Consider the following 57,671-nt stretch of genomic DNA (forward strand, 5'->3'; position numbering starts at 1 on the left):
CCGGCCTTGACGTCCAGCGGGACGAGCTTGCCGGCTTCGTCGCGGGCGCCGGAACCGACGGCGATGATCTCGCCTTCCTGCGGCTTTTCCTTAGCCGTATCGGGGATGATGATCCCGCCCGCGGTCTTGGATTCGGATTCGACCCGACGAACGACCACGCGGTCATGAAGCGGGCGGAACTTCGACTTTGCCATTTTTTATTCCTCGATGAGAATGGTGAGAACAGTTCCTCCGTCCGGCGGCGCCGGACATGTGGTTAGCACTCATCTTGGGGGAGTGCTAACGTGGCGCTGAAATAGGCTGGCAGCTCGTGCGAGTCAAGGCGCCCGCTGGGCATAATCAGGACAATTGCTTCAAACGGATACTTGACCAAGTCAACTAAATCGCTGATCTTGCCGGGAGGAGGATGCCATGACCATTCATCATCACCCAGGCAAGGAGCGGATCGACGCGGTGCGAGCCTTCAACCGCTTCTACACCCGCCAGATCGGGCTGCTCGACGAAGGGCTGCTGAAAAGCACCTTCTCGCTGACCGAGGCGCGGGTGCTCTATGAGCTGGCGCATCGCGATGGCCTGACCGCCACCGACCTTGCGCGCGATCTCGGCCTCGATGCCGGTTATCTCAGCCGGCTGCTGAAGAAGTTCGAGGAGCGTGATCTGGTCGAGCGCGCCACGATCGAGGCGGATGCGCGGCGCTCGTCGATCGCGCTGACCAAGGCCGGGCGGCAGGCCTTCGCGCCGCTGAACCAGGGTTCGCACGACCAGGTCGCGGCTTTGCTCGAACGGCTTTCGGTTGCCGAACAGGACAGGCTGGTCAAGGCCATGCAGACGGTGCAGCGTTTGCTGGGCGGAAGCGCCGAGCCCAAAATTCCCTATATGCTGCGGCCCCTGCAAGTCGGCGACATCGGCTGGATCATTCGTCGCCAGGGCCTGCTCTACGCGCAGGAATATGGCTGGGACGAAACCTATGAAGCGCTGGTCGCCGAAATCCTCGGTGCCTTCGTCAAATCCTTCGATCCGAAATGGGAACGCAGCTGGATCGCCGAGCGGGAAGGGGAGGTCGTCGGCTCGGTCTTCGTCGTGCGCCAGTCGGACGCGGTGGCGAAGTTGCGCCTGCTCTATATCGAGCCTTCGGCGCGCGGCCTCGGGATCGGCAAGCGGCTGGTCGAGGAATGTGCCGGCTTTTGCCGCGCCAGGGGTTACAGGACACTGACGCTGTGGACCAACGACGTTCTCGCCGCCGCTCGCCACATCTATGAGGCTGCGGGCTTTAAATTGACCAACGAGGAGCGCCACCATTCCTTCGGCAAGGATCTGGTCGGCCAGAACTGGAATTTGGAGCTGTAGCAGCGCCGCAGAATTTCGAGCATCGGCCTGGGGCGGTCGCTCAGGTCACAGGCTTAATGTTTTGGTTCAAGCGAAAGAAATTGGTGGGATCATACTTGTTCTTTAGTGCGGCCAACCTCGAATAATTCTCGCCGTAAGCCGCCAGAACCCGATCAGTGCCCTCTTCGCCGAGATTATTCGCATAGACGCCGCCGGTCGAGAACGGTCTCATTGCATCCCACAGGTCGCGCGCCCATCGGATGTGCGTTTCGTCGTCAGACGGATTGTCCCAGATCGATATCGGGAAGCAATCGTAAAGTGCATCTCTGTTGGCGTAGGGCGTTCCGTCCATCGGTACTCGCGAGATGGCGCCGCCAACCTGCTGCAGGACCAGAAGCGATTCGCTGGGTGCAGCCATGTAAGCCGCAAGCATGGTATCGATCGCCTGATCTGTGATTTCGCGCATGAACTGCGCCTTCCAGTAGTAGCGCCGCCCGCGCGGAAAGAGGCTGTCCCCGGCCGATTGGATTTGAAGATAGGGGACAGGAGCAATCCGGCGCTCAACTGGCGTGCCATACTCTCTCAGAGGTTGAATGATTTGCTGGCCTTCGTCGAGTGGGCCGATGTAGCACGCCGATATGCTGAAGAAGCGTTCGCCCGAGGGCGCCGTCACAAGTGCTGCATCCAGGCTCAGCTCATCCGGGGCGCCGCTCGAGAACGCACGATAGAACCGCATCGCTTCGCGTGCCTCTTCGTAGCGGTACAGCATCGATCCCGCGATGAGGAGCGGACCCACGGGATGGAGCTTGTATTCGAAGGTGGTGACTATTCCGAAATTGCCGCCGCCGCCCCGAATGCCCCAGAACAAATCTGCATTTTCGGCCGCGTTTGCCGTGAGCAACCGGCCGCCCGCTGTCACGATTTCGACAGCGACAAGGTTGTCGCAGCTCAGTCCATGTTTGCGGCCAAGCTTGCCGAACCCGCCGCCGAGTGTCAGTCCGGCTATGCCGGTATCCGCGTTGACACCCATGGTCGTCGCAAGACCATGGACCTGTGTGGCTGCATCGAACTCGCCCAGGTTCAGGCCGGCTTCTGCGCGCGCAACACGGCGGATCGGGTCGACTTCGATCCGCTTCATGCGTGACACATCGATCACCAAGCCGCCGTCGCATACCGAACTGCCGGCGACGTTATGACCACCGCCGCGGACGGCGACGAGGAAGCCTTGCGATCGGGCGAAGTTGACGGCCGTGACGACATCGCTGGATTCGGCGCAATAGAAGACAGCCGCCGGCCTCTTATCGACCATGCCATTCCAAACTCTGCGCGCCTGGTCATAGCCAGGGTCGTCCGCAAGGATCAGATCGCCGCTAATCGCCTGCCTGAGCCGGGCGATATCTGGCGCCTGCAACGTCGGCTCGGAACCGTCTATAAGCTTGAACATGCTCATCAAGGGATACCCTTCGTGATCCAGCACGGTTGGACAGGCCGCTGTCGTTCACCGGATCACAATGATCTCATGCGGCGCCATTCGCTGCAAAATCGAATATCTCAGTCGCTGGATGAGCTAAATTCATCTAAACTGCCTGGATGAGAAAACTTCCGCCGCTCGGGTCGCTTCGCGCCTTCGAAGCCGCTGCCAGGCTGATGAGCTTCAGGAAGGCCGCGACGGAACTCGGAGTGACGCCAACGGCCATCAGCCACCAGATTCGATTGCTGGAGGAGGTCTGTGGGCAACTGCTGTTCCGGCGGCGCCCACGACCGCTCGTGCTCACAGGCGTGGGCGAACGGCTATTCCCGGTAATTTGCAGCGGCTTCGACGCTTTCGCTGCGGCAATAGCATCAGCTTCGGCCGGAGTTGGCCAACGCCCGTTGCGCGTGACGAGCCCAAATGCATTTGCCAGCCGATGGCTGGTTCCGCGCCTGTCGAAGTGGCGCGAACAGCATCCGAACATTCCACTGGAGATCATCGGGACAGACGCTGTTCTGGACCTGCGAGCCGGTGACGCCGACGTCGCGATCCGCTATGCGCGCAGGATGCCGCGGGATGTTCCCGCGCAGGAAATTTTTCGGGACGCATTCTTTCCGGTATGCAGCCCGGAGCTGTTCGCAGGAGGCGACCGACAGATCGAGCGCGCCGCCGATCTGCTGCAATACCCGCTCATCCATTTCAATTGGACGAACCGCGACCCGGAAGCGCCGACTTGGCAACGATGGCTGGCGATCGCACGCTCGATCGATCCCAGCATCCCCAATGCCAACCAGGCATGGGACCTAAGCTTCCGCGAAGAGCTGCACGCGATTGACGCGGCAGCGGCAGGCCAAGGTATCGCTATCTGCAGCGATGTGGTCGTCAGTGGCGAACTCGAGGCTGGCAGGCTAGTCAAGGCACATGATCTCTGTCTGCCAGGCTATGGCTTTTACCTTGCCTGCGTAGCCAATCACCCCCGACAAGCGCATATCGAAGCGTTTTCCGCCTGGATGAGATCGATGGTCTGAGCATCTGAACGCCGATCTTCCGCATGCTCGTCACAAGCGCCCGGCGTAATAAATTGCTAACCACGATCGCCCTGCACCGACTGCCATGCACACTTGCCGGCTTCTGGCACAATCCGGCTCCTTGAATTATGAGCACGCTTATTATATATGTCGCTCATGGTTTCCGACGGCATCGACAGATTGGGCTTTTTGATCCACGACGTGCAGCGCCTGATGCGCAAGCGCTTCGAGGCGCGCGCCAGTGGTTTCGGCCTTTCTTCGGCGCAATGGCGGCTTCTGGTACGTGTCGCCAAGGAGGCGGGTGTCGCGCAGGCGCGGCTTGCCGAGCTTCTCGAAATCGAGCCGATCAGCGTCTCGCGTCTTGTCGATCGCATGGAGGAGGGCGGCTGGATCGAGCGCCGTTCCGACGCAACCGACAGGCGAGTGCGCATGATTTTCCCGACCGCCAAGGCGAACGCGGCCTACACGCATGTCAAGAGCCTTGCCGGCGAGGTTTATGAGGAATCGCTCGTTGGCGTTTCGCCGGAAGATCGCCGCGTCCTGGTCAGGGCGCTGGAGACAATGGTGCAGAATCTTGCAGATGGTGAGACGCCGCCCTCGGAAAAAGTGAAGAATACGGAAGGCGCAGCAGGATGAACGCGGTAGCCAAACTAGATGAGAATGCGGCCAAGCTGGAGATGGAAGCTCCCGCGAAGCCGGCGGCAGCTCCGGTAACGGTCGCTCCGCAGATAGCTCCGGCACCGGTGGCGCCGAAGAAGAAGCGCCGTGCCGGCCGCTTCCTTTTGATGTTTGTGCTGCCCGCTGCGTTGATCGCCGGCGGCAGCTATGTCTGGGTGACCGGCGGCCGCTATCAGGAGACCGAGAACGCCAATCTGCAGCAGGCCAAGGTGTCGATAGCCGCCGATACGGCGGGCCGCATCGTTCAGGTCGACATTTTCGACAACCAGTCTGTCAAGCAGGGCGACGTGTTGTTCGCTATCGATCCCGAGCCCTACCGGATCGGATTGGCCCAGGCCGACGCGGCGGTGGCCGGCGCACGGCTCAATGTCGAGCAGTTGCGTGCGGCCTACAGCCAGGCGCTGGCGCAGGAGAAGTCCGACGAAAGCCAGGTCCAGTACGCGCAGTCGCAATATGACCGCGCCGCCGACCTTGCCCAGAAGGGCATCAACGCCAAGTCGTCTCTGGACGAAGCCAAGAACGACCTCGACAAGGCGAAGCAGCAGCTGGCCGTGGCCCAGCAAGGGATCGTCAGCGCCAAGGCGGCACTTGGCGGCAATCCCGACATCGAGACCGACAAGCATCCAACGGTAATGGCGGCGCTCGCCGCACGCGACAAGGCGGCCTACGATCTGGTCCAGACTACGGTCAAGGCACCTGCCGACGGCATCATCAGCCAGGCCGCTTCGTTCAAGGTCGGCCAGTATGTCGGTTCGGGCACGCCGCTGTTTTCGCTGGTTGAGACCGGCGACACCTGGGTCGACGCCAATTTCAAGGAAACCCAGCTCACCAACATGAAACCCGGCCAGAAGGCCGAAATCATGGTCGATACTTATCCGGGCAAGACGTTCGAAGCCACCGTCAAGGCGATCGGCGCCGGCACCGGCGCCGAGTTCTCGCTGCTGCCCGCGCAGAACGCTACCGGCAACTGGGTCAAGGTCACGCAGCGCATTCCGGTCCGCCTGGAATTGACCGATGCCGACGCCAAGGCGGCGCTGCGCACCGGCATGAGCGCGACCGTCACGGTGGACACCGGCGTTTCCCGCGGGCTGCCGAGCATTTTCCGCCGCGCCACGGCAGGCGAGGCCAGGTAAAGAGGCCTGGTAGCGGCCGCATAGCAAACAGCGAGATGGATGCAGGATTGGTCCGAGGGAGGCGCAGGAAAAGTTGAATGCGTAGACGGGCTGCGCTGTAGCCTGCCTGAGCAGACAACGCCGCGCAGGATCTTCGGTCCTCAGGTTTCCGGGCGGCAGGCGCCCGCTTTGTCGAGACGCTCAGTCGATGTAACCCCCACATCGATGCTCGCGTCCCACCGCGATGAGGGTCTCTCTACAGCGGGGCCTCGCCGTCCGGAAACCTAATGTACACGTTTTTGTTACCTGCTGGAAGTTTTACGTCATGAGCAGCCCAGAACCCTTTCGCGAAGTACCGCACCGCGGCCTGATCACAGTTGCGCTCATGCTTGCGACGATCATGCAGGCGCTCGACACGACGATCGCCAACGTTGCGCTGCCGACCATGACCGGCGATCTCGGCGCCTCCCCCGACAACATCAACTGGGTGTTGACCTCCTACATCGTTGCCGCCGCGATCATGACGCCGGTGACCGGCTGGCTGGCCGACCGCTTCGGTCGCAAGGAGCTGTTCCTGACGGCCGTGGTCGGTTTCACCGTCTTTTCAATGCTGTGCGGCATCGCCTGGAGCCTTGAGACCATCGTTTTGTTCCGGCTCATGCAAGGCGTGTTCGGCGCGGCCATCGTGCCGCTGTCGCAGACCTTCCTGCTCGACATCAACCCCAGGGAACGCCACGGCCAGGCCATGGCTATCTGGGGCGCGGGCATCATGCTGGGACCGATCCTTGGCCCGACGCTGGGTGGCTGGCTGACCGAGAATTTCAACTGGCGCTGGGTGTTCTTCATCAACCTGCCGGTCGGCATCATCGCCTTCCTCGGCATGGCCGCATATCTTCCCAGCGTCGCCCGGCGGGTGCGCAGCTTCGATTTCTTCGGCTTCACCATGCTCTCGCTCGGTGTCGGCGCGCTGCAGCTGATGCTCGATCGCGGCGGCGAGGTCGACTGGTTTTCCTCGATCGAGATATGGATCGAGCTTGGTCTTTCCATCACCGGCTTCTGGGTATTCACCATACATACGTTGACGGCGGAGCACCCCTTTATCGACCCCAAGATCTTCCTCGATCGCAATTTCGTCACCGGGCTGGCGTTCATCTTTGTCATGGGCGTGCTCATCCTGGCGAGCATGTCGCTGCTGCCGCCAATGCTGTCGACCATCTTCGGCTATCCGACCCTCACCATCGGCGTCGTCCTGGGGCCGCGCGGTGTCGGCACGATGATCGCGATGCTGTTCGTCGGGCGGATCATGCACAGGATCGATGCCAGGATCCTCGTCGTCATCGGCTTCCTGCTGACCGCGCAATCGCTCTACACGATGTCGAGCTTTTCGCCGCAGATGGACAACTGGCTTATCCTCAGTTCCGGCGTCATCCAGGGCCTTGGAATGGGAATGGTGTTCGTGCCGCTGTCCACCGTGGCTTTCGCCACGCTCGACGCACGTTTCCGCACCGATGCAACGGCGCTGTTCAGCCTGGTGCGCAATCTTGGCTCGTCGATCGGCGTATCGGTGGTGACGGTTCTGCTGGTACGCAACACGCAGATCAACCACGCCGAGCTCTCGGCCTATATCAATCCGTTCAATCCCAACCTCTGGGCGGCATCGCCGGCAGCGGCGGGCGGCGATCCGACGGCGCTGTCGCTGATGGATCGCATGGTCAATATCCAGGCGATGATGATCTCCTACGTCAATGACTTCAAGCTGCTGATGATGATGACACTGCTTGCTGTCCCCTTTGTTTTCCTGCTGCGCAAGCCAAAGGCTGCGCCGCCCGCCGGTGGGGCGCCTGCCGCGCATATGGACTAAGTCTCACGGCTCCGGCACCGCGACCGGCTCACGGCTTCCGTTGCCTGTGCCGGTAGCGTCGGCGTTGAGCCAGGTTCACCTGCCATTAGTATATCCGGACCAATATGCAGTCGCTTTTGGGTTGAAGGCGAGCCTCCTTTGCTTGCCTCAAGCATCAGCGGGAGGAATTGTGTTTGGCCACGAAGTCATCCAGGCAAACCGCCGAAGCACCCGAATCCGCCAATCTAACGACGCTGGCTAAACTGGCGACTGCCTCGTACGAAGCCCTCGAACGCGAGCTGCGCGCGACGATTGCAGCACTCGAGGACCAGGCACTGCGGTTCCAGACCGCGATCGAGAACATCTCGCAAGGCATCTGTTTCTTTGATGCCGATGAACGGCTGATCCTGTGCAATCGACGCTATGCGGAAATCTATCGCCTTGCACCGGAGCAATTGCAGCCGGGTGCGGCGCTGCGCGAAATCGTCGAGCGACGCGTCGCTGTCGGAACCTCGGCAATGAATGCGGACGCTTATCTGGCGTTGGCCCGGGCAGTCAATTCGGGCACGGCTTCGGGGAACTGGACAGCCGAGCTCGCCGATGGTCGGACAATTCAGGTCTGCCATCAGCCGATGCCTGACGGCGGCTGGGTGGCCACGCACGAGGACATCAGCGAGCTCAGCGCCAACCGCTTGGTCGTCGACGAGCGTATCTCCTTGCAGACGCTGATCGACCTGGTGCCTGACTACATGTGGGTGAAGGACACCGAAAGCCGCTTCGTCGTCGCCAACCGAGCCATTGCGTCCGACAGCGGTCGAGACAGCACGAGCGACATGATCGGTCTGAGCGACTTCGACCTTCACGCGCCGGATCTTGCGCAGAAATTTCGCCTCATCGAGCAGCAACTGATGCGCGACGGACAACCGATGATCGACGAGGAGGAGTTCGTCGTCGATGCGTCAGGCACCGGCAAATGGTTCCTGTCTACGAAACTGCCGTTGCGCAACGTTCAGAACAACATTTTCGGCCTCGTCGGCATTGCCCGCGACATCACTGCGCGCAAGCAGGCCGAAATCCTTCGCGACGGGCAGGCGCATATCCTCGAGATGATCGCAAAGAGCGCTCCCCTCGAAGACGTGCTCGAGCGGCTCATGCGTCTGGTCGAGTCCCAACTGGCGGGGATATTCGGTTCGGTCTTGCTGCTCGACAAGGATGGCAGCCACTTGCGCCACGCCGCCGCGCCGAGCCTGGCGAGAGACTACACCGACGCCGTCGACGGCGCCGCGGTAGGCCCAAGGGCAGGGTCTTGCGGTACCGCAGTCTATCGGCGCGAGCCGGTGATTGTCGCTGACATCATGCAGGATCCGCTTTGGCAGGACTATCGCGAACTCGCGCGGCCACACGGTTTGCGTTCATGCTGGTCGACGCCGATCCTGTCGCATCAGGGCGCCGTGCTCGGCGTTTTTGCGATGTATTCTGTGACGGTGCGCGAACCGACCGAGGCCGAGACTCGCCTCATCGATTTCACCACGCGCATCGCCGGGATCGCCATCGAACGCAAACAGGCCGAAGACCGGATCCACTTCATGGCCAATCATGACGTGCTGACCGGGCTCCCCAATCGCGCCTTGTTGGAGGACCGGCTTTCACAGGCAGTCTTGTACGCCCAGCGATACGATCGCTGGGTGACAGTGGTGTTCATCGATCTGGACAATTTCAAATTCGTCAACGACACGCTCGGCCACAATGCCGGCGACGAGCTCCTGAAGATCGTCGCAAGTCGCATGGTCGACTGCGTCCGGGCGACCGATACCGTCGTGCGGCTTGGCGGCGACGAATTCGTCGTCGTGCTTTTCGACCAGCCGGCGAACGTCGATCTCGTTTCCGAGACCTTGCAAAAGCTCAGGGCTGCACTCGCCGAGCCGGTTCAGCTCGGAGCGCATCTTGTGCGGGCGACGGCCAGCATCGGCATTGCCAACTATCCCAAGGATGGGACGGATCCCGATACGCTGCTGGCAAATGCCGACGCGGCCATGTATCGCGCCAAGGAGTTCGGCCGCGATAATTTCCAGTTTTACGCTCCGGAGTTCAACACCAGGGCGCATGAAAAATTCGTGCTTCAGGAAGAGTTGCGAAACGCCTTGGCGCGTTCGGAATTCACGCTGCTCTACCAACCGCAGGTGGACCTTCGGTCAGGTCGGGTTTTTGCGGTCGAGGCGCTGATACGCTGGAACCACCCAACGCTTGGCACGGTAATGCCGACGATGTTCATCCCGACCGCCGAGGAGACAGGTCTGATCGTATCGATCGGCGACTGGGTTCTGCATGAGGCGTGCCGGCAGAACAAAGCCTGGCAAGACGCAGGACTGCCGCCCTTGACCGTTTGCGTGAATGTGTCGGCGCGGCAATTCAGGGAGCGCAACCTGATCGATCGCATCGTCAGCGCGCTGAAGGACAGCGGCCTGGAGGCCAGGTATCTCGAGCTGGAGGTGACCGAGAGCCTTATCATGCAGGATATCGAGCTGGCGGTCGCCACCATGAACGCCCTGCAAAGCCTGGGTGTCCAGATCTCGATCGATGATTTTGGCACCGGCTATTCCAGCCTCAGCGCACTCAAGACCTTTCCCGTGGCGCGGCTGAAGATCGACAAGTCCTTCATCAAGGATCTCGCCGCCGACGAGAACGATCAGGCTGTGGCCAGCGCGGTGATTTCATTGGGGCAAAATCTCAACCTGAGGGTCATCGCCGAGGGCGTTGAGACAGATGATCAGGTGGCTTTCCTGCGCAGAAACAATTGCGACGAAATGCAGGGCTATCATTTCAGCAGGCCGATTTGTGCGCAGGACGTCGAGGAATTGCTCGGCGGCGGCCGCAAAGACTGACGGATCGGTCGCCAGCAGGCTTCTGCCGACCAAATGGCGGAAGTTATCTGCCGAGCACAAGGCACCAGTAGCGAAGCGTGCTGTCGCGGCCGTCGCGCACATAGGCGAGGCCGAAGCGGGTGAAGCGCGGGTCGAGCATGTTGCGGCGGTGGCCTGGCGAATGCACCCAGATATCAAACAGCTTCTGCTGGTCGAAGCGGCCTTCGGCGATGTTTTCGGCGGCAGCGCCGGCAATGCCATTGTCTTTGACGCGCGAGGCAAAGTCCTTGCCCCAGCCGGTGGTGTGGTTCATTCGGCCGCCGCGCGCCATATAGCCGGCCTGCTGCAGCGCCGCCTGCTCGAGCGGCGCATCGGGGACAAGCGGCCCGAGACCCGCCGAAGCGCGGATGCCGGCCAGCGTGCCAGCGGCGGAGGCAGAGACACCGGCGCCTTCGCCGGTGGGCAGCACGGTGGCGCAGGCGACGAGCCCGGCAAGGGCGCCAAGGCCGGCAGCTCTGAGCAGCACGCGCCTGCTTAGGCTTGGTTGGGCCTCATAATTTTCGATTTTCGTAACGGTCATGCCCGCCTGACATAACCGCGATCATGGCTTTTGCCGGGCAGGGCGGTGAAAATGCGTGATGATGGTTTCGACGTGATGGCACTGTGTCAGATTGATTTCACTGCTCAATCGAAACAGGCTTGCTCGGATGGCGGCATTCGCCCAGGCGGCTGTTCGGGCTCGATACGCCCAGGGGCTCGATACCCAGTCAGGCATTCACGGACCGAGAGTTTCTTTTGCCCCATCTTTGCGGCTTGACGAGCGCTGGCGAGGTATCCTCGGTTGCAAATTTTCTCTGGGGGATATCGCTTGCAGTGACGACCGGAGCGATTCGTAGGCCTGAGCACCAAGCAGCCTCCGGTATTGGTCTTCGAGACGCTGATTGAAATCGTGGACGGTCCGGATCACCGCAAGCGCCGCGTTAGTTGCAACGATTAATTTGGCCCGTCGGTCGTTCGGATCATGCGAGCGCCGAACATAACCGAGGCGCTCCAGTTCATCGATCAACTCACCCATCGATGCTTTGCCAATGCCCGCACGCTCTGCGAGGACGCTGGGTCGGGTTCCCTCCGCGTCGATGTTGGCGAATACAGCGCCGTGTTTGGGCTTGATTGCCGAATGGCCGCTCTCCCGGAGAACCTGGACCAAAGCGCTCGCCGACGATTGATAAGCATAGAGAAGCAGAGACTGCGTGTATGGCTGATTATCCATCTTTCCAAACTTATATGGTGCCCATATAGTATGGCAACCGAACTATATGGCAGGAGGTCAGCATGGCTACCGGCAACGTCCGAACTGAAGGGGTGGAAAGTGTCGCGCACAGGCTGATCGAAGCTTGGAATCGTCACGATGCTCGCGCCTTTGCCGCCGTATTCGCGGCAGATGCCGAATTTACAAACGTCTTCGGTATGCAGGCGACTGGACGTGACAAGATCGAGCAGTTCCATGCCCCAATTTTTGAGAAGATGTTCAAGCACAGCCACCTATCCGCCGAAAGCGTGCGGAACAGGCTTGTTCGCCCTGATGTTGCCACGCTCGACCTGCGGTGGTCCATGACTGGCGCGCTCGATCCGATGGGAAACGAAGGGCCGCGTCGGCGCGGATTAATCAGCGTAGTGGCGACGCGGGATCATGATGAATGGTTGATTGCAACGATGCACAATATGGAACTTGGGGACGATCAAATGGCAAAGTCTCAGGAGAAACTTCAAGAGCATAAGTAGGCTCTTCATTCACACAGAATCAAAAGCGACAGCCAGCCAGCATGGTCAAGCCGATCTGATCGGGCAACGAGATCGAACGGCGGGTCAGGTGATCGGGATTGGCGAGCTATGCTACAGGAGTTGGTGCCGGATGGCGGTGCCTTGTCCCGGTTTGGCTGGCACAATGGCGCGCCCCATAGCCGGTCGCCTTGGTCTTGCGGAATCTAATGTATGAACGGCTTGGAGCGCGCTGGGCTCTCGCCGGCAGTTCTTTGCGGCGCGGTGATCGCCGGGCGGCTATTCCGCCGCCACGAGTTTGGTTTCCGGCGTCGATGTAGCCCGGCTGGCCCGATCGTCCTCGGTATCTTCCCACCAATCGCCCAGGGCGTCGATGAGCGGCACAAGCTTGAGACCGGGCTCCGTCAGGTCGTAATCCACGTGTAGCGGATAGCCGGCATGCGCTGTTCGCCGCACAATCCCGGCTTCCTCCAGCTTGCGTAGTTCGAGCGCCAGGATGCGGTGCGACACTGTCGGATTGTCACGCCTCAGGTCGCTGAAGCGCTTGGTACCGTCCTTGAGATAATAGAGCAGCAAGGTGGGCCAGCGACCGCTGAGCACACGCATGGTCTCCTCGATCGGGCAGCGTGAGACGACATCTTTCATGGCGGGACCTGGTTACAGAATAGTGCGTAATTTACATGGGGCGACCAGCGTTTAGGGTCAAGTTTCGCTGCGCAGCGTGACCCCTAAATCATGGAAGAGACAAAGAAATGGAACCTATTCTCCTTTACGGCTTCCCGCTGGGAAGTTCGATGGGGCTTGTCGCTGCTTTTGAACGCCTCGAACAACGCTACCGCCTGTGTCGTGTCGACATGCTCGCTGAGATGAAGAACGACGCCTATGCCAGTATCAACGGCCGCCAGGAAACGCCGGTGTTGATCACCGACGAAGGCAGGGTGCTCACCGAGACCATGGCGATTGCCGCCTGGCTCGAAGCTCGCGATACGCAACGTCGTATCAGCTTTGAGTCTCGCTCGCCGGAAGCCGACCGGATGCACCAGCTGATGGCTTTCGTGAACACCGGTTTCACCGCCGCTTTCACCCCGCTCTGGGCTGCTTATGAAATGGAGCCGGCCGAACCGGTGCTGCTGGCGACCTTGCGTGACTTTGGCCGCAAGGTCGTTACCAACCGCCATGACCAGCTCGAGGCGATGATCCTCGACACGGATTTCCTGGTCGGCGACCGGCTGACGCTTGCCGATACCACGCTGATCGGCGTGGCGCGCTGGGCGGAGTTCCACCAGGCGGTCGACGGCGCCGCTTATCCCAGGGTGGCGGCGCTACGTCGCCGCATCGAAGCCGATCCGGCCGTGCGATACGCGCTCGCTGTCGAGGCTGGCGAAAAGCCCGCCGGGTCAGGCGCTTGCCTCGGTCACGTGCCGCTGGCCGAGGTGATCGATCGCTTCGCGGCCTAATCCGTTCGTTCAGCCGCCCGGCGCCCCGGCGCCGGGCGGTGGCGACAAGCACGCCGAGATCCGCTATCTTACGGGCGTTCTTGAAGTGGCAGCTGCGGGCGGCCATCCTGGCGGTGACCGCCCCGACACACGGGAGAAAGGTTATGGCCGGCTTTCATGTCATGGCGGACGCACGTGGAATGCATGTACAGCCCACGGTGCGCCGCATCAGCACCGAGGATCTGATAGATGCGCTCCGTCTCGGCGTAGAGGATTTCTGGGCCAAGCCGTCGCATTATGTGTTCCTGTGCCTGATCTATCCGGTGGTCGGCCTGATCCTGACGCAGTGGACCTCGGGCTCGAACGCCATCCAACTCATCTATCCGCTGATGTCCGGCTTCGCATTGGTCGGTCCGTTCGCCGCTATCGGCCTTTACGAAATCAGCCGCCGGCGCGAGTTCGGCATGGATACATCCTGGTGGCATGCGCTCGACGTGCGCCACTCCCCGGCGCTGCCCGCGATTGCAGTCATCGGTATCACGCTGGTGGTACTGTTCCTGCTCTGGCTGTTCACCGCGCAATCGATCTACACCAGCCTGTACGGCAATCAGCCTCCGGCCTCTATCGTCGGCTTTATTCGCGAAGTGCTGACGACCAGCAAGGGCTGGACGCTGATCCTGCTCGGCAACCTGGCCGGGTTCGCCTTCGCCGCGATCGTGCTGGCGACGACTGTCGTCGCCTTTCCGCTGCTGCTCGACCGCGACGTCGGCGCGGTCTCGGCAGTCGAGACGTCGGCGCGCGCAGTTATGACAAACCCGCTGCAGATGGCGCTGTGGGGCCTGATGGTCGCCGTGCTCCTGGTCATCGGCTCGATCCCGCTATTTGCCGGGCTTGCCGTCGTCATGCCCATCCTTGGCCACGCGACCTGGCATCTCTACCGCAGGGTGGTCGAACCGGAGCGGGCAGAGCAGGTCAGGCGGCCGATGTAGGACCGATCAGCGTTGCGCGTCGGTTGCCATCTTGACGGCCAGCGCGGTCAGCACCGTGCCCATCATCCAGCGCTGGATCACCAGCCATAGCGGCCGCCCGGCGAGGAAGATGGCGATCGAGCCGGCCGTCACCGCGATGATGGCGTTGACGGTCAGGCTGATCGCGACCTGCGTGGCACCGAGCACCAGAAGCTGCGACAGCACGTGGCCCTTGCCGGGGCTGATGAATTGCGGCAGCAGCGACAGATAGAGCACTGCCACCTTCGGGTTGAGCAGGTTGGTCATCAGGCCCATGGCGAACAGCTTGCGCGGCCTGTCTTTCGGCAGTTCGCGGATCTGGAAGGGCGAGCGCCCGCCGGGCTTCACCGCTTGCCAGGCGAGCCACAGCAAATAAAGCGCGCCGGCAAGGCGCAGCACATCATAGGCAAAGGGCACGGCGAGCAGCAGCGCGGTGATGCCGAACGCCGCCGACAGCACATAGAACAAAAAACCGAGCGCCACACCGCCCAGCGAGATCAGCCCGGCCTTCGGCCCTTGCGACAGCGAGCGCGAGATCAGATAGATCATGTTCGGGCCGGGCGTCAGCACCATGCCGAGGCAGACCAGCGCGAAGGCAAGGTGGTTGGCGGGTTCAGGCAAGAGCGCATCTCCGGGTGGGGACACTCACCACATGCTTCCATCACCCGCAAGGGCATGACGGCAGGAGCCTTTGCGCCAGCGCGCCGGGCCCCCTGCCTTAGTTGCCAATCCCATCGCCTTCAGCCGACGATGCGCAGGTTCGACAATTCGTTGGCGATTTCCTTGAAATTGTCGGACAGCGTCGCGCCGGTTGCATTCCAGAACAGCTTGGCAGGCTTGCTCGGGTCGGCCGAATCCTTGCGGAAGCGCGAATCCGACGAACACGCCTTCAGCGCATCGATTGCCTTCTTGTCGCTGGCATCTGTGGGCGACAGGTCGAGCGCCACCGTCATCACCAGAACGTTCGAATTCTTTGCATTGGCGCAGAGCGTTTTCATCTGCTCGTCGAGTGCTGCCGTGTAGTTGGCACCGGTATAGGTGGTCTTGCCGATATCGGTGCTGGTATTCATGAACAGGCGGGTTACGCTTCCAGATCCCGGATAGGTCAGCCCAGTGTAGCCGTAGGCGGCGTAGGTCGACCTGTTGTTGGCGTAGCTGCCGTCGCTGACGGCACTATAAGTATTGGCTCCGTCGGTCAGCACCACGACCACCTTGTCGTTGCCCCTCTCGCTGTTCGGCCGACCATCGGTGAACGGTGGGTTGCTCGATACAGTTCGCCAGCCCCAGGCAAGGCCCTCCGGCACGTTGGTGTTGCCGTTCGGCGCCATGGCGTCGATGGCGTCCTTGATCTCCTGCTTCTCTGCGTCCTGGCTGACGTCCTTCAACGGCGTGATCGGGTTGGTGGTGCAGGAGGAATTCGGCCCATCGCCCGCGGCTGCGGATTGCGAACCGTATGGTTTTACCAGGAAATATTTGCGCATGTCAGACTGGCGCTGGGAAGCGGTAGGACCGGCGACATAGGGCCAATCGGCCCACCAGTTGTTGCCGTAATTGTAGGACGTGCTGATGACGTCGTTGATGCCGTCACGGTTGAAATCGAGCCACAGAGTGCCAGCCTCATCCGGGGCGAACATCGGCACGAAAAGCGTGGCCGGCGCGGCTGTATCGGGCGTGGTGTCGTCGACATTGTAGGGATATGGCCGTGCTTCGACGCAACCTTGCCAGCTCGCATAGCGGCTTGTGGTGTAGATATATTCCGGTGCGCTCCAGTGGCCGTACTGGCAGGTGCCGTTCTTCTTGTATGTGTCGCAGACATATTGCTTCGAATTGGGTACCTCTTCGCGGCCCGATTCGACCGTCATGTCGGCGTAGAGGCTGAAACGCGTCAGCGGCTGGTCCTTGGTCTCGCCCCAGCCGGTGCCGCGCTTGTACCAGACGCCGTTGAGCTTCTCGGCATATTTGTCCGGATTGTTGGCGGCACTCATCGTCGTCCAGTCGAAATCCTCGTGCTGGATCGGGGAGATGCCGTCCTGATCCATCCAGCTGTCCTGGTCGTGGGTAGGGCCGACATTGACCGAGGCCGCAAACGGCACGAGAGAAAACTGCACCGGTTTGGTGATCTGCTTCATCTGCTGCGCCTGAAGCGCCAGCGTATCGACAAGCTGCTTGGCGGCCGACTTCAGCAGGTCTATTCGCTTCTCGCCGGTGCCGGAGCCGAGATCGCTCATCGAGCCGGAATTATCCAGCACAAGCGCGACTTCGAGGGTGTTCTTGAGGCGGAGTTCCGAACATTCGGTGAAGGTCGTGTCGCTTGCCGTGCCGCCGATCAGCAGGCTGGCGGCCGGTAGAAAATAGGGGTGGAAGGTGAGGCCGGCGCAGAGCTTCAAGGTGCCGCCGCCGGCATTGTTGTTGGGCAGCGTGACGGTCAGCGCTGTGTTCGCCGGGTCGATACGTGCGAGATTGGTTTCGAAAAATGTCTTGGCGTAGGCCTTGACGTCGTCGTCGCTGGCGCCGGCAACGATCTGCTGGGCGGCGGCGAGGCCGGCCGCATCAAGTGCGTTCAGCGTTTCGTGCTTTTGGCGCAGCAACTCCCCGTAATCGACACTGAGCGCCAACCCGCCCATCAGCGGTACAATGGTGATTGCGGTCATTAAGGAGTAGTTGCCACGTCTGTCGCGTCGGAAATTTCCGATCATTGCCTTCAGCATTCCCGCCCGCCCTGTTTTTTCCGGACGATGCCACGCATTTTTAAATTTCCGATTGCTAAAATACGTTCAAGGTCGGCACGGTTTTTCAATGCCCGTTAACCACACGTCCGCAATCGGCAATGCTGCTCCGCGGCAAAGCCCCATAAGGCTCTGAAAAAGAAGGCTTTCGCCATCACGTCCTCGCCGGCGTCCCCGGGCGGCAATCTTGCGGGCACAACGAAAGCTGGTGACAGAGCGAAGCGCTTCGGTTAATCCGGGCCGGCCGCTACGGACCGTCGGTCGCGGCGCTTGCAAGCATCATGGTACAGGGACAACGGCATGGCGGATTCGCCCGACATCATCGGTTCGCTCGCAGACCTGTCGGGAGCCTATTCAGCCATCCTGTGCGACGTCTGGGGCGTGGTGCACAATGGCGAATGGCATTTCCCGGCGGCGGCTGCCGCGCTGATCGCTGCTCGCGCGGCGAAAATACCTGTCGTGCTGATCACCAATTCGCCGCGTCGCAGCGCCGACGTGGTGGCACAGATGAACGCCATCGGCGTTCCGCCCGCCGCCTACGACCGTGTCGTGACGTCCGGCGACGTTACCCGCGACCTGATCGCCGAAGGGCCGCGAAAGATCTTCCACATAGGCGCCGATCGGGATTTCACGCTCTATGAGGGCCTCGACGTCGAACTCGTCGAGGAGTTCGAAGCATCCGGCGTGGTCTGCACCGGCCTGTTCGACGACGAGGTGGAGAAGCCGGAAGATTATGCCGATCTTCTGCAGAGGCTGCGTGCCAGGAACCTGCCCTTCATTTGCGCCAATCCCGACATCGTCGTCGAGCGCGGCGAACGCATGATCTGGTGCGCAGGCGCTTTGGCCCGCGAATACGCACAGCTTGGCGGACGCACGCTGATCGCCGGCAAACCCTACGCGCCGGTCTATGACGTCGCCATGAAGGAGATCGCCGTCATTCTCGGCCGCCGGGTCGAGCGTTCGCAAGTTCTGGCCATCGGCGACGGCATGATGACCGACATCAAGGGCGCGGCCGACAATGGCTTCGACGTGCTCTACGTATCGGGCGGCATCCATGCCCGCGATTACGGTGAGACGCTGCAGCCGGATCCGGCCAGGCTCGCGGCCTTCCTGGAAAAATATGGCTACAGGCCGGTCGCGGTGATTCCCAGGCTGCAATAGGTTCAAGCCATGACGGCCATGTTCGAACGCATTTCCGCAACCGCACCGCTGCCGGCCCATCTGCGCGGCGGCGTGGTGGCTATCGGCAATTTCGACGGCGTCCACCGCGGCCACCAGGCGGTGCTCGAACGCGCGCGCGCCGAAGCGGAGCGTCGCGGCGTACCCGCCCTGGTGCTGACCTTCGTACCGCATCCGCGAAAGGTGTTTAGGCCGGACATGCCGTTGTTCGTGCTGACGCCGCCGCCGATGAAGGCGCGGCTGTTGTCGCATCTGGGCTTTGCGGCGCTGGTCGAACAGCCGTTCACACGCGAGTTCGCCTCCTTGTCGGCGGAGGCCTTCGTCACCGGCGTGCTCGAGCGCAACCTCGGCATAAGCCACGCCGTTACCGGCTTCGATTTCCATTTCGGCAAGGACCGCCAGGGCGGTCCGGCCTATCTGATGGCTGCCGGCGAGCGCCACGGCTTCGGCGTCACGCTGGTGGATGCGTTTCGCGACGAAAGCGCCGAGGTGGTGTCGTCGAGCCGCATACGCACGCTGCTGTGCGAGGGCAATGTGGCCGAGGCCGCCGGCTTGCTCGGCTACCGTTTCACCGTCCAGGCGGAGGTGATCGGCGGCCAGCAGCTCGGCCGGACACTCGGCTTTCCGACCGCAAACATGAGGCTTTCGCCGGAAGCCACCCTCAAGGAAGGGATTTATGCCGTCCGCTTCCGCCGCGCCGACGGTTCGCTACATGATGGCGTCGCCAGCTTCGGCCGCCGGCCGACGGTCGACGACAGTGGCGCGCCGCTGCTGGAGACCTTCGTCTTTGACTTTTCCGGCGACCTCTATGGAGAGATTTGTGCCGTGTCCTTCTTCGGCTACCTGCGCTCGGAGGTGAAGTTCGATGGGCTTGACGCGCTGGTCGCCCAGATGAAGCGTGACGAGGCCGAGGCGAAGGCACTGCTCGCCGGCGTCAGGCCGCTTTCCGGGCTGGACGCGGCCATAGCTTTTTAGAGCATGGTCCCGAACTGAAGGTCAGCGAAGCAAAAACTGGGAACCGGTTTTCCGATTAAGATCATGCTCAACCAGAATTTATCTCTTCAGTGCCAAGCCAAGGGCGATGAAGGTCCAGCCCTGGAAGATCAGGTCGACGGCCAGGAACAGGCCGAGCACCCACACGCTGTTGACCGGCCAGCCCATGGCGATGACCAGTCCCGCCAGTGCGCTGATGATGCCGGCCGCGACCACCCAGCCCCAGCCCGGCTGCGGCCGGTGGCTGTAGCCTACCCAGGCCCTGAGCACGCCTGAAGCAAGCAGCGCGACCGCCAGGAGGAAGGTCAGCACCGTCGAGGCGAGGACCGGATTGTCGAAGGCGAAGAAGCCGGCGACGGCGTAGAGGAGGCCGCTGAGCAGCCAATAGAAGAAGCGGCCCCATGTCTTCACGCCGAAGGCATGGATAATCTCAACAATGCCGGCCATCAGCATCAGCCAGCCCACGACAAAGACGGAGGCGACGGTTGCGATGAACAGATTGCCGAAGGCGATGCCGCCGAAGACAAGCAGCAGCACCCCGAGCGCCACGAACCACCCCCATTTCGCCCGCGTCTGGCCAATGGCGTCTTTCATGGCATCGCTGTGCACGGTCATTGCCCTTCTCCCTCAAGGTTGCCTAGCTTCTTTGTTCCGGAAGGTAGCGCCGATCGCCTTGCCCGTCCAGCGAGCAGGCTGTGAGCGCCACACTCCCGAGCGATCCGCTAGACCTCCGTTTTTGACCCGAAGCGGCCAAATACCAGATGGAATAATTCGATCATGTGGGGGGTGAGCCAGTGCTAAAAGATAACAAGCGGGTTTACGGGCGACCCGTCGTCCCGTGTATTCGCCGCGGCGCAAGTGTAACGAAAATTCCCAGTGCTGGCATTGGCCCTTTATACGATGACGTGTGCTGCTGCTATATGCCGTTTTCTACGCTTGATGAGGCTAGGGAAGCAAAATGAGCGATGCGGACGAACACCTCGATCTGACGGAGATCAACGCCGTCCGCAGGTTGTTGACCTCAAAGCCTCGAACGGTCCGCTGGGACGAACGCCGGGCACGGCTCGACGAAGTCGGTTCGGTGTGGCCAGTCGCGGAGGACATCCGATGCGAGCATGTGGTTTTCGATGGCCTCGCGGGCGAGTGGTCCCTGGCGCCTGGGAGTGACAGGGATAAGGTTCTGCTCTTTTTCCACGGTGGTGGCTACTGCTCCGGCTCCCTTAAAAGTCATCGTCGAATGGTTACCGAGGCAGGTCGGGCAATGGGAATACGCACCCTCGCGATCGACTATCGCCGCGCACCGGAACATCCTTTCCCTGCGCAACATGAAGACGCACTCACCGCATGGCGCTTTCTGAGCCGGCAAGGCATCGCGTCGGATCGCATCGTGGTTGGCGGAGACAGTGCGGGCGGCAACCTCACTCTGTGCCTGGTCAGTATATTGCGCACGGCAGGCGAGCCGTTGCCGCGATGTCTTTGGCTGGTTTCGCCTTGGACGGACCTTTCGATGTCCGGCGCGACACTATCAACCAAGGACGCAATCGACCCTATCATCCACCGGGCGTATTTGGAGGAACTGGCAACGGCCTATGTTCCCAATGGCGTTGGTCGGCGCGATCCGCTGATCTCGCCTTTGTTCGCCGATCTGAGCGGATTTCCCCCAATGCTGATACAAGCCGGTTCGGCCGAGACGCTGTTGTCGGACGCAACTCGGCTCGCCGAAGCCGCTGGCGCGGCTGACGTTAAAGTAGGTCTCGAAATTTGGCCTCATATGATTCACGCTTGGCCGGTTTGGAATGCGGGGTTGAGCGCCGGTCGCCGCGCTCTTCACAGCGCAGGCATGTTTGTCCGCGAATGTTTGTAACCCCTGCCGAGGCAACTGCTATCGTATTCCAAACACTTGATCTGGAATCTTGGTGCGCCAAACAATCGACTGCAACGCGGAACAGGCCGGCCAACGCTGCCAATGTTGCGGATATTAAGTCAAATTTTACCGAACTGGCGCCATGGCTTCAGTCAAGGCTGGTTGTATCGGCCAATGCGTTCGACGTATGGAGTAACGATGCGGTCTGTCCCGACGATCTTGGCCGCATTCATGCTCGGCACCTGCGGCGTTGCCAAGGCCGGCGAGGGAACCTTCGGCTGGCTGTCCGGAGACTGGTACCTGACGGTCGGCGCCACCGGCATGGTTGCCCCGAATTTCGAGGGCGGCAAGAAGTACCTGCTCAGTGCCTCGCCGATCATCTCGCTCGGCAAGGCTGGTCCCGCGGCGCGCTTCACCTCGCGCAACGACAATATCTCATTGGCATTGATCGACGATGGCGGCGTCCGCGCCGGCCTGACAGGCAAGTTCCTGTTTTCCCGCGACGGTGGTGACGCCGACGAATTGAAGGGTCTCGACCCGGTGCACTGGGGCGGCGAGGCTGGCGGCTTCTTCGAATTCTATCCTTTGGATTGGCTGCGTGCCCGCGCCGAATTGCGGCACGGCATTCGCGCCCATAACGGCTTTGTCGCCGACATCGCCGCCGACGCCTTTTACGATGTGACGTCCGACGTTAGGATTTCGGCCGGACCGCGCGTTTCGTTCGCCTCATCGGACTATTTCGACGCCTATTACGGCGTTGATGCCAAGGAGTCCCTGGCCTCGGGACTTAGCGAATATCATCCCGGCGGCGGGGTGAAGTCGGCGGGCCTGGGCGGCGCGGTGACCTGGAAGGTGACCGAGCCGATGACGGCCAGTCTGTTCGGCGAATATTCCCGCCTGATGGGCCCGGCCGCCGATTCCAGCCTGGTCAAGGAGCGCGGCTCCAGGGATCAGTTCATGATCGGCGTGTCGACGACCTATCGCTTCGATTTTTCGATGTGATGTCTACCCCAGCAATCGGGTATCGATAGGATGCGTTGTGACCTCAACGATGTGGATGCCGTCGCGCGCCAGCAAATCTGGGTTGAAGAGATAGTTCCTTGTAAACGGGACGATCACACAGGGGACTTCCATAACGGCGTGCTTGGCTGTGGCGATAAAATCCGTGCCGAGCCGCTGCGTCGTGGCTGTATCGTGCTTCCAGTCATCAGATAATTCCAGAGATGCAACGGTAACGCCGTCCGGCACTTCGATTTCCAGAAGCTGATAGGTCTGGGGCAGGTCTTCCGCGTCCACATGCACCAGAATTTCGAGAAGCGCTGTAGCTGGATGATCGGCGCAGTAGACGATCGGTGTCCCCATGACATGCCAACGGCCGGCGCTGACCATGCCACCGGCGCCGGAGAGATCGGCGTAGCTGGAAATGCGCCACAGCCGCATATGTGTTAGGCGAGAATGCCGTAATCGATGCGATGGAGCTCTTCTTCCACCAGGACGGCACCCGTCTCGGACTGCAAGAGGTTGATCGGTATCTCGTTGAGCACTCTGCTGCGCTTGCGCAACCAACGCTGCGCCTTTTCATGACTGCCGAAAACCCGGTCCGCCATCGCTGAAACCCGCTCAAGTCGCTGGACGCGGTCGGATTCGGTGATCGTCAGAGTCTCGTTTCGCTCTTTACGACGCGCCAGGGTCCGTCGCGGGCCGACGATCTTGTAGATTTCATCACTACTGAAGCCCCGTTGACGGAGCCCTTCGACCCTGGTGACATGAACGAGAAACCGTTCCGTCGCGGTATCGGGAATTGCGGCGTCGGCGGGATCGGCTTCTGGGCGAACCTTGCTATGCAGACTAGACATGAGCTGGCTCCGCTGCCACTTGCCCCTAGACATAGGCGCAAGTGGCACATCATGCAAGGAAAACCACGACAACAAACTAACGACCATGATGCCCCGACAGGAAACCGCCGAGAGTTCGGGCTTTTCAACATCGCCTGTGTCGGTTAAAAGCCCAGCCATGACGAGCTTTTCGCGCCTTCTCGCGACTGCGATACGAATTACAGGCCCGGTGTTCCGGGCGGCCTGACCGCCGCCGGAGCCGCCGGGAATCTTGCGCGCGGCCTCTCGCGCTTTTTCCAGATCATGATAGTTCAACGCCCGGGCTCTTTTGCCGCCGGCAACGCATATGGCAGACGAATGACTGATACCGAGACCGCCGAGACGATCGATTATTCCAAAACGCTCTACCTGCCGCAGACGGATTTCCCGATGCGCGCCGGGTTGCCGGAAAAGGAACCGCTGCTGGTCAAGCGCTGGCAGGACATGGACCTTTACCGCAAGTTGCGCGAAGACGCAGTCGGCCGCGAAAAATACGTGCTGCACGACGGCCCGCCCTACGCCAATGGCAACATCCATATCGGCCACGCGCTGAACAAGATCCTCAAGGACGTCATCACCCGCTCGTTCCAGATGCGCGGCTATGACTCGAACTATGTACCCGGTTGGGATTGCCACGGCCTGCCGATCGAATGGAAGATCGAGGAGCAGTACCGCGCCAAGGGCAAGAACAAAGACGAGGTGCCGGTCAACGAGTTCCGGCAGGAATGCCGTGAGTTTGCGGCGCACTGGATCAACGTGCAGGGTTCCGAATTCCAGCGGCTCGGCGTCGTCGGCGACTTCGACAATCCCTATACGACGATGGCTTTCCATGCCGAGGCGCGCATCGCCGGCGAGCTGCTGAAATTCGCAATGTCCGGCCAGCTCTATCGCGGCTCCAAGCCGGTGATGTGGAGCGTGGTCGAGCGCACCGCGCTGGCCGAGGCGGAGGTCGAATACCAGGACTATGAGTCGGACACGATCTGGGCGAAGTTTCCGGTCGTCAGCCTCGCTCGCCAGGTCATCAACATCGAGGATGGGCAGCCAGCCCTGGACCCCAAGCTGACGCAGACGTCGCTCGATCTGCTTGATGCCAACGTCGTCATCTGGACGACGACGCCGTGGACAATCCCCGGCAACCGCGCCGTCAACTACTCGCCGCGCATCAACTATGGTCTCTACGAGGTTACGGCGGCCGAGAACGCCTTTGGTCCTCAGCCCGGCGAAAAGCTGATCTTTGCCGAGAAACTTGCGGACGACGCTGCCGCGAACGCCAAGGTCACTCTGAATCGGCTTCGCAGCGTTGGCGCCGAAGAGATTGAAAACCTTACGCTTTCGCATCCCCTCAAAGCTCTGGGCGGCGGCTACGATTTTCCCGTGCCGATGCTCGCCGGCGATCACGTCACCGACGATGCCGGCACCGGTTTCGTCCACACCGCGCCGGGGCATGGCCGCGAAGACTTCGACGCCTGGATGGATGCTGCCTCTGATCTTCGCCAGCGTGGCATCGACACCGCGATCCCCTTCACCGTCGACGATGCCGGCTTCTTCACCAAGGACGCGCCGGGCTTCGGCCCGGACCGCGAGGGTGGAGCGGCGCGCGTCATCGACGACAATGGCAAGAAGGGCAACGCCAACCAGGCTGTCATCGACGAGCTGATCAAGCGCAACGCGCTGTTCGCGCGCGGCCGCCTGAAGCACTCCTATCCGCATTCCTGGCGCTCGAAGAAGCCGATCATCTTCCGCAACACGCCGCAATGGTTCGTCTATATGGACAAGGAGCTTGGCGACGGCACGACGCTGCGCAGCCGCGCCCTGAAAGCCATCGACGATACCCGCTTCGTGCCCGCCGCCGGCCAGAACCGCATCCGCGCCATGATCGAGGAGCGCCCCGACTGGGTGCTGTCGCGCCAGCGCGCCTGGGGCGTGCCGATCGCCGTCTTTGCCGATGCCGACGGCAATGTGCTGCGCGACGAGGCAGTCAACCAGCGCATCATGGACGCCTTCGAGAAAGAAGGCGCCGACGCCTGGTTCGCCGCCGGCGCCAAGGAGCGGTTCCTCGGCAATCACGATGCCTCGAAATGGCAGCAGGTCATGGACATCCTCGATGTCTGGTTCGATTCAGGCTCGACGCATGCCTTCACGCTTGAGGACCGGCCCGACCTGAAATGGCCGGCCGACGTCTATCTCGAAGGCTCCGATCAGCATCGCGGCTGGTTCCACTCCTCGCTGCTCGAAAGCTGCGGCACCAGGGGCAGGGCGCCCTACGACACCGTCGTCACCCATGGCTTCACCATGGATGAGGAGGGGCGGAAAATGTCGAAGTCGCTCGGCAACACCGTCGTGCCGCAGGACGTCATCAGGCAGTCCGGCGCCGACATCTTGCGGCTGTGGGTGGTGACGACCGATTATTGGGAAGACCAGCGGCTCGGCAAGAACGTGCTGCAGACCAATATCGACGCCTACCGCAAGCTGCGCAACACCATCCGCTGGATGCTGGGCACGCTCGCCCACGACGATGGCGAGGAGGTGCCGCTGGATAAGATGCCTGAACTGGAGCGGCTGATGCTGCACCGGCTCGCTGAGCTCGATGAGGTCGTACGCTCGGGCTACGACGCGTTCGAATTCAAGCGCATCACCCGCGCGCTGCTCGACTTCATGGTGGTAGAGCTGTCGGCCTTCTATTTCGACATCCGCAAGGATGCGCTTTACTGCGAAGCGCCTTCCAGCGTGAAGCGCAAGGCTTCCGTGCAGGTGGTGCGCCATCTCTTCGACTGCCTGGTGAAATGGCTGGCGCCGATGCTGCCCTTCACCATGGAAGAGGCTTGGCTCGACCGTCATCCGGATGCGGTCTCCCTGCATCTCGACCAGTTCCCGGAAATCCCGGCGGACTGGAGGAACGAGGCGCTGGCGGAGAAGTGGCGCAAGGTTCGGCAGGTTCGCCGTGTCGTCACCGGCGCGCTGGAAATTGCCCGTGCGCAGAAGGTCATCGGCTCTTCGCTGGAAGCGGTGCCGGTCGTCACCCTCGACGATGCCGCGCTCGAAGCGGCGATCGCCGATGTCGATATGGCCGAGATGGCGATCACCAGCGATCTGGTTATCGTGCACGGCAAAGCGCCGGCGGGCAGCTTTACCCTCGACGACGTCAAGGGCGTCGCCGTGGTCGTCGAGAAAGCGGAGGACCGCGGCCTTGTGAAATGCGCGCGCTCCTGGCGCTACACCGCCGATGTCGGATCAGATCCGGAATTCCCGGATGTTTCGGCCCGTGACGCCGCTGTCCTGCATGAGCTGAAGGCTTTGAGCCGCCTTTAAGGCGGTGCACAAATGCCACGGCGGGCGGCCGATCGGCCCCCGCGCGTTGCCCTTAACGAGTGGTTGAGGTAAACACGCGAAACTCCGGACGACAAATTGTCGCCGGAATTCCGTCGGAAGAGCATGGCGATGGGGACCGGACCTTTCTTTGGCCGGCGGCAATCGAGAGGCTGTCTACAGTGGGACTTTTTGGCATGACCGAGAGAACTTACGCGCGCGTTGCGCTGCTGGCGCCGCTTGTCGCATCGGGCCTCGCCTTGTCCGGCTGCATGGGCTCGCCCACTTACGGAACCGACAAGACCGCGGGCGCGCAGCTGGCTGGCGACCTCACCGGGGCTTTTTCCTTCGCACCCAAGCGCAAGGAGAGTATCGACTACAAGCCGCGCCCCACGCTGGTGAAGCCGGGGCCGGGGCAGAAGGAAGTCTTGCCGCCGCCGCAGGAAAGCATCGAGACGGCGAGTGCCGAATGGCCCGAATCGCCGGAGCAGCGCCGTGCCCGCCTGCGCGCCGATGCCACCCTGCATCAGGACGACCCGGCCTACCAGGCGCAGGTCATCGATGACGTGCAGACGGATCCGGCGTCGGTCAAGGCCGCGCTGAAGCAGTCGGGCTCGAGCCACCCGCCAGCCTGGACTCCGGCCGATTCGGACAAGGCCCGCTCCGCGGAAATCATGCGCCGCCGGGCTGAAGGCAAACAGGGCGACCCGACCACTCGTAGATATCTGAGCGAGCCGCCGGTGCAATACCGCGCTGCCGCCGCCACCGCGCCGCAGGGTGACCTCGGCGAGGACGAGTACAAGAAGGAACGCCGCCTCAAGAGGGAGGCGGCCGCCAAGAGTAAGAGCGGCGGCATGTTCGACTGGCTGCCCTGGTAGGCTGACGGCGCCAGAGACTTTCTGGCCTGGATTGGTTGACTTGGATTCGGACCGTCTGCCGGACCAGAAAATCAGGGTTCGCGTCGCTCGCGAAAAAAGTCCTTCAGCAATGCAGCTGCAGCGTTCTCGGCAATGCCCGGATAGATGTCGGGCACATGGTGGCAGGTCGGTGACGTGAAGAAGCGAACGCCGTTGACCACTGCGCCGCCCTTCTCGTCGGCAGCGCCGAAATAGAGCCGGCGCAGCCTGGCGAAGGAGATGGCGCCGGCGCACATGGCGCACGGCTCCAGCGTCACATAGAGATCGTGGCCGCTGAGCCGCTCGCTGGAAAGCTTGCGGCAGGCCTCGCGGATCGCCAGCATCTCGGCATGGGCGGTGGGATCGGCGAACTCACGGGTGCGGTTGCCGGCACTGGCAACGACCGTATCGCCACCGACAACGACCGCGCCAACCGGCACCTCGCCGCGCTGAGCGGCGGCTTCGGCTTCTTTCAGCGCCAGGGCCATGAAATCCTGCCGCTTCACGCGGTTTCCATTCCGATTATCTCCTCGCCACTAGAGCGCGATCCTGTTACTACCCGCGCAAACGAGCAAAGGCCACATGGACGACAAAAACAAAAAGTTCCCGCGCAAGGCCGGCCCGAAACCGGCGGGGCCGCGCGGTCGCGATGGCGCTCCAGGCAAGGGCGGCAAGCCGTCCTTCGGCGCCAAAAAACCCTACACTCCGCGCGGCGACCGGCCGGCGGCGGCCGAAGGCGAACGGCCGAAGCGCGACTTCAAAGGCGGCGACCGGCCATTCAGCAAAGGGCCGCGTCCGGAAGGCAAGCCTTATGAAAAGCGCGAGGGTCCACGCAAGCCTTATGCACCGCGCGGCGACCGGCCGGCAGCTGCCGAAGGCGACCGGCCATTCAGCAAGCGCCCACGACCCGAAGGCAAGCCTTATGAAAAGCGCGAAGGTCCGCGCAAGCCTTACGCACCGCGCGGCGACCGGCCAGCAGCTGCCGAAAGCGAGCGCGGCGAGAGGCGCTTCGACCGTCCCAAGCGTGATTTTGGCGATCGTCCCAAGCGTGATTTTGGCGGCGATCGACCGCAAGGGGCACAAAGGGCACAGGCGGCATCGGAAGGCGGCTTCAGGCCGCGCCCGCGTCGCGTCGAGGCAACGGAAGAAGCCGGCGAACGCATTGCCAAGCGGCTGGCGCGTGCCGGCCTGGCCTCGCGCCGCGACGCCGAGGAACTGATTGCGGCCGGCCGCGTCAAGGTCAATGGCAAGGTGTTGTCCTCGCCGGCCTTCAACGTCATGCCCGGCGACATCATCCATCTCGACGGCATGGAGATCCCGCCGATCGAGCGCACCAGGCTTTTCCTGTTCCACAAGCCGGCCGGCGTGGTCACGACAAACCGCGATCCCGAAGGCCGCAAGACCGTCTTCGACGTGCTGCCGCCCGGGCTGCCGCGGCTGATGACCATCGGCCGGCTCGACATCAACACCGAAGGCCTGCTGCTGCTCACCAATGATGGCGGCCTGTCGCGCGTGCTCGAACTGCCGGCGACCGGCTGGTTGCGACGCTACCGCGTGCGCGTCCACGGCAAGGTCGAGGAAAGCGCGCTTGCCGGCCTGCGCGAAGGCATTGCCGTCGACGGTGTCTTTTATGGCGCCATCGAGGCGACGCTCGACCGCGAGCAGGGTTCGAACGCGTGGCTGACACTCGGCCTGCGCGAAGGCAAGAACCGCGAGGTCAGGAACATCCTGGGCGCGCTCGGTCTCGACGTGACGCGGCTGATCCGTATTTCCTACGGGCCGTTCCAGCTCGACGATTTACCGGAAGGCCATGTGCTGGAGATCAAGGGCCGCGTGCTGCGCGACCAGCTCGGCGAGCGCCTGGTCGAAGAGTCCGGCGCCAATTTCGATGCCGATATCGCCAAGCCGTTTTCCAACAAGCCGGTCAGGCGTGAGCGCGAGGAGGAGCCCGAGCGGCCGAAATTCACCCGCGACGGCGAACGCCGGCCGATCGGCGAGGGCGGCCTGATCAAGAACCGCAAGCGGCGCGAGGGCAGCCGCGACGAAGCGCTCGGCAAGCTGTCGACAAACCCTGACAGGAGCTTTGCGCCAAAAAAGAGCTTTGGCGAGCGTGGCCCCAGACCTGAACGCAGCGACTTCGGGGACAAACCCCGTGGCGACAAGCCTCGTGGCGGCTTCGGTGGGAAAAAATCCGAACGCGAGCAGCGGCCGATCGAGCCGCCGGGCCAGCGCAAGGCCAATGTCTGGATGGCGCCGGGCGCACGGCCGATCGGCAAGGGCAGGGCGGAGGCAGACGCCGCCAAGGCGGCAGAAAACAAGGCGCGCAAGGCATCGTTCAAGCCGTCTTACGGCAAGCCCGGCGGCAAGCCGCAAGGCGGCGGTGCAAAGCCGTTCGGCAAACCGCGCGGCGAGCGCCCGGATGGCGGTGGCGACCGGCCGCGCGGCGGCCCGAAAGGGAGCAATGCGGATCGTCGGCGGTGAGTTTCGCGGGCGTCCGCTGGCGACGCCCCGCACCTTTGCCATCCGCCCGACCACCGACCGCACGCGTGAGGCGGTCTTCAACGTGCTGGCGCATCGCTTTCCCGAAAGACTGGACGGCGCGCGCGTGCTCGACCTGTTCGCCGGCACCGGCGCGCTCGGCCTCGAAGCGCTGTCGCGCGGCGCCTCCTACGCTGTCTTCATCGAGGAATCCGCCGAAGGGCGCGGCCTGATCCGCACCAATGTCGAGGCCTTCGGCCTCACCGGCCGCACCAAGATTTTCCGCCGCGACGCGACGGGCTTGGGCGAGGCGGGCACCATCGCCGCATTCGGCCTGGTCTTCGCCGATCCGCCCTATGGCAAAGGCCTTGGCGAACGCGCGTTGCGCTCGGCCAAGGCCGGTGGCTGGCTCGCCCCCGGCGCGCTCTGCGTCGTCGAGGAAGCGGCGGTGGCGCCGTTCGAGGCAGGGTCGGGCTTTTCGGTTGTCGACGAGCGCAACTATGGCGAGACGGTCATCCGGTTCATCGAGGCCGCCTGAGTTCGGCTTCCACGATGGCGCCTTCAAAATGACGAACAATTCGCTTTGCCTCGACCAGCAACCCCGCCTATCGTCCCACTACAAACCGGAGCCATCTATGACATTTCAGGCTGAATGGCTGCGCGGAACGCTCTTGGGACTGGCTCTGGTGATGGCCGCGCCGGCTCTGGCGGATAACAATCCTGACGATGGCGTGGTGACCGATTTCCTGCTCGACAACGGCATGGAGGTCGTCGTCATCCCCGATCACCGCGCCCCCATCGTCACCCATATGGTCTGGTACAAGATCGGCAGCGCCGACGAGCCGCCGGGCAAGTCCGGCATTGCCCATTTCTTCGAGCATCTGATGTTCAAGGCGACCAGCAACCATGCGGCGGGCGAGCTCGACCGTGCCGTCGCCGCCATCGGCGGCTCGGACAACGCCTTCACCTCCTACGACTACACCGCCTTTCACGAGACGGTGGTGCCTCAGGCGCTCGGTGAGATGATGGGCTTCGAGGCCGACCGCATGCGCAATCTCATCCTCAACGACGACGTCATCAAAACCGAGCGCGACGTCATCCTCGAGGAGCGCCGCTCGCGCATCGATAGCAATCCGCAGGCAGTGCTCGACGAGGAGATCGACGCCACGCTGTGGCAGAACCAGCCCTATCGCATTCCGGTCATCGGCTGGATGCAGGAGATGGAGAAGCTGAACCGCACCGACGCGATGGCCTTCTACAACAAATATTATACACCCAATAACGCCGTGCTGGTGGTGGCCGGCGATGTCGAACCGGAAACGGTCAAGGCGCTGGCCGAAAAGACCTATGGCAAGATCGCGCGCGGCCCGGACCTGCCGCCGCGCATCCGACCCGTCGAGCCCGAGCAGAACACCAGGCGCACGGTGACGCTGACCGACGGGCGCGTCAGCGTGCCGAGCTTTACCACGCAATGGGTGGTTCCGTCCTATCACACGGCAAAGCCCGGCGAAGGCGAAGCGCTCGACGTGCTGTCCGAAATCCTCGGCGGCGGCAACCGCAGCCGGCTCTACCAGGAGCTTGTCGTCAGGCAAGGCATCGCCGCCGAGGCCGGCGCCTTCTTCCAGGGCACCATGCTCGACGACACCAATTTCACCGTCTACGGCGCGCCGCGCGGCGATGCCAAGCTTGCCGACATCGAGGCCGCGGTCGACGCCGAGATCGCCCGCATCGCGAAAGACGGCGTCACCAGCGACGAGCTGGAAAAATCCAAGGACCGTTTCGTACGCTCGATGATCTTTGCCCGCGACAAGCAGGAAGACATGGCCAACATCTACGGCTCGACGCTCGCCACAGGCGGTAACGTCCAGGACGTCCAGCAATGGCCGGACCGCATCCGCAAGGTCACCGCCGACCAGGTCAAGGCGGTCGCTGCCCGCTATCTCAATCTCGACCACGCAACGACCGGCTATCTTCTGCCGCAAACCCAAGCCGGGAATTGATTTGATGATGAGCCAGCATGGTCCCGCTCTGCCTTCTCCCCTCGTGGGCTCCTCCCCTTCTCCCCTTGTGGGAGAAGGTGGCCGAGCGAAGCTCGGTCGGATGAGGGGTGTTCCAGCTTGGCNTCCTTCTCCCCTTGTGGGAGAAGGTGGCCGAGCGAAGCTCGGTCGGATGAGGGGTGTTCCAGCTTGGCACCAACGGCACTCCGTCCAACACCCCTCAACCGTCTCGGCGCTTCGCGCCGATCCACCTTCTCCCACAAGGGGAGAAGGGAAGCGCCAGCACGCCGGCGCTCTTCTAGCAACCCTGTTCCTCTCCCTTCTCTTTCTCCTCCTGCCGGCGCTTTCCGCTCGCGCCGCCGTGAACATCCAGGAGGTGACCTCGTCGAAGGGCATCACCGCCTGGCTGGTGGAGGACTATTCGGTGCCGATCGTCGCCATCCGCTTCGTCTTCGATGGCGGCGCGACGCAGGATCCGCCCGGCAAGGAAGGGCTTGCCAATCTGATGAGCGGCCTGTTCGACGAAGGTGCCGGCAACCTCGACAGCGAGGCCTTCCAGATCAAGCTTGACGATGTCGGCGCCGAGATGAGCTTCGATGCGCAGCGCGACGGCATCTACGGCTCGATGCGCATGCTGGCCGAGCAGCGCGACGGCGCCTTCGACCTGTTGCGGGTGGCGGTCAACCAGCCGCGCTTCGACCAGGTGCCGATCGACCGCATCCGCGCGCAAATCCTGTCCGGCATCATCGCCAACGAGCGCGATCCCGATACGCTCGCCCAACGCAAATGGCTGGACGCGATCTACGGCAGGCATCCCTATGCGCGGCCCGACCAGGGCACCAGGCAAAGCATCGCGATGATTACGCCGGCCGATCTCAGCGCCTTCCACAAGGCAAATTTCGCCCGTGACGGCCTGCATGTCGCGGTGGTCGGCGCCATCGACGCCGAGACGCTGAAGCAGAAGCTCGACCTGGTGTTCGGCAGCCTGCCGGAAAAGCAGGCGCTTACGCCCGTTCCCGACATCGAGCTGAAGCTCGGCCAGCAGCTCGAGGTCGTTTACGACCAGCCGCAGGCTTCGCTGCAACTCGCCTATCCCGGCGTGAAGCGGAACGCGCCGGATTTCTTTGCCGCGGTGCTGATGAACGAGATCCTCGGCGGCGGCACCTTCACCTCGCGGCTGTTCGACGAGGTGCGCGAGAAGCGCGGCCTGGCCTACAGCGTCAGCTCCGACCTCGTCGACCACCAGCATTCCGAGGCGCTGTCCATCACCACCTCGACCCGCGCCGATAGGGCGGCCGAGACGCTGGCCGTGGTGCGCGACGTGGTCAAGCGCATGGCCGAGGAGGGGCCGACCGAAGCCGAGCTGGCGGCGACCAAGAAATACATCATCGGCGCCTATGCCATCAACAATCTGAATTCCTCCGGCGCGATCGCCTCAACGCTGCTCGAGATCCAGCTCGGCAAGCTCGGCATCGACTACATGCAGCGCCGCGCCGCCCTGATAAACGCGGTGACGTTGGACCAGGTGAAAGCGGTGGCGAAAAAGCTGCTCTCCGCCGAGCCGGCCGTCATGGTGGTCGGGCCGAAGCTGGGAAGCAAGGGATGAGCCCACTTTTCCCGCACTGGCCTGCGCCGGTTGGCTCCCCCTTCTCCCCTTGTGGGAGAAGGTGTCGCCGAAGGCGACGGATGAGGGGTGCTCCAGCTTGGCATCGACCGAGCTCCGTCCAACACCCCTCAACCGTCTCGGCGCTCCGCGCCGATCCACCTTCTCCCACAAGGGGAGAAGGAAAGACGCGCCACGGCCGCAAACTGCCGACAATCCGGGCGAGGGGGCATTTGCCCAAATTCGATAGCTCCGCCACATGGGGCAGCCAAAATGGCGCCTAGCTTCGGCATCGCCTTTGGCGGCGGCGGGGCGCGTGGGCTGGCGCATATCCATGTCATCGAGGCGCTGGACGAGCTGGGCATAAGGCCGGCAGCAATCGCCGGCTCGTCGATCGGCGCCATCATGGGCGCCGGCATGGCCTCGGGCATGACCGGCAAGGACATCCACGACTATACGCGCTCGATCCTCGGCCGCCGCGCCGAAGTGGCAACGCGCATGTGGCGGGCGCGGCCCGGCACTTTTGCCGAGGCGATGCAGGGCGGCCTGCGGGTCAGCCAGTTCAATGTCGAGCGCATCCTCAAGGCGTTCCTGCCCGACGCCATTCCCGAGACCTTCGCCGAATTGAAGATACCGCTGAAGGTGACGGCAACGGACTTTTATGGCCACAAGCTCGCCGTGATCGACGAAGGCGAGCTGCATTCGGCACTGGCCGCCTCGGCGGCGATCCCGGCGGTGTTCCGTCCGGTGATGCGCGACGGCAGGCTGCTGATCGACGGCGGCATTTACAATCCCGTGCCGTTCGACCTGATCGAGCTCGACGCCGATATCATCATCGCTGTCGACGTGGTCGGCGCGCCGACCGAGGCGGGCCGCAAATTCCCGACCTCCGTCGACCTGATGTTCGGCGCCACGCAGCTGATGATGCAGTCGATCATCGCCAGCAAGCTGAACCAGAGCCGGCCCGACATTCTGATCCGGCCGGCGGTGTCGAAATACCGGGTGCTCGATTTCATGAAGGTCGAGGCGCTGATGGCCGAGACGGTGGCGATCAAGGACGAGCTGAAGCGCGAGATCGAGAAGGCGGTCGAGGCCCGCGCCAAGGCCGAAGCCAGCAAGCGCACGAACCGTCTCGGCGGATGACAGCCATCAGTCGTCGGGCGTCAGCGCCCGCTGGACCATGAGCGTGTCGAAATCAGGCGGGCAGGGGCGGTAAGTTTGGGCGAGGCGCCCTTGGCCGAGACGGGCGAGCTTTGCGCGCCGAAAGCCGAAGCTGCGATCTCCCCCTCAAGGGAGGAGATTGGCGGCCATCTCAGCCCCACTTCATCTCGCCGGTGGCGACCTTGGAGCCGATGTCGAGCGCAACGCCCATGCCGAGGCCGGGGAAGCGGGCGTCCATGGCGCTCTTCAGTGCGGCAGCGTCCTTGGCCTTGGCCAGTTCTTCCTCGAAGGCGACGAGATAGGTTTTGGTGTGCTCGACGCCTGAAAGGTCCGTAGCGGCCTCAGGCGTCATGTGCCCGGGCACGACGATTGCCGGCTTGCGCGCCGCGATCTTTTCGAGATTGGCGAGCCAGGCGGCGCGCAGTTCCCTGGTCGGCGTGTCGGCGGTCCAGACATGCACGCCGGCAAAGATCATCACCCCGCCGAACACCGCATTCAGCGACGGCACGAAGAGATAGCGCCGGTTGGCGAGGCCTTCCGCGGCGACGATCTCGATGGTCTCGCCATCGACGCTGAGCGTCTTGCCGTCGAACGTTTCGGGGATGACGACGTCGGCCAGCGCCTGCGGGCCATTCTCCTTGAGCTGCGGCCCCCAGACGGCGAGCTTCTTTTCGACATTGCCGTTGATGGCGGCCACCGTCTCGGCTGCGGCGATCACCCGTGCCTGCGGGAACGCCTGCTTGATCGGCTTGAGGCCGAAATAATAGTCCGGGTCGGACTGGCTGACATAGATGGTGGTGAGCGTCTTGCCGGTCGCCTTGATCGCCTCGGCCACGGCCCGGCCGTCGGGGTAAGTGAAACCGCCATCGATCAGCACGGCTTCGGCGGCGCCGGAGACCAGCACCGGGGCGCGGAAGAAGCCGTTTTGCCCGGCGGGGAAATGTTTCCAGGAAAGCCCGCCGGCCGCATGGCCAAGCCCGGCGGGAGCAAAGACCGCGGCAGCGCCGGCGGCGAGGGTGGTTTTCATGATGCTTCTCCGTGTGAACATGGATGTCTCCTGGGATCCGGAATTCGGCGGTCTCGATGCCCGCAAGATGGCAAAAGCGGAATGCGTATTGAAGGCCGACAAAATAGACGTAATGTATGCCATTGCCTGACAATGAGACTGCCTCTGCCATGAGCGAAGCATGAACCTGAACCGGCTGGCCTATTTCGCGGCGGTGGTCGATGCCGGCTCGTTCACGCGGGCCGCCGAGCGGCTGGGCATCACCAAGGCGGTGGTCAGCCAGCAGGTGGCGCGGCTGNCTGGAGCGCGATGTCGGAACGACGCTGCTGATCCGCACGACGCGGCGCGTCCATCCGACCGAGGCCGGCCGAACGTTCCATGCCCGCTGCCTGCAGGTCCTGCAGCAGGCCGAGGATGCATTCGACGAGCTCGCGCAGGCCGCCGCCGAGCCGACTGGCACGCTGCGCATCGCCGCGTCCAACGACTACGGCACATCGGCGGTGGTGCCGGTGGTCGCCGCCTTCAGCGCGCGCTATCCCGCCTGCCGGGTGGAGCTGACGCTGGGCGACGAGACGATCGACCTGGTTTCCGGCCACATCGACGTGGCCATCCGCGTCGGCTGGCTGGCCGATTCCAGCCTGCAGGCCCGGCGCATCGGCACCTTCCAACAATTCATGGTATGCGGCGCCGGCTTTGCAGGCCGGTTCACCGCCGGCGAACCGCAAGACCTCGCCGGGCTGCCCTTCGTCGCCAACATGGCGCTGCGCGAACCGCTGCTATGGCAATTTTCGCGCGGCGATGACGAGCAGCAGGCCGTGCGCATGCAGGCAACGATTTCGATCGACGCAACGCCGGCAGTGCTGGCAGCGGTCCGCGCCGGCGCCGGCCTGTCGGTGCTGCCGGACTTTTTGGTGCGGAACGAACTGGCCGCCGGGCGGCTGGTGCAGATCCTGCCCGAGTGGCGGCTGCCCTCCGGCGGCATCTACACAGTCTACCCCGCCGCCCGCTTCCGCCCGCCCAAGGTGACGAGGTTTGTCGAGATGCTGATCGCGGCCGAGCAGAAGCTGGAGGCAGGCGGGCGGGGGCGCTGATGGGCGAAGCTGCGATCTCCCCCCTTGAGGGGGAGATGGCCGGCAGGCCAGAGGGNCCCCTCTGCCCTGCCGGGCATCTCCCCCTCAAGGGGGGAGATTGGCTCATTACGACTTTCCCGCCGCATACTCCAGCGCCACCACGCCGTTGCCGAATTGCGTGGCCGAGATCAGCTCGAGCGGCAATTGTGCGCCAGGCGGGAACAGCAGCTTGCCCTGGCCAACGGCACCTGGGTAGCTGAGCAGCCTGATGCGGTCGACCAGGCCGTGGCGCAGCAATTCCTGCGCGACACTGAGGCTGCCATGCACATAGATGTTGCCGCCGCTGCCTTGCTTCAGCCCTCTGACCGCGTCCGGCAACGCGCCCTGCAGCAGCTCGGCCGGCTGCCAGTCGAGCGCCTGCAAGCTGGTCGAGGCGACATATTTCGGCAGCGCATTGAACCGGTCGGCGAAATCTCCGGTCTCCTTGGGCCACGAGCCGGCAAAGATCTCATAGGTCGTGCGCCCCAACAGCATGGCGCCGCTGTCGGCAAGCTCGTCGTCCTTGAATTTCTGCATCTCATCGTTCCAGGCCACGCTCGGCAGCTTCTCGACCTCGGCAATGCCATCGACGCTGATGAATTCGGTGATGATGAGTTTTCTCATGGCGGGTTCCTTCTGTCGGGACGGCCGTGCGGGTCTTGTGCGAACTGCACCGTCAACTAGCGCGGCGCTTTTTCAGGGGGAGGGCTTTCCCTGTTCAGATTCGATCTACAATGACCGCCCCGCTGCGCAATACCAGTTTCCTGACCAGTATCTGCGCCACGTCGAAGCATGCGTCGGCGACTGGATCATCTACTATGAGCCCAGCAAGGTAGAAGAGAGCCGTAGCTATTTCGCCGTGGCTAAGGTCCAGGTTATCGCCGATCGTGCGAGTTACGGGCTGGCTACAGGTGGGCAATACCGGCTTTCAGCAGTCCTTCGCGGACGTGCTGCACTTCAGACTCCTGGGCAAAGTGCAGGGTGGCGATAAATGAATCGATGTCGAATTGGGGATCGAGCGTTCTGATCTTGCCTAGATGCGCCGCGGCCGCGATTTCGTCGCCGAGCCAGCCGTAGCAGGCAGCGGCGAAAGCGTGCTGAGCCGAGTCCATGGTTGACAGATGCATGAAAGCTTCGATCGCCTCGCCATACTGGCGCGCGGCGAAATGCGCCTTTCCCAGATGGCTCCAGAACCTCTCCGGGTGGTGCGGGTTCAACTGCATTGCCTTGCGGATCCATTCAATTCCCTCTTCCGGCCTCCCGAGCCACGTCAATAACTCGCCTTGCTGCACCACCACGAGGTCGTAATTGGGATTGAGGGCCAGCGCGCGCTCTTGATGGTAGCGCGCAGTGGTCAGCTCATTGTTGTTCACGTTCACGGCCGCGAGGATGCGGTGGACATCGGCATCGTTGTTGTCCAGCGCCAGCGCCCTGTCCAGCGCCGCCATGATGTTGTTCCAGACGGCATCCCTGTCTTCGCACCAACTATGGACCCAGGCCTGGCCAAGAATGCAGGCCCGCCAGGCATGGGCATGGGCATAATCGGGGTCGAGCGCGACGGCCCTTTCAATCAAGGTTTGCGCGCGTTCATTATCCGCAATCGTGCTTCGGTGATGCAGCACCTTGGCAGCAAGCACACATTCATACGCGGCCATGTTTGCAGGTTTCGCTCGCGCGAGCTGGTCCCGCTGAGCCGCCTCGACACGACCGGGCAGCGTGGCTGCGATCGCCGCGGTCACCTCATCCTGAATCGCGAATATGTCGTCCAGCTTCCGGTCATATTTGTCTGCCCAAATATGAGCGTCATTCGCCGTGTCGATGAGCTGAACCGTCACGCGCACCCTGTCGCCGATCTTGCGGACGCTTCCCTCCACCAGGTATTGGACGGTGAGTTTCTCGGCCACCTCGCGCACATTCACGGCGCGGTTCTTGTAGACGAAGCTGGAATTGCGCGAGATGACGAACAGCTCATGGTGGCGGGACAGTTCGGTGATGATGTCCTCGGTCAGTCCGTCCGCGAAAAATTCCTGCTCGGGGTCGCCGCTCATGTTGGTGAATGGCAGAACCACTATCGACGGTTTCGAGATGGATCGCTTTGCCTCGACTTCTGGCAGGACAGAACTATCAAACCCAACGCGATAGAGGCGAACCGGGCGGCTGATGTTCTTCAACGTCTTCTCGCCCAGGTCCTCCATGGCAATTTCGAGACGGTCGGCAATTTGGGTCGCCACCGCTGCGGTCACGCAGATACCGCCGACGTCGGCGAGTTGCTCGATGCGCGAGGCAATATTGACGCCGTCGCCGAAAATATCCTCATCGTCGAAAATGATGTCGCCGAGATTTATGCCGATCCTGAATTCGATACGCCGTTCTTGCGGCACATCCGAATTGCGCCGTTTCATGCGCTGTTGGATTTCCACGGCGCATTTCACGGCATCGGTCACGCTCTGGAACTCAACGAGCATGCCGTCTCCGGTGGTCTTGATGATCCGGCCCTTGTTCTTCGCGATGGCGGGATCGACCAGTTCTATGCGATGGGTCCGAAGGCGTGCGAGCGTGCCGGATTCATCGGCCTCCATTAGCCGACTGTAGCCCGCCATATCGGCAGCCAGAATTGCGGCTAGTCTCTGTTCCATCGCTTGAACCAAAAACCAAGCCTATCCTTCCTGGGCTGCCAAATCCAGCAATTTGGGCTTGTGGCTGAATCAAGACGTCTTCTACCGCAGCAGCAAGAAAGGGCGGATCAGAACCCTCCGCCTGGTGGCTGCGAACTCGATCGCATCAATGGCGGGAGGGATCCGCGCGGCGTCAAGCTCGTCGAGGCGATATATTTCGGCAGCGCGTTGAACCGGTCGGCGAAATCTCCGGTTTCATTGGGCCACGAGCCGGCAAAAATCTCATAGGTCGTACGCGCCAAAAGCATGGCGCCGCTGTCGGCAAGCTCGTCGTCCTTGAATTTTGCATTTCAGCGTTCCAGGTCACGCCCGGCAGCTTCTCGACCTCGGCAATGCCATCGACGCTGATGAATTCGGTGATGATGAGTTTTCTCATGGTGATCTCCTGATGGTCAAAGGACGAACCGCGCCGGCCTATTGCGACCGCTCCGTGAAAAAATATCGCGGCGCTTTGTTAGGGGGAGGGGCTTTCCCTATTCGCTTCCAAAAGACCAATACCGTCGGGAAAAGCTTCTGCGACCTGGACTAAGCTCCCAAGATCGGATTTGGTGTTATATCTGAGCCAGAAATCCCCAAAGAAAGCACTGCAGAAAGATCATGGGATTCGGGGTCTTCATTCACCGCTCCGATTCGATCTACAACGACCGCCCCGCAGAACAATACCAGTTTCCTCGCCCGTATCTGCGTCGCGCCGAAGCTTGCGTCGGCGACTGGATCATTTACTACGAGCCTAGCAAGGTAAACGATACTCGTGGCTATTACGCCGTAGCCAAAGTCCAACAGATCATTCCCGATCCTGTGACGCCTGATATGTACCTCGCTCTGATTGAGCCCGGAACCTATCTCGATTTCGTCAATCCTGTTCCATTTAACGGAACTGATGGTCTCGTCGAACGAGGCTTGCTCAACGACGAAGGAAGGATTTCCGGTCGCGCCCAATCGGCCGTCCGCCCCATCAGTCCAGCCGATTTCAACCGCATTATCGATCTCGGCCTGGACACGAATGAGTTGTTGCTACCGCGCATTGACGAGGTCGGCACATCAATCGGTTTTCAGGATGAGCAGGCGCCATTCGAATTCGAGCAGAGCCGCGATCGCGTAAACTACATCGGATCGCGAATTGTGCGGGACCGCATTTTCCGTCGCATCGTGTTGCGCGCCTATGATGAACGGTGCGCGATCACGGGACTCAAGTTGATAAATGGCGGCGGGCGAGCAGAGGTTTCAGCCGCCCATATTCGATCTGTCGAAGCGAACGGTCCGGATGTCATCAATAATGGGATCGCACTGTCCGGCACGGCGCATTGGATGTTCGATCGCGGATTGATCAGCCTATCCGATGACCTGGAAATTCTGATCTCGCGCCAGGTCAACGACCTCGACAGCGTGCAGGCGTTCATAAACAAGACTCGCCGCGCGCTTTCACCGGGCCGACAATTTGAACGCCCTCATCCTCGTTTCTTGCAATGGCACCGGCAGCATTGTTTTAAGCAGTGAAGCACCGCCGGCGGCGGAGCGTGTTGGAACGGCCGCTTCTGACCCGAAGCCGACCTTCATCAGCCCATTTCGCCGCCCGATAGCCGACGTTCACCCGAACCGGCGGGTGGCTTCGGGCTCGCGATCGCGTGGGACCGACATTCCAAGTGGGCATACGAGCGAGGGAAGTTGCCTCATCGAAGACCGAGACCAGTCGTTCGGTCCGGGGGTCAGGCCGTGGGCGTCCGCGTGCCTGCCAACTTCGACGAGATGACCGTCGCGGAGTTCCTTGAGTACGTCAGCTGGTGGGCAGATCTGTCGACCACCGAGCGACAGACCGTTCAGAAGAACGAGACGCGGCACTAAAGCCGTTCAGGTCCTCCGGGACGAGTGCCGGCCGTGGGTCGGGTCTTGGTCCCGCGATTCGAATTGGAAACTGAGAGACCGGTCGGACCACCCGCTCAGCTAAGGCGTCGGGACAATCAGGCCGTTGATCAGCAACCCGGTCCCAAAGCCCGCAATGCAGCCGGCGCTCTTCACGAGCGCGTCAGCAATTTCGGCGCTGGCCGCCCATCCGGCCCTTGCGGCAGTCGGTTCGCTTCTACTCTATATAATCGGATTGCGCGCCGCAGTACGCTGAAATAGCCTCGGTGGGGGGCAATTAGAACACAGCAAGTGGAGGATAAAATGACATTGAAGGTTTGCATGCTGGTCGTCGCCATCACCGCGCTATGTCTCGGACCAGCCAATGCCCAGTCGGCCAAAGACTCCATTGAAGCCAGCAATGCCGAGTTCATGAAATCGCTTAACAGCAAGGATGCCGCTGGCGTGGCATCGCATTATGCTGAGGACGCGACCGTATTGCCGCCGAATGCGATGCGAGTCGACGGGCGAAACAATATTCAGAAGTTTTGGCAGGGCATAATTGATTATGGCGTTTCCGATCTTAAACTCACAACTGTTGAGGTGGTAGAGAGCGGAGATTTCGCGTTTGAGCAGGGCGCCTTTTCTTTCAAGATGCCCGGCAAAGACTCCAAACAGGTGGACGGGGCTGGCAAGTCTATAGTCGTCTGGAAGAAAGCACAGAACGGCAACTGGGAGCTTTATCGCGACATCTGGAACGACGATCCTGCAAAATAGGCATTCTTCGGTTCCAGCCCGGTTGCTGGCAGCAGATAGACCGATAGCGGCGGGAAGGGGGGCCCCGCCGCAATCCCCGGGAATGGCACCATTGAGTCGCATCAGGTCGTACCGCGAACGGCAGGTCTGGAGAAGCGCCATGAAGGGTAGCAAATGGCGCAAGGCGGTCATTGACGAATAACCGCGTCGCCCGCTCGCCATCCCCCTTGCCATCCCCGCATCCTTCTCCTAATCTCCCTCTGAGAAAACCTTTTCCCAAATCGCCCGGCATCCGCTGACCTCACCATTCAGCGCTTCGCAGGACGATAAGAGAAAAGCTTTTCTCAAATGGGAGGATCGATATTCAAATCATGGCGTCCGATGCGCAGCCAACGCCTGTTTCTGCCAAGCAGCCGGTCACCTTGCGCGAGGTGGCGGCGCTTGCCGGCGTCAGCGTCGCCACGGCTTCAAAAGCGCTGAACGGGCAGGGGCGGATGACGGCTGAGACGCGGACCCGTATTCGCGAGACGGCGCAGCGGCTTGGCTTTCGCCCGAACAGCCTGGCGCAGAGCCTGTTGCGGCGGCGCTCCTTTACCGTCGGGCTGTTGACCAACGACACCTATGGTCGCTTCTCGCTGCCGCTGATGGCCGGCGTTTCCGATGCGCTGGTCGATGCCGGCGTCTCGGTGTTTTTGTGCAATGTCGAGGACGACCCGCGCCTTGCCCAGCTGCATGTCGATGCCATGCTCGACAAGCGCGTCGACGGCATCATCGCCACCGGCAAGCGCATCGACCGCCATCTGCCGGTCGACCTCGCCAATCTCGGCATTCCGGCGATCTACGCCTTCACCCAGCCCGATCCCGGCGCCATCGCTTTTGTGTCCGACGATGCCGGCGGGGCGCGGCTGGCGGTCGAGCATTTCTGCCGGCTCGGGCGGCGGCGCATCGCCCATGTCAGCGGTCCCGCGAGCTTTGCCGTGGTGCATGCCCGGGCCGAGGCCTATCGCGCGGTGCTGGCCGAAAACGGCCTGCCGGTCATGGAGCCGCTGCTCGGCCCGTGGTCGGAGGCCTGGGGCCACGAGGCGGTGGCAAAACTGTTCGACGGCGAGGGTTTCGACGGTACCCGCGAAAAGCCCGATGCGGTGTTTTGCGGCAACGACCAGATCGCGCGCGGCGTCATCGACGCCTTGCGCGAGCGCGGTATCGGCGTGCCCGACGAGGTCGGCGTCATCGGCTTCGACAATTGGCAGATCGTCGCCGAGGCGACCCGCCCGCCGCTGACCTCCGTCGATATGAATCTGGCAGCGCTCGGTCGCGAGGCCGGCCTTGCCTTGCTTTCGCTCGTCGGCGGCGAACCCGCTTTGCCGGGCATTAGAAAACTGCCGTGCCGGCTGGTGGTGCGTCAGTCATGCGGCCGTCCGCCGGACGGCTGAACGAAACGGGCCGTGTCGATAGTCACCCGCTTGGGGGCGCGGCTAAATTAAAACCATGTGGAGGAGAAGCATGAGAACCACCATTACCGGGCTCGCCATCGCCGCGAGCATTTTGGGCACGCTGGCAACAGTCGGCCCGGCCGCCGCCGACACCGCCAACATCTGGGTGCGCGCCGACGGCTCGAACTTCATGCCGCGCGTCGTCGATGCCTTCAACAAGGGGCATCAGAACCAGATCAAGCTGGACATCATCCCCAACGCCGAAATCATCCCGAAATATGGTGCTGCCGCCGCCGGCGGCACGGCACCCGACGCGCTGTCGCTCGACCTGATCTACACGCCGTCCTTCGCCGCCGCCGGCCAGCTGGAGGACATCACCGACTGGGCGAAATCGCTGCCCTATTTCGCCAGCCTGTCGCCGGCGCATGTCAAGACCGGCACCTATAAGGGCCGCATCTACGGGCTGCCGTTCTCGGCAGATTCCTCGGTGCTGATCTGGAACAAGAAGCTGTTCAAGCAGGCCGGCCTCGACCCGGAAAAGGGCCCGACCAACTGGGCCGAGATCGAAGCCGACGCCGAAAAGGTCAATGCGCTCGGCGGCGACATCAAGGGCTTCTACTTCTCCGGCAATTGCGGCGGCTGCAACATCTTCACCTTCACGCCGCTGATCTGGGCCTCGGGCGGCGACATCCTCACCGAGGACGGCTCCAAGGCGACGCTGGACACGCCGCAGATGCGCGGCGCCATCGACCTCTACCGTTCGATGGTCAAGAAGGACCTGGTGCCTTCAGGCGCGCAGACCGACACCGGCTCCAACTTCTTTGCCGCCTTCGCCACCGGCAATATCGGCATCTCGCCGTCCGGCGCCTTCGCCATCGGCGCGCTCAACACGCAATATCCCGATATCGACTATGGCATCACCTTCCTGCCCGGCAAGGACGGCGGCTGGTCGTCGTTTGCCGGCGGCGATAATTTCGTCGTCACCAAGGGCACCACCAAGGTTGCGGTGGTCAAGGAGTTCCTCGACTTCGCCTATTCGCTCGAGGGCCAGACGATCCTGGCGAAATACGGCAGCCTTCCGGTGCGCGGCGACATCGCCAAGGATGCGCTCAAGGATCTCGACCCGCGCTACCAGACCGCCGCCGAAGCCATGGCCAAGGGCCGCACGCCCTATTCGGTGGTGTTCAACGATCTGATCAACTCGGCCAACGGCCCCTGGAACCAGATGATGAACGAGGTCTTCTTCGGTGAAGACGTCGACGGCGCCATCGCCAATGCGCAGGAGACGATGCAGTCGATCATCGATTCGGCGCCGCAGAAGTAAAGCGCCGGCGCCCACCTCCCCCTCGAGGGGAGGTCGGACCGAAGGTCCGGGTGGGGTCGTTGCGGCAGTGCTCGACGTTTCTGTCGGCGCACTTCGCAGAGGACCCCACCCCCGCAGCCCCTTAACCTCCCCCTTGAGGGGAGGTCGGACCGCAGGTCCGGGTGGGGTCATCGCGGCAGTGCTCGACGCTCTTTTGATGTCGGCGCGCTTCGCGGAGGACCCCACCCCCGGCCTTCGACCGGACCCTCCCCTCAAGGGGGAGGGGGACGTAGCGCTAACGGAAGACCACGGCATGACCACCATCACAGCAATCTCCGCGCCAGCGCGCGCATACAAACTCGTCGGCGCCGGCCGCCGGCAGTGGATCGGCTTGCTCTATGTCGCGCCCGCCGTTGCCCTTGTCGTCGTCTTCTTCATCGTGCCGCTTTGCATGACCGCCTGGATGTCGCTGCACAACTGGCCGCTGATGGGCGCGCATAGCTTTATCGGCCTCGACAATTACTGGGCGATCCTGCGCGACACCCGCTTCTGGAACGCGCTGAAGTTCACCGGCTACTACACGGTGGTGGTCACGATCGCGATCTTCGCCGTCGCCTTTCCGCTGGCACTGTTCATCGAACGGCCGCGGCAGCTGACCGGCTTCTACCGCACGTCCTTCTTCATGCCGGCGGTTATCGGTTTCGCCTCGGCCAGCCTTTTGTGGTCGTGGCTGCTCAATGTCGATTCCGGCCTGTTCAGCCCGGCCGCTTTCGAGCTCGGCCTGACCGAGAAGAAATTCAACCTGCTGGCGACCTTCCAGCCGGCCTTCTGGTCGATCATCGCCATGGTCGTGTGGAAGGTGGCGGGCTTCACCATGATCATCCTGATGACCGGCCTGCAGTCGATCCCGCCGGATCTGCAGGAAGCGGCGATGATCGACGGGGCAGGGCCATTCGCGCGGTTTCGCGCCATCACCTTGCCGCTGATGCGCCGCACGCTGGCGTTGGCGCTGATCCTGTCGGTCGCCGGCTCGATCCTCGCCTTCGACCAGTTCTACATCATCCTGCGCGGCGGCCCGCGCAACCAGACGCTGACCGCCGTCTACTGGATCTTCAACCAGTCCTTCGTGTCGTTCAAGCTCGGCTATGGCGCCGCCCTTTCGATGGTCCTGCTGGTCATCCTGGTGGCGCTCAGCCTCATCCAGCTGCGGCTGCTGCGCAATCCCGAGGGTGTCGACTGATGGCGCAGGCTCGCACCCGCAAACGCCGCATCGGCATGCAGATTGCCGAGCACTCGACCGGCATCATCGCGTCGATACTGTTCCTAGCGCCGATCGCCTGGACGGTGCTTTCGGCCTTCAAGCCGGCGCAGGAGGCGCGCCAGCCGCCGCTGCCGCCGTGGCCGACCAGCGGCATCTCGCTCGAGAACTACGCCACGCTCAACACCTTTGGTGACGGCCTCTGGCTGCCGGCGCAAAACAGCATCTATGTCTCGGTCATGACGGTGGTGCTGTCGGTGATCGTCAGCGTGCTCGCCGGCTACGGTTTCTCGCGCTTCCGCTTTCCGCTGAAGAACCTGCTCTTCGTCGTCATCCTGTCGACGATCATGATCCCGTTCCAGTCGATCCTGACGCCGATCTTCCTGGTGCTGACAAAAATCGGCCTGCACAACACGCTGACCGGGCTGGTCTGCGTCTACGTCACGCTGCAGCTGCCGTTCTCGATCTTCATGATGCGCAACGCCTTCGATGCGGTGCCGCGCGAGATCGAGGAGGCCGCGCGCATGGACGGCGCCAACAACGTCACCATGCTGCTGAGGGTGATGCTGCCGCTGGTCTGGCCGGGCATCGTCACCATCGCGCTGTTCGCCTTCCTTGGCGCCTGGAACGAGTTTCTGGCGGCGCTGGTGCTGATGACAGACCAGTCGAAATTCACGCTGCCGATCATGATGACCGCGCTGCAGTCCGGCCGCTTCGGCGCGATCGACTGGGGCGCCGTGCAGGCCGGCGTCACCGTGATGATGGTGCCGTGCCTGGTGCTCTTCCTGCTGCTGCAGCGCTTCTACATCCGCGGCCTGATGGCAGGGGCCGTGAAGTGACCAATCGAACCGAACCGGAGTAAATTGATGACCGCATCGCAATCCGCCAGTCAGGGCGCCAAGCCGAAACTCGCCTTCCGCCCGCTGCCCGTGCCGCAGGTCGATGTGCGCGGCTTCTGGGGCGACCGTGTCGATGCCGTCGCCTCGAAGACCGCCGGCATCCTCTATGACCGCTGCGTCGAGGCGCGCATGCTCGAGCAGATCGACCCGGACCGGCCATCGCCGGGCGTCGTCATTCCGTTCCACTCACCCTCGCCGGACGAGGCAGCCACCGCCGGCAACGAATTTACCGGATCGACGGTGACGACGCAGATGTTCTGGGACTCGGATTGGGGCAAGACCATCGAGACCGCCGCCTACTCGCTCTACCGCCGCCGCAACGACGAGCTGGAGAAGAAGATCGATGCCGTCATCGACATGTATGGAAAGCTGCAGCAGCCCGACGGCTATCTGTCGAGCTGGTACCAGCGCATCCAGCCGGGCCTGCGCTGGACCAATCTGCGCGATTGCCACGAGCTCTATTGCGCCGGCCATCTGATCGAAGGCGCGGTCGCCTATTACCAGGCCACGGGAAAACGCAAGCTGCTCGACATCATGTGCCGCTATGTCGATCACATCGCCGAGACGTTCGGTCCCGAGCCCGGCAAGAAGAAGGGCTATTGCGGCCATGAGGAGATCGAGCTGGCGCTGGTCAAGCTGGCACGGGTGACGGGCGAGCGCAAATACATGGAGCTTGCCAAATATTTCATCGATCAGCGCGGCCTTGAGCCGCATTATTTCGACGAGGAGGCGCGCGCCCGCGGCGCCGACCCCAAGGCCTATCATTTCAAAACCTACGAATACAACCAGTCGCACAAGCCGGTGCGCGAGCAGGACAAGGTCGTCGGCCATGCGGTGCGGGCGATGTATCTCTATTCGGGCATGGCCGACATCGCCACCGAATATGGCGACGACACGCTGCGGGTGGCGCTCGACCGGCTGTGGGACGATCTCATGACCAAGAACCTCTACGTCACCGGCGGCCTCGGGCCGTCCTCGCACAATGAGGGTTTCACTGCCGATTACGACCTGCCCAACGACACCGCCTATGCCGAAACCTGCGCTTCGGTCGGCCTGGTGTTCTGGGCAAGCCGCATGCTCGGCATGGGCCCCAATGCGCGCTACGCCGACATCATGGAGCGGGCGCTCTACAACGGCTCGATCTCCGGCCTGTCGCTCGACGGCTCGCTGTTCTTCTACGAAAATCCGCTCGAAAGCCGCGGCGCCCACCACCGCTGGAAGTGGCACCGCTGCCCGTGCTGCCCGCCCAATGTCGGGCGCATGGTCGCCTCGATCGGCAGCTATTTCTACGGCCTGTCGGACGACGCACTCGCCGTCCATCTCTATGGAAACGGCACGGCTCGTTTCGATATCGCGGACCGGCAAATAGAGCTCACCCAGACCAGTAACTATCCATGGGACGGCGCGGTCTCGATCTCTGTCGAACCGGAAGCTCCGACCGAGTTCACTTTGCACCTGCGCTTGCCGGCCTGGTGCCGCAAGGCAGCGCTCAAGGTCAACGGCGCCGATGTCGATCTGGCTGCCATCAGCAGCGACGGCTATGCCGCGATCCGCCGCGAATGGCGCAAGGGCGACCGGGTCGAGCTCGACCTCGAAATGGCCGTCGACCGCCTCTACGCCAATCCGCAGGTGCGGCAGGATATCGGCCGTGTCGCACTGGCGCGCGGCCCGCTGATCTATTGCGTCGAGGAGACCGACAATTCCAGCCAGCTGCACCGCATCGCTCTGCCGCGCACGGCCGACATCGAGGCGCATCAGCAGCCGAACCTTCTGGGCGGCGTCGTGACACTTTCGGCGATTGCCAAAAAGGAGGCTTTCGAAAACTGGGAAGAGGGGCTCTACCGCACCGAACCGCCGGCGGTCGAGGACGCGAAAATCACCGCCGTGCCGTATTTCGCCTGGGACAACCGCGACCCCGGCGAGATGCTGGTCTGGCTCAGGGACGAATGAAGCCCGATCGCAGCGCCCGACCGATCTCCTCGGCCACAAGTTCCTGCAACTGCCAGAGATTGCGGTCGCGGATGCCGCAGGCGTCGAGATGGCGAATGGTCTCGAACAGATATTCGGCGCCCGAACCCCAATGGCCGACGGCCGTGGCCAGGGTCGCCGCTATCGCTCGCTTTTCGAGCTTGCCGGCATAGCGCGGATTGGCGGGATCGACAACGAAACCAAGCGCTTGGCCCGTGCCGTCGCCCGTCCTGACCTGCAGCCAGCGCGGCACGTTGACGGCCGGCAGGATGGTCATCTCACGTCGCAGCAACGTTTCGAGATTGGCCCCCACTGGCTCGGCGATCTCGAATACCATGCCCTGACACTGGCCGCCGCGGTCGAGGGCCATCATCAGGCCGGGCTGCTCGATGGTGCCCCTGAAGCGCTGCACCGTAAAACAGAACGAACGATGCCAGCCCGTCGCCACGGCCCGTTCGCCACCCCTGACCTCGCCGGCCGGCTTCCACAGCAGCGAGCCATAGGCGAACAGCTTCACCGGCCCGCCCGGCGCGCCGGCCAGCACCTCGTCGCGAATGCGCGCGTAATCGGCATCGGTCATGTAGACCATGCCCGGCGTCGGCCCGGCATCCTCGACCGCACGCAAGGTGCGGGCGACCAGCGCCTCGGTCAGCGCCATCGGTGTCTTGCGCGGCGAACGCCGTGATGCGGCGGAAATGACCTTGCTCATCCTCATGCTCTCAGCCTTGCCGCCATGTTGCCGAAGGCTGAAGAATTCTCAAGGGCCGAGTACACCAGCGCGGTATCGGGATTCGAACTATCGTGTCCAACAGCTTGACTGGCTTAGTGCGGAGGCTGATCTGGCCGGACGGTGTCGTTGCAGCCGTCAACATAGGGATGAACCGACCACCGGGAGCCGGGCCGGGCCTGTTGCGCCTTGGTGAGCGGATCCTGGGACTGCGCGTAGCCGTCCTGGTAGCCCCGAACGATTTCGTCGATATCGTCGGGCCAGTCGCCGTCCCATGGCCGTCCCAGAATCTGGGCCTGTTGGACCGGATGCAGTTCGTTGTGGCCTTCATGAAAGCTGTCGTGGATGTGTCCGGCATCATAGACCCACCGGCCGGTCACCCCCTGGATTGTCGCTCCGGTTCCATCGCCTTTGTTGGTCTCGATGCTGGGCAGGCCGGCGTCGCTCGGACTAGCGGTGTCCGAACTGCTGAAGGCCGCGCCGAGCAGCGAAGCGAGCAAGGCGAGAAGCGCCAATACGTAGGCGACGACCACGCCGACGCCCGACATGCATAGCGCCAGCGCTGCCAGGGCGGCGATCAGGGCGAGGATGTTGACGGTCTGCAGGTCATGGATCGATGCCCCTTCGAACTCCACATGCAGCGCCTCTGACTTTACTCCGGTCACCTTGTCCTCCGCCGGGTTCCCCGTGAACAGAAAGCCGTGCGAGGAGGTGATTGCGTTTTCGGCCATCAGATAGCCGAACGGGGCACTGGCGGCGGCAACGGCCTGGGAGACGCCCACCGGGTTGTTCGGCAGCAGCAAATTGAGGCTGTAGTCGGAGTCCAGGCTTCCTGGCCAGGTCTTCTCCGACGGCGGCTCGATGCTGATGACCATGCCGACGATACTCACCGGCTCGCCCAGGCAAACCAGCCGTTTGTTGAGCCACCAGTCGCAATAAGCGAGAATCCACACAATCTCAGTCACCACCAGCGCGATCGGTATGCACCACGGCTCGCCCATCGCGACCACCACCACGACCATCACGGCTGCGAATATGCCGCTGGTAATCGCCGCGCTGATGTACTGGTTGACCGAAATCACCTCGTCGGCGGTCGTGCACTTGGTCCAGGATTTGTCGTCGGTGGCCATCACGGCTCCAAGCTGCTGAGGACGGTCAAGGTGACGCCGCCGCTGGCGCGGTCACCCTCGTCAAATGCATTCAGATTGAGGGCTTGCCGCCCGGTCCAGCCGTCCGGCGGCGTAGCGACCGCCGTGATCGTCACCTGTTCGCCCGGCGCCAGCGACGGCAGGTCAGGCGAAATCTCGACCTTCCAGCCCGGCGGCAGGGGATGAGCCGACGGCAAGTGTGCCGCCAGCCGGCGCTTTTGCTCCGCCTTGGCGGTCTCTTCCGTTGGCTGCCGGTCGTCGCGACAGGGGCCGAGCGGCGGAATGGTGTAGGCATCGACGGTGAACCGGTACCGATGCGGCCGACGGGTAGCGTTGCGCAACTCGAATTGAAATGTTGCTGGCGACTGCGCCAGTCCGACATCGGTATTTTCTTGCCCGAGATTGTTGGCGAAGTTGGCGTCATCGGCCGGGTCGAGCAAAGCTTGCAGGCAATAGTGACCTGCTTGCCGCGGCGTATGCCAGTCGAAGGAGACGAACCCAGGCTGGCTGGCGGATCCGATCACCCCGACCGAGACCGGCCTGGTGGCTATCGGATTCGACACGGTTCCGATGCCAAACGACAGATAGGACAGATGGACCGGCATCTTGACGACGACGGCATCCGGGGAGGCGTTCCATACGCGAACCCGCACCTCGTAGTCGGTGTCCGCCTGCAACCTGCCGGCGGGAACGGGCACACCACCCTGGCGTAGCTCGATATCGGGATTATCCCAGGTGACCGCGAGACCAAGGCCGATCAGGTAATACTGATCGTAGATCAGCGGGTCAGGCCGGCAGAAAGCAGGGTGGTCGATCGGTACGCAATGCGCCCGGGACCCTTTCTGGTCGACCCGGCGATCACCCCCTAGCCGCCACCGGCGACAGAAACGGCGAGCCATCTCGATCAGTGCCGGAATCCAGGCGGAGAACAGTGCTCGCAGGATTGCCGCTATTCCTCGCATCGACTTCCCCTCTGAAGCTAACGCAGGGCAACGCTCTGATAACAACGGGATTCGCGCGGCAACAGTGTATTGGAGTGTCAGACGACTGGTGCCGTTTGTACTCTGGTCAGACGAATAAAGCTGGGCTCGAACGGTACGCGGGCTATTTCCGCGCGAAGAAACCGCGCGCGAACTGCACGATGCGCTTGTGGAATGCGAGCGCCAATATTGCGACAACGGCAAGTATGTAGAGATCTTCGGTCGATCCGTCGCCGCCGTCAGGTGAAATACCAAACCAACTCTCGATGAAATCCATGAACAGATTCCCTCCGCGCAAACTTGCGACCCATGTTCAGCATAGCTCTTCAGCTTGTCCCGGTGTCAAGTAGGGATGCATTGCCCATCCACATAAATCCAGCAAAGACCGTTTTGCCGAATTGTCTGCTGTCTGTCGATAAACCTGAGAATTTGCCTAAAGATTGGCTAAAAAATTGTCGCGGCTTATTGATGCACAACTGAAGGAAAGCTTTGTATCTCGGTCATTTCCGGGTCATTTTGTCGATCATGTGCGAACGATCCAGTCATGATGGTGTCGCCAAACAGGTCCGGACTTGTGCATGGACAGTACGCGGCCCACTACGATCAGAAGCGCGGGGTAGCCTGAAAAGCAGCCCGGCATGGCTCATTGGACGCCATTCGGCGGTCGTCTGGCCTGGTTTCAAATGTAGTCAGCTCTCGAACGTGCCCGGCGGCGTCGTCACGCTGTCGGCTATTGACAGGAAAGAGGCGTTTGAAAATCACCGGCGGTCGAGGAAGCAAAAGTCACCGTGCCGTATTTCGCCTGGGACACCACGATTCCGGCGAGATGCTGGTCTGGATCAGAGCGTCCTGACCGGCAGCTATCGTACCGGCCGAGCCTTAGCTGGGCCGGCCGGTACGCTTGCCGGCCTGACGAGGGCCGCCGTCAAGCAGCCGGTCGAATGTTTTGGTTCACCCGGAAGAGGTTGTTTGGGTCGTATTTCTTCTTCAGCGTAGCCAGGCGCTCATAGTTGTCGCCATAAGCCGCCTTGAGCCTTGCATCGCCCTCGTCATCCATCATGAAGTTCAGGTAGGCGCCGCCCAGATCGAACGGATGCACGGCCTCCCAGTAGGCCTTGGTCCAGCGCGTCACCGGCCCCGCTTTCTGTGGGTCCGGATCGATCCCGGCGATGACCATCGACCAGGTCGCATCACGGTAATTCCAGGGTGTCTCGTCTTTGCCGACGCGATGGACCGCACCATCGATCGGGTAGAGGTGCATGAGCGATAGCTCGCTCGGCGTCTTCGCCGCCTGCTTGAGATGGGCGTCGATCGCCTCGTCGGACAGCGTCTTGACGAAATCGCCCCGCCAGTACCACTGCATTCCCTTTGGGTAGAGCCCATCGAACATGCTCTGCACCGCGGGATAGGGCATCGTTCCCATCCAGTTGAACCAGGGCGCGGGCAGCGCATCGAGCAGCGGGGCCAGCGCCTCTCTGCCCTTTTCCTCCGGGCCGTTGTAGCAGCACATCAGCAGACACATCCGCTTTCCCCAAAACTCTTCCGGGAAGGGTGCGCTCGAGAGGACGGTCTTGAGCCCGAGAAAGATCCCGAGTTCTTCGGGCGCGTTCGGCAGGAACTCGCGATAATGCTGCATGATGGTGCGGGCGTGGCGCTGATCCCATGCGATCGGCCCCGCAAAGACCATGCTGACCTGGTGGAGCTTGAACACAAAGCTGGTGACGATGCCGAAATTGCCGCCGCCGCCGCGAAGCGCCCAGAACAGGTTGGGGTTCCGCTCCTTGCTGGCGGTGACGAAGCTTCCATCGGCAAGCACGACATCGGCCTCGATCAGATTGTCGATGGTCAGGCCATATTTGCGCGTCAGATAGCCATGGCCGCCGCTCAGCGTCAGTCCGGCGACCCCGGTGGTCGAGATGATGCCCGCCGGTACGGCCAGGCCAAAGGCATGGGTGGCATGGTCGAGGTCGCCCTGAGTGCAGCCCGGGCCCACCCGCGCCGTGCGGGCATCCGGATCGACGCGCACGCCGTTCATCGCCGACAGGTCGATCACCAGACCGTCGTCGCAGCTCCCCAATCCTGGTCCGTTATGGCCGCCGCCACGTACCGCAACCAGCAAATTGTTGTCGCGGCCGAAATTCACCGCTGTGATTACGTCGGCGACGTCGACACAGCGGGCGATCATCAGCGGCCGCTTGTCGATCATGCCGTTGTAGAGCTTGCGGGCCTCGTCATAGCGGGCGTCGCCGGCGCGGATGACTTCGCCTCGCAGGCTTGCTGCGAATTTGGTGATGTCTTCATCGTTCATGACATTCCTCCCTGTTATTGGACCTGTCGGCCGGCCGATGAAACGCTAATCCCGCCCGCTGTTCCCGCAAATGTCACATCGTCCATTTCTGTTGCCCGATCGTTCAGAGTAGGATTAGACCGGATGGATAGTTGCTCGGGCGGCCATATTGCCGGATAGTTCGAGATGCCTGGCGGAAAAACTCGTTGTCAAAGGGAGTAGCCGATCGTTTCCGGAGGTGTAGTGCATGGATGTCCTTTCCGATGTGCTCCGAGCCGTTCGCCTCACCGGTGCGATCTATTTCGACGTCGACGCCAGCTCTCCCTGGGTTGGCGAGTCGCCGGGCACGGCCGACATTGCCGCCGCCGTCATGCCGGAGGCAGAGCACATCATTTCTTTTCATGCCGTGATGTCGGGCTCGTGCTGGGCCGCGCTGGGAGACGATTCGGTGCCGCCGGTGCTCGTCAACGCCGGTGATGTCGTTGTCTTCCCCGGTGGTGTTCCGAACGTGTTGAGCTCCTCGCCGGGGGCGCGGGGCGAACCCAATATGGCGATGTATTATCGGCCGATAGACGAGAGCCTGCCGTTCGCGGTGATCCATGGTGGCGGGGGAGACGAGCGGACCCGGTTCATTTGCGGGTATCTTGGCTGCGATGCACGTCCCTTCAATCCTCTCCTGGCCGCATTGCCGGCCATCCTGTGTGCCCGCAAGCCCGCCGATGGAAGCAGCTGGGTTATCGACCTTTTTCGGCTGGCGCTGGCTGAAGGTGGCAGTGGGCGGGCGGGCTGTGAGACGATCCTCGCCAAGCTGAGCGAGCTGATGTTTGTCGAGATCATCCGCCGCCATCTCGAGACCCTCCCCGACGATTCGCGCGGCTGGCTGTCAGGCCTACGGGATCCACACGTCGGGGAGGCGCTCCGGCTCATCCACGCTCGCCCAAGGGAGGAATGGACATTGGACCGGCTCGCCCGCGAAGTAGGGCTCTCGCGCACGGCGTTTGCGAGCCGCTTTACCCACTATGTCGAGGTCTCCCCCATGCATTATCTTGCTCGCTGGCGTCTGCAACTGGCAGGACGCTTGCTCGAACGGCCCGAAATGAGCATCGCGCAAGCGGGTGCCGAGGTCGGCTACGAGTCGGAAGCCGCCTTCAATCGCGCCTTCAAAAAGTTCGTCGGCATTCCACCTGGCACCTGGCGAAAGGGACGGTCGGCGTTGCTCGAGGCTCAGAGATTGCCCGCTGGCGTCGTACAATAGGAAAGAACTGGCAGGGCGTTGACGCTTCGGTCTGCGTGCAGCGTCCCAATGCCCGAAAGCCCCTGGCACAAAGCGGTAGACGATGACCGGCCGCCGCGACGCTTTCGGCGAGGCGTGTCAGACTTCGCGCCTCAATCCTTCGCGCGCTCGACATAGGCGCCATCGGCGGTCATCACCACCACGCGGGTGCCGGCGCTGATGTGTGGCGGCACCAGGGTACGCACGCCGTTGGACAGCGTTGCCGGCTTGTAGGACGAGGACGCCGTCTGGCCCTTGGTCACCGGCTCGGTCTCGACCACCTCGAAAGTGGCGCGCTGCGGCAGTACCAGCGAGATGGCGATGTTGTTGTATTGCGAGATCTGCACCGGCATGCCTTCCACCAGATAAGGCGCCATGTCGCCGACCACGCTTTCCGGCACCGCGACCTGGTCGTAAGTCTCCGGATTCATGAAGTGAAAGCCTTCGCCGTCACGGTAGAGGAACGTGTGCTCGCGCTCCTCGACATAGGCGCGCTCGACCTGCTCGGTGGTGCGGTAACGCTCGGAAACCTTTACCCCGTCGGAGATACGCCGCATGTCGAGCTGGGTGACCGGCGTACCCTTGCCAGGATGAATGTTTTCGGCAAAGAGGATCACATAAAGCTTGCCGTCCTTTTCGACGACGTTGCCTTTGCGTAAGGAGCTGGCGATGACCTTCACGGGTTTCCATCCTGATAAAATTTATTGGCGCAAATCGGCTGGAGAGGCCGTTGCGTGCGGCCTAGCGCATCTTGGCCGCAATCGCCAGCCCTCTGTGCAATTCCCCTGAAGCCGATGACCGCCGCCTCGCCGTGGTGGACGCCGCATGTCCACGCCGACCGCCGGCCGCGGCTGATCCTGCGCAATGCCATTGCCGCCGGGATGCGCGATTGGTTCGGCCGCCGCGACTTCGTCGAGGTGGAGACATCGGCCCTGCAGGTCTCGCCCGGCAATGAAGCGCACCTGTCGGCCTTTGCCACCGAGGCGATCGGGCCGGACGGGCAGCGCCAGCCGCTCTACCTCCACACGTCGCCGGAATTCGCCTGCAAGAAGCTGCTTGCCGCCGGCGAGGAGCGCATCTTCAGCCTCGGGGCTGTCTGGCGCAACCGCGAGCGCGGCCCCTTGCACCATCCTGAGTTCACCATGCTCGAATGGTACCGCGTCGGCGAGACCTATGAGAGCCTGATGCGCGATTGCGCCGAGCTCGTAGCGCTGGCGGCCGAACGGGCCGGAGCGAAGCGTTTTAGCTTCCGCGGCCGTGAAGCCGATCCGTTCGCCGAGCCGGAACGGTTGAGCGTCGCCGAAGCTTTCATGCGCCATGCCGGCATCGATCTGCTGGCGACGGTTGCAGCCGATGGCAGCACCGACCGCGCGGGGTTGCATGCCGCCCTGGTCCAGGCCGGATTGCGGACCGCGCCCGACGACAATTGGGCCGACCTGTTCAGCCGGGTGATGGTCGAAAAAATCGAGCCGGCGCTTGGGCAGGGGCGCAACACCATTCTTTTCGGATATCCGATCTCGGAGGCGGCATTGGCCCGGCCGAGCGCCGACGATCCGCGCACCGCCGAGCGCTTCGAGCTCTATTGCTGCGGCGTCGAACTCGCCAACGCCTTTGGCGAGTTGACCGATCCGGCCGAGCAGCGCCTGCGCTTTGCCGCCGAAATGGATGAGAAGCAGCGCGTCTATGGCGAACGCTACCCGATCGACGAGGACTTCCTCGCCGCGCTCGCCATCATGCCGCAGGCGAGCGGCGCCGCGCTCGGCTTCGACCGGCTGGTGATGCTTGCCACCGGCGCGCTCAGGATCGACGACGTGATCTGGACGCCGGTGGCCGCTTCCTGAGGGATTGTCGATCTCGCTCGCCGTTCATCCGCCTGCGGCCTGCGGTCCTGTTTCGGCGCTTGATGCACCCGGTTTGCCCGCTTCGCCATTGCAGAAGGCGCATCGGGACAATAGATGGTGCAGCAGCGGCTGCCCTTCAGCCGGCCGGAAATAACAGGATCATGCGCATGACCGATACGCTCGACGCAGCGAAACTGACCGATCGCGTCGCGGCCCTGGTCGAGGCTGCCAAACGGGCCGGCGCCGATGCCGCCGATGCCGTTGCGGTACGCGGCCGCTCGACCGGCGTGTCGGTGCGGCTTGGCAAGGTCGAAGGCACAGAGGCGTCCGAGAGCGAGGACGTCTCGCTGCGCGTCTTCGTCGGCAAGCGGGTAGCGAGCGTTTCGGCAACGGCGGCATCCGACCCCAATATGCTGGCCGAGCGCGCCGTCGCCATGGCCAAGGTGTCCCCCGAGGATCCCTATCAGGGCCTCGCCGACCCGGCCTTGCTGGTCAAGAAACCGCGCGACCTCGATCTGTTCGACGCCACCGAGGTGTCGGCGGACCAGTTGAAG

The 57,671-nt window shown here is 62.6% G+C and carries 52 protein-coding genes and 2 pseudogenes (1 of these 54 running past the window's edge); 34 read left to right on the top strand and 20 right to left on the bottom strand.

The features are described from left to right. Nucleotides 1-194: co-chaperone GroES (locus tag X773_RS42270; protein ID WP_023674830.1), on the bottom strand; the 194-nt coding region annotated here is incomplete at its 3' end. Between the two features lie 217 nt (nt 195-411). Between X773_RS42270 and X773_RS42275 the strand changes: the two genes are divergently transcribed. Continuing rightward, nucleotides 412-1,347, top strand: coding sequence for a helix-turn-helix domain-containing GNAT family N-acetyltransferase (locus X773_RS42275; RefSeq protein WP_023674323.1), 936 nt, complete (start codon nt 412-414; stop codon nt 1,345-1,347). 40 nt (nt 1,348-1,387) lie between these two features. Here the strand turns inward: X773_RS42275 and X773_RS42280 are convergent, their stop codons facing one another. Next, a complete protein-coding gene (locus X773_RS42280; protein WP_245274612.1) occupies nt 1,388-2,776 on the bottom strand; it encodes an FAD-binding oxidoreductase in 1,389 nt (462 codons plus the stop codon). Between the two features lie 140 nt (nt 2,777-2,916). Between X773_RS42280 and X773_RS42285 the strand changes: the two genes are divergently transcribed. The 5 genes from X773_RS42285 to X773_RS42305 all read left to right on the top strand — a co-directional run bounded on the left by X773_RS42285 (nt 2,917) and on the right by X773_RS42305 (nt 10,337). After that, entirely contained in the window at nt 2,917-3,825 is a 909-nt protein-coding gene (locus tag X773_RS42285; protein ID WP_023674325.1) for a LysR substrate-binding domain-containing protein, read from the top strand. Between the two features lie 156 nt (nt 3,826-3,981). Beyond that, entirely contained in the window at nt 3,982-4,461 is a 480-nt protein-coding gene (locus X773_RS42290; RefSeq protein ID WP_023674326.1) for a MarR family winged helix-turn-helix transcriptional regulator, read from the top strand. Further along, nucleotides 4,458-5,636: an HlyD family secretion protein gene (locus tag X773_RS42295; RefSeq protein WP_023674327.1), complete on the top strand. Its 1,179-nt coding sequence runs from the start codon at nt 4,458-4,460 to the stop codon at nt 5,634-5,636. Before X773_RS42290 ends, X773_RS42295 begins: the two co-directional genes overlap by 4 nt. Nucleotides 5,637-5,940: 304 nt before the next feature. Beyond that, nucleotides 5,941-7,476, top strand: coding sequence for a DHA2 family efflux MFS transporter permease subunit (locus X773_RS42300; RefSeq protein ID WP_023674328.1), 1,536 nt, complete (start codon nt 5,941-5,943; stop codon nt 7,474-7,476). Between the two features lie 173 nt (nt 7,477-7,649). Continuing rightward, nucleotides 7,650-10,337: an EAL domain-containing protein gene (locus X773_RS42305; protein ID WP_023674329.1), complete on the top strand. Its 2,688-nt coding sequence runs from the start codon at nt 7,650-7,652 to the stop codon at nt 10,335-10,337. A gap of 43 nt (nt 10,338-10,380) precedes the next feature. Here X773_RS42305 and X773_RS42310 read toward each other — a convergent pair whose 3' ends face one another. After that, complete coding sequence (locus X773_RS42310; RefSeq protein ID WP_023674330.1) at nt 10,381-10,896, bottom strand: CAP domain-containing protein; 516 nt, start codon at nt 10,894-10,896, stop codon at nt 10,381-10,383. 195 nt (nt 10,897-11,091) lie between these two features. Then, complete coding sequence (locus X773_RS0137055) at nt 11,092-11,586, bottom strand: MarR family winged helix-turn-helix transcriptional regulator (RefSeq protein ID WP_051406070.1); 495 nt, start codon at nt 11,584-11,586, stop codon at nt 11,092-11,094. A gap of 62 nt (nt 11,587-11,648) precedes the next feature. Here X773_RS0137055 and X773_RS42315 point away from each other — a divergent pair, with 62 nt between their 5' ends. Next, nucleotides 11,649-12,098, top strand: coding sequence for an SgcJ/EcaC family oxidoreductase (locus X773_RS42315; protein ID WP_023674332.1), 450 nt, complete (start codon nt 11,649-11,651; stop codon nt 12,096-12,098). Nucleotides 12,099-12,374: 276 nt separating this feature from the next. Here X773_RS42315 and X773_RS42320 read toward each other — a convergent pair whose 3' ends face one another. Then, the gene (locus X773_RS42320; protein ID WP_023674333.1) at nt 12,375-12,740 is read right to left on the bottom strand and encodes a helix-turn-helix domain-containing protein; all 366 of its coding nucleotides are present in this window, start codon (nt 12,738-12,740) and stop codon (nt 12,375-12,377) included. Nucleotides 12,741-12,847: 107 nt separating this feature from the next. On the opposite strand from X773_RS42320, the gene X773_RS42325 reads away from it, so the two are divergent. Both X773_RS42325 and X773_RS42330 read left to right on the top strand, forming a co-directional pair. Then, nucleotides 12,848-13,552 carry a glutathione S-transferase family protein gene (locus tag X773_RS42325; protein WP_023674334.1) on the top strand — a complete coding sequence of 235 codons (705 nt, stop codon included), beginning with the start codon at nt 12,848-12,850 and terminating at the stop codon, nt 13,550-13,552. Between the two features lie 143 nt (nt 13,553-13,695). Beyond that, nucleotides 13,696-14,520 (top strand): DUF2189 domain-containing protein, encoded by an 825-nt coding sequence (locus X773_RS42330; RefSeq protein ID WP_023674335.1) that lies wholly within the window; start codon nt 13,696-13,698, stop codon nt 14,518-14,520. A 6-nt stretch (nt 14,521-14,526) separates the two neighbouring features. Here X773_RS42330 and X773_RS42335 read toward each other — a convergent pair whose 3' ends face one another. After that, a complete protein-coding gene (locus X773_RS42335) occupies nt 14,527-15,159 on the bottom strand; it encodes a LysE family translocator (protein WP_023674336.1) in 633 nt (210 codons plus the stop codon). A gap of 119 nt (nt 15,160-15,278) precedes the next feature. After that, on the bottom strand, nt 15,279-17,234 hold the full coding sequence (locus X773_RS42340; protein ID WP_023674337.1) for a pilus assembly protein: 1,956 nt from the start codon (nt 17,232-17,234) through the stop codon (nt 15,279-15,281). A 330-nt stretch (nt 17,235-17,564) separates the two neighbouring features. Here X773_RS42340 and X773_RS42345 point away from each other — a divergent pair, with 330 nt between their 5' ends. Next, nucleotides 17,565-18,425 carry a TIGR01459 family HAD-type hydrolase gene (locus X773_RS42345; protein WP_023674338.1) on the top strand — a complete coding sequence of 287 codons (861 nt, stop codon included), beginning with the start codon at nt 17,565-17,567 and terminating at the stop codon, nt 18,423-18,425. 9 nt (nt 18,426-18,434) lie between these two features. Then, entirely contained in the window at nt 18,435-19,418 is a 984-nt protein-coding gene (locus X773_RS42350; RefSeq protein WP_023674339.1) for a bifunctional riboflavin kinase/FAD synthetase, read from the top strand. Between the two features lie 78 nt (nt 19,419-19,496). Here the strand turns inward: X773_RS42350 and X773_RS42355 are convergent, their stop codons facing one another. Continuing rightward, nucleotides 19,497-20,051 (bottom strand): HdeD family acid-resistance protein, encoded by a 555-nt coding sequence (locus X773_RS42355; RefSeq protein ID WP_023674340.1) that lies wholly within the window; start codon nt 20,049-20,051, stop codon nt 19,497-19,499. Between the two features lie 343 nt (nt 20,052-20,394). On the opposite strand from X773_RS42355, the gene X773_RS42360 reads away from it, so the two are divergent. After that, nucleotides 20,395-21,300: an alpha/beta hydrolase gene (locus X773_RS42360; protein WP_031211148.1), complete on the top strand. Its 906-nt coding sequence runs from the start codon at nt 20,395-20,397 to the stop codon at nt 21,298-21,300. A 198-nt stretch (nt 21,301-21,498) separates the two neighbouring features. Then, the gene (locus X773_RS42365; protein ID WP_023674342.1) at nt 21,499-22,302 is read left to right on the top strand and encodes a MipA/OmpV family protein; all 804 of its coding nucleotides are present in this window, start codon (nt 21,499-21,501) and stop codon (nt 22,300-22,302) included. Between the two features lie 3 nt (nt 22,303-22,305). On the opposite strand, the gene X773_RS42370 is transcribed toward X773_RS42365, so the two are convergent. Further along, entirely contained in the window at nt 22,306-22,740 is a 435-nt protein-coding gene (locus X773_RS42370; RefSeq protein WP_023674343.1) for an RES family NAD+ phosphorylase, read from the bottom strand. Between the two features lie 5 nt (nt 22,741-22,745). Then, nucleotides 22,746-23,450: an antitoxin Xre/MbcA/ParS toxin-binding domain-containing protein gene (locus X773_RS77935; protein WP_023674344.1), complete on the bottom strand. Its 705-nt coding sequence runs from the start codon at nt 23,448-23,450 to the stop codon at nt 22,746-22,748. 42 nt (nt 23,451-23,492) lie between these two features. On the opposite strand from X773_RS77935, the gene ileS reads away from it, so the two are divergent. Together ileS and X773_RS42380 are read left to right on the top strand one after the other, a co-directional pair. Further along, nucleotides 23,493-26,483 carry an isoleucine--tRNA ligase gene (ileS, locus tag X773_RS42375; protein ID WP_023674345.1) on the top strand — a complete coding sequence of 997 codons (2,991 nt, stop codon included), beginning with the start codon at nt 23,493-23,495 and terminating at the stop codon, nt 26,481-26,483. A gap of 194 nt (nt 26,484-26,677) precedes the next feature. Next, nucleotides 26,678-27,358, top strand: coding sequence for a hypothetical protein (locus X773_RS42380; RefSeq protein ID WP_023674346.1), 681 nt, complete (start codon nt 26,678-26,680; stop codon nt 27,356-27,358). A gap of 71 nt (nt 27,359-27,429) precedes the next feature. On the opposite strand, the gene X773_RS42385 is transcribed toward X773_RS42380, so the two are convergent. Beyond that, the gene (locus tag X773_RS42385) at nt 27,430-27,882 is read right to left on the bottom strand and encodes a nucleoside deaminase (RefSeq protein WP_023674347.1); all 453 of its coding nucleotides are present in this window, start codon (nt 27,880-27,882) and stop codon (nt 27,430-27,432) included. A 76-nt stretch (nt 27,883-27,958) separates the two neighbouring features. Here X773_RS42385 and X773_RS42390 point away from each other — a divergent pair, with 76 nt between their 5' ends. The 5 genes from X773_RS42390 (at nt 27,959) to X773_RS42410 (ending at nt 34,597) form a co-directional block, all read left to right on the top strand. Then, nucleotides 27,959-29,857 carry a pseudouridine synthase gene (locus X773_RS42390; protein ID WP_023674348.1) on the top strand — a complete coding sequence of 633 codons (1,899 nt, stop codon included), beginning with the start codon at nt 27,959-27,961 and terminating at the stop codon, nt 29,855-29,857. Continuing rightward, the gene (gene rsmD / locus X773_RS42395; protein ID WP_023674349.1) at nt 29,838-30,392 is read left to right on the top strand and encodes a 16S rRNA (guanine(966)-N(2))-methyltransferase RsmD; all 555 of its coding nucleotides are present in this window, start codon (nt 29,838-29,840) and stop codon (nt 30,390-30,392) included. The genes X773_RS42390 and rsmD overlap by 20 nt, the downstream gene beginning before the upstream one ends. Nucleotides 30,393-30,489: 97 nt before the next feature. Next, on the top strand, nt 30,490-31,854 hold the full coding sequence (locus X773_RS42400) for a pitrilysin family protein (protein WP_023674350.1): 1,365 nt from the start codon (nt 30,490-30,492) through the stop codon (nt 31,852-31,854). Nucleotides 31,855-32,023: 169 nt separating this feature from the next. Beyond that, nucleotides 32,024-33,457 carry a pitrilysin family protein gene (locus X773_RS42405; RefSeq protein ID WP_023674351.1) on the top strand — a complete coding sequence of 478 codons (1,434 nt, stop codon included), beginning with the start codon at nt 32,024-32,026 and terminating at the stop codon, nt 33,455-33,457. A 270-nt stretch (nt 33,458-33,727) separates the two neighbouring features. Continuing rightward, entirely contained in the window at nt 33,728-34,597 is an 870-nt protein-coding gene (locus X773_RS42410) for a patatin-like phospholipase family protein (RefSeq protein ID WP_023674352.1), read from the top strand. A gap of 169 nt (nt 34,598-34,766) precedes the next feature. Here X773_RS42410 and X773_RS42415 read toward each other — a convergent pair whose 3' ends face one another. Next, complete coding sequence (locus tag X773_RS42415; protein ID WP_031211151.1) at nt 34,767-35,663, bottom strand: MBL fold metallo-hydrolase; 897 nt, start codon at nt 35,661-35,663, stop codon at nt 34,767-34,769. Here X773_RS42415 and X773_RS78940 point away from each other — a divergent pair. Together X773_RS78940 and X773_RS42420 are read left to right on the top strand one after the other, a co-directional pair. Then, nucleotides 35,641-35,772, top strand: a complete 132-nt coding sequence (locus X773_RS78940) for a hypothetical protein (protein WP_023674354.1) — start codon at nt 35,641-35,643, stop codon at nt 35,770-35,772. The genes X773_RS42415 and X773_RS78940 overlap by 23 nt on opposite strands. A 30-nt stretch (nt 35,773-35,802) precedes the next feature. Continuing rightward, nucleotides 35,803-36,712 (top strand): annotated as a pseudogene (locus X773_RS42420) (LysR family transcriptional regulator). Between the two features lie 105 nt (nt 36,713-36,817). Here X773_RS42420 and X773_RS42425 read toward each other — a convergent pair. Beyond that, nucleotides 36,818-37,354 carry a dihydrofolate reductase family protein gene (locus X773_RS42425; RefSeq protein WP_023674355.1) on the bottom strand — a complete coding sequence of 179 codons (537 nt, stop codon included), beginning with the start codon at nt 37,352-37,354 and terminating at the stop codon, nt 36,818-36,820. A 37-nt stretch (nt 37,355-37,391) separates the two neighbouring features. Between X773_RS42425 and X773_RS77940 the strand changes: the two are divergent. Beyond that, nucleotides 37,392-37,616: pseudogene (locus X773_RS77940) on the top strand (hypothetical protein); the annotation flags it as partial. Between the two features lie 19 nt (nt 37,617-37,635). On the opposite strand, the gene X773_RS42430 reads toward X773_RS77940, so the two are convergent. Next, entirely contained in the window at nt 37,636-39,366 is a 1,731-nt protein-coding gene (locus X773_RS42430; RefSeq protein WP_023674357.1) for an adenylate/guanylate cyclase domain-containing protein, read from the bottom strand. Nucleotides 39,367-39,688: 322 nt separating this feature from the next. Between X773_RS42430 and X773_RS77225 the strand changes: the two genes are divergently transcribed. From X773_RS77225 to X773_RS42470, 8 genes are all read left to right on the top strand, one after another. After that, a complete protein-coding gene (locus tag X773_RS77225) occupies nt 39,689-39,934 on the top strand; it encodes a hypothetical protein (protein ID WP_023674359.1) in 246 nt (81 codons plus the stop codon). Nucleotides 39,935-40,002: 68 nt separating this feature from the next. Continuing rightward, on the top strand, nt 40,003-40,902 hold the full coding sequence (locus X773_RS42440; RefSeq protein ID WP_023674360.1) for an HNH endonuclease: 900 nt from the start codon (nt 40,003-40,005) through the stop codon (nt 40,900-40,902). Nucleotides 40,903-41,568: 666 nt separating this feature from the next. Further along, a complete protein-coding gene (locus X773_RS42445; RefSeq protein WP_023674362.1) occupies nt 41,569-42,021 on the top strand; it encodes an SgcJ/EcaC family oxidoreductase in 453 nt (150 codons plus the stop codon). A 350-nt stretch (nt 42,022-42,371) separates the two neighbouring features. Continuing rightward, the gene (locus tag X773_RS42450; protein WP_023674363.1) at nt 42,372-43,433 is read left to right on the top strand and encodes a LacI family DNA-binding transcriptional regulator; all 1,062 of its coding nucleotides are present in this window, start codon (nt 42,372-42,374) and stop codon (nt 43,431-43,433) included. A 70-nt stretch (nt 43,434-43,503) separates the two neighbouring features. Continuing rightward, a complete protein-coding gene (locus X773_RS42455) occupies nt 43,504-44,757 on the top strand; it encodes a sugar ABC transporter substrate-binding protein (RefSeq protein WP_031211152.1) in 1,254 nt (417 codons plus the stop codon). Nucleotides 44,758-45,049: 292 nt separating this feature from the next. Next, the gene (locus tag X773_RS42460) at nt 45,050-45,976 is read left to right on the top strand and encodes a sugar ABC transporter permease (protein ID WP_023674365.1); all 927 of its coding nucleotides are present in this window, start codon (nt 45,050-45,052) and stop codon (nt 45,974-45,976) included. Next, nucleotides 45,976-46,833 carry a carbohydrate ABC transporter permease gene (locus tag X773_RS42465; RefSeq protein WP_023674366.1) on the top strand — a complete coding sequence of 286 codons (858 nt, stop codon included), beginning with the start codon at nt 45,976-45,978 and terminating at the stop codon, nt 46,831-46,833. The genes X773_RS42460 and X773_RS42465 overlap by 1 nt, the downstream gene beginning before the upstream one ends. Before the next feature lie 27 nt (nt 46,834-46,860). Next, on the top strand, nt 46,861-48,843 hold the full coding sequence (locus X773_RS42470; protein ID WP_023674367.1) for a glycoside hydrolase family 127 protein: 1,983 nt from the start codon (nt 46,861-46,863) through the stop codon (nt 48,841-48,843). Here the strand turns inward: X773_RS42470 and X773_RS42475 are convergent. The 5 genes from X773_RS42475 to X773_RS42490 all read right to left on the bottom strand — a co-directional run bounded on the left by X773_RS42475 (nt 48,830) and on the right by X773_RS42490 (nt 54,024). Further along, a complete protein-coding gene (locus X773_RS42475; protein ID WP_023674368.1) occupies nt 48,830-49,570 on the bottom strand; it encodes a gamma-glutamylcyclotransferase in 741 nt (246 codons plus the stop codon). The genes X773_RS42470 and X773_RS42475 overlap by 14 nt on opposite strands. A 113-nt stretch (nt 49,571-49,683) precedes the next feature. Then, entirely contained in the window at nt 49,684-50,718 is a 1,035-nt protein-coding gene (locus X773_RS42480; RefSeq protein ID WP_023674369.1) for a hypothetical protein, read from the bottom strand. Beyond that, complete coding sequence (locus X773_RS42485; protein ID WP_023674370.1) at nt 50,718-51,698, bottom strand: hypothetical protein; 981 nt, start codon at nt 51,696-51,698, stop codon at nt 50,718-50,720. The genes X773_RS42480 and X773_RS42485 overlap by 1 nt, the downstream gene beginning before the upstream one ends. A 142-nt stretch (nt 51,699-51,840) precedes the next feature. Then, nucleotides 51,841-51,993, bottom strand: coding sequence for a hypothetical protein (locus X773_RS76155; protein WP_023674371.1), 153 nt, complete (start codon nt 51,991-51,993; stop codon nt 51,841-51,843). A 648-nt stretch (nt 51,994-52,641) separates the two neighbouring features. Further along, entirely contained in the window at nt 52,642-54,024 is a 1,383-nt protein-coding gene (locus tag X773_RS42490) for an FAD-binding oxidoreductase (RefSeq protein WP_023674372.1), read from the bottom strand. Between the two features lie 226 nt (nt 54,025-54,250). Here X773_RS42490 and X773_RS42495 point away from each other — a divergent pair, with 226 nt between their 5' ends. Then, complete coding sequence (locus X773_RS42495; protein ID WP_023674373.1) at nt 54,251-55,258, top strand: AraC family transcriptional regulator; 1,008 nt, start codon at nt 54,251-54,253, stop codon at nt 55,256-55,258. A gap of 131 nt (nt 55,259-55,389) precedes the next feature. On the opposite strand, the gene efp is transcribed toward X773_RS42495, so the two are convergent. Beyond that, on the bottom strand, nt 55,390-55,956 hold the full coding sequence (gene efp, locus X773_RS42500; protein WP_023674374.1) for an elongation factor P: 567 nt from the start codon (nt 55,954-55,956) through the stop codon (nt 55,390-55,392). A 114-nt stretch (nt 55,957-56,070) separates the two neighbouring features. Here efp and epmA point away from each other — a divergent pair, with 114 nt between their 5' ends. Both epmA and X773_RS42510 read left to right on the top strand, forming a co-directional pair. Further along, entirely contained in the window at nt 56,071-57,117 is a 1,047-nt protein-coding gene (gene epmA, locus X773_RS42505; protein WP_023674375.1) for an EF-P lysine aminoacylase EpmA, read from the top strand. 167 nt (nt 57,118-57,284) lie between these two features. After that, nucleotides 57,285-57,671, top strand: partial view of a TldD/PmbA family protein gene (locus X773_RS42510; protein WP_023674376.1) — the 5' end (the start) only. It continues 957 nt past the right edge of the window; the window shows 387 of its 1,344 coding nt (coding positions 1-387); it begins with the start codon at nt 57,285-57,287; its stop codon lies beyond the right edge, outside the window.

It is taken from the genome of Mesorhizobium sp. LSJC280B00, assembly GCF_000502835.1.
Classification (GTDB): Bacteria; Pseudomonadota; Alphaproteobacteria; order Rhizobiales; family Rhizobiaceae; genus Mesorhizobium.

Coding starts and splice junctions, on each gene's coding strand:
- X773_RS42440 (WP_023674360.1), top strand. CDS start 40,003: ATGGGATTCGGGGTCTTCATTCACCGCTCCGATTCGATCTACAACGAC.
- epmA (WP_023674375.1), top strand. CDS start 56,071: ATGACCGCCGCCTCGCCGTGGTGGACGCCGCATGTCCACGCCGACCGC.
- X773_RS42325 (WP_023674334.1), top strand. CDS start 12,848: ATGGAACCTATTCTCCTTTACGGCTTCCCGCTGGGAAGTTCGATGGGG.
- X773_RS42445 (WP_023674362.1), top strand. CDS start 41,569: ATGACATTGAAGGTTTGCATGCTGGTCGTCGCCATCACCGCGCTATGT.
- X773_RS42455 (WP_031211152.1), top strand. CDS start 43,504: ATGAGAACCACCATTACCGGGCTCGCCATCGCCGCGAGCATTTTGGGC.
- X773_RS42490 (WP_023674372.1), bottom strand. CDS start 54,024: ATGAACGATGAAGACATCACCAAATTCGCAGCAAGCCTGCGAGGCGAA.
- X773_RS42475 (WP_023674368.1), bottom strand. CDS start 49,570: ATGAGCAAGGTCATTTCCGCCGCATCACGGCGTTCGCCGCGCAAGACA.
- X773_RS42315 (WP_023674332.1), top strand. CDS start 11,649: ATGGCTACCGGCAACGTCCGAACTGAAGGGGTGGAAAGTGTCGCGCAC.
- X773_RS42450 (WP_023674363.1), top strand. CDS start 42,372: ATGGCGTCCGATGCGCAGCCAACGCCTGTTTCTGCCAAGCAGCCGGTC.
- X773_RS42300 (WP_023674328.1), top strand. CDS start 5,941: ATGAGCAGCCCAGAACCCTTTCGCGAAGTACCGCACCGCGGCCTGATC.
- X773_RS42295 (WP_023674327.1), top strand. CDS start 4,458: ATGAACGCGGTAGCCAAACTAGATGAGAATGCGGCCAAGCTGGAGATG.
- X773_RS42285 (WP_023674325.1), top strand. CDS start 2,917: ATGAGAAAACTTCCGCCGCTCGGGTCGCTTCGCGCCTTCGAAGCCGCT.
- X773_RS42390 (WP_023674348.1), top strand. CDS start 27,959: ATGGACGACAAAAACAAAAAGTTCCCGCGCAAGGCCGGCCCGAAACCG.
- X773_RS42310 (WP_023674330.1), bottom strand. CDS start 10,896: ATGACCGTTACGAAAATCGAAAATTATGAGGCCCAACCAAGCCTAAGC.
- X773_RS42280 (WP_245274612.1), bottom strand. CDS start 2,776: ATGAGCATGTTCAAGCTTATAGACGGTTCCGAGCCGACGTTGCAGGCG.
- X773_RS42355 (WP_023674340.1), bottom strand. CDS start 20,051: ATGACCGTGCACAGCGATGCCATGAAAGACGCCATTGGCCAGACGCGG.
- X773_RS42350 (WP_023674339.1), top strand. CDS start 18,435: ATGACGGCCATGTTCGAACGCATTTCCGCAACCGCACCGCTGCCGGCC.
- X773_RS42460 (WP_023674365.1), top strand. CDS start 45,050: ATGACCACCATCACAGCAATCTCCGCGCCAGCGCGCGCATACAAACTC.
- X773_RS76155 (WP_023674371.1), bottom strand. CDS start 51,993: ATGGATTTCATCGAGAGTTGGTTTGGTATTTCACCTGACGGCGGCGAC.
- X773_RS42320 (WP_023674333.1), bottom strand. CDS start 12,740: ATGAAAGATGTCGTCTCACGCTGCCCGATCGAGGAGACCATGCGTGTG.
- X773_RS42360 (WP_031211148.1), top strand. CDS start 20,395: ATGAGCGATGCGGACGAACACCTCGATCTGACGGAGATCAACGCCGTC.
- ileS (WP_023674345.1), top strand. CDS start 23,493: ATGACTGATACCGAGACCGCCGAGACGATCGATTATTCCAAAACGCTC.
- X773_RS42405 (WP_023674351.1), top strand. CDS start 32,024: ATGAGGGGTGTTCCAGCTTGGCACCAACGGCACTCCGTCCAACACCCC.
- X773_RS42485 (WP_023674370.1), bottom strand. CDS start 51,698: ATGCGAGGAATAGCGGCAATCCTGCGAGCACTGTTCTCCGCCTGGATT.
- X773_RS42410 (WP_023674352.1), top strand. CDS start 33,728: ATGGCGCCTAGCTTCGGCATCGCCTTTGGCGGCGGCGGGGCGCGTGGG.
- rsmD (WP_023674349.1), top strand. CDS start 29,838: ATGCGGATCGTCGGCGGTGAGTTTCGCGGGCGTCCGCTGGCGACGCCC.
- X773_RS42365 (WP_023674342.1), top strand. CDS start 21,499: ATGCGGTCTGTCCCGACGATCTTGGCCGCATTCATGCTCGGCACCTGC.
- X773_RS42380 (WP_023674346.1), top strand. CDS start 26,678: ATGACCGAGAGAACTTACGCGCGCGTTGCGCTGCTGGCGCCGCTTGTC.
- X773_RS0137055 (WP_051406070.1), bottom strand. CDS start 11,586: ATGGATAATCAGCCATACACGCAGTCTCTGCTTCTCTATGCTTATCAA.
- X773_RS42330 (WP_023674335.1), top strand. CDS start 13,696: ATGGCCGGCTTTCATGTCATGGCGGACGCACGTGGAATGCATGTACAG.
- X773_RS42370 (WP_023674343.1), bottom strand. CDS start 22,740: ATGCGGCTGTGGCGCATTTCCAGCTACGCCGATCTCTCCGGCGCCGGT.
- X773_RS42400 (WP_023674350.1), top strand. CDS start 30,490: ATGACATTTCAGGCTGAATGGCTGCGCGGAACGCTCTTGGGACTGGCT.
- X773_RS42465 (WP_023674366.1), top strand. CDS start 45,976: ATGGCGCAGGCTCGCACCCGCAAACGCCGCATCGGCATGCAGATTGCC.
- X773_RS42345 (WP_023674338.1), top strand. CDS start 17,565: ATGGCGGATTCGCCCGACATCATCGGTTCGCTCGCAGACCTGTCGGGA.
- X773_RS42290 (WP_023674326.1), top strand. CDS start 3,982: ATGGTTTCCGACGGCATCGACAGATTGGGCTTTTTGATCCACGACGTG.
- X773_RS42495 (WP_023674373.1), top strand. CDS start 54,251: ATGGATGTCCTTTCCGATGTGCTCCGAGCCGTTCGCCTCACCGGTGCG.
- X773_RS42430 (WP_023674357.1), bottom strand. CDS start 39,366: ATGGAACAGAGACTAGCCGCAATTCTGGCTGCCGATATGGCGGGCTAC.
- X773_RS78940 (WP_023674354.1), top strand. CDS start 35,641: ATGATGCTTCTCCGTGTGAACATGGATGTCTCCTGGGATCCGGAATTC.
- X773_RS42470 (WP_023674367.1), top strand. CDS start 46,861: ATGACCGCATCGCAATCCGCCAGTCAGGGCGCCAAGCCGAAACTCGCC.
- X773_RS42425 (WP_023674355.1), bottom strand. CDS start 37,354: ATGAGAAAACTCATCATCACCGAATTCATCAGCGTCGATGGCATTGCC.
- X773_RS42480 (WP_023674369.1), bottom strand. CDS start 50,718: ATGGCCACCGACGACAAATCCTGGACCAAGTGCACGACCGCCGACGAG.
- X773_RS42415 (WP_031211151.1), bottom strand. CDS start 35,663: ATGTTCACACGGAGAAGCATCATGAAAACCACCCTCGCCGCCGGCGCT.
- X773_RS42340 (WP_023674337.1), bottom strand. CDS start 17,234: ATGATCGGAAATTTCCGACGCGACAGACGTGGCAACTACTCCTTAATG.
- X773_RS42275 (WP_023674323.1), top strand. CDS start 412: ATGACCATTCATCATCACCCAGGCAAGGAGCGGATCGACGCGGTGCGA.